Raw genomic sequence first — 55,192 nt, forward strand, 5'->3', positions numbered from 1 at the left:
CCGCTCGCATTCGGTCAGGAATTCCGCCCCGCCGTGCCGATTCTCAACCTGATGGTGTTCGTGTTGCCGATCAGCGTGTGCACGCGCGTGCTGGGTCTGTATTTCATCTTGCCGCGCAAGCTCGAACGACTGTTGCTGTGGACGGGCTTCGCGAGCGCGCTGGTGAATCTGCTGGTGGCGATTCCGCTGGCCAGCTATCGCGGCGCGGAAGGCATGGCCGAAGCACGCTTGATCGGCGAAACCGCCTTGCTCGCGATGCTGATCTTCGGCGTCTCGCGCGCGGGCTTGCTGCGCGGTTTTATCGGCAATGGCAATGCAGTGTCCTTGAATGCGCGACTGGCGCGCTGGCGCGAATAACTTCGCAACAGGTAAAACAATGAATCCGTCTCCTTTCGACAAGAAGCCGAAAGTCTGCGTGATCTTCCCGACGCTGGGGCGTGCGGAAATTCTTCAGCAGGTCGTCGCCTTTGTGGACCTGCAAACGGTCAAACCCGATCTGATCATCGTGTCCTGCGTGTCGGATGCGGACGTCGGCGACCTGCGCTCGCGGCCCGGCCTGCTCGTGATCCAGGGGCGGCCCGGCAGTTCGGTGCAGCGCAATCGCGCGCTCGATCATGTGCCGTCCGATTTCGACGTCGTCATTATTCTCGACGACGATTTCCTCATGCATGGCCGCTGGATCGCCGAGGCATTGAAGGCGCTCGAAACCGACGCCTCGATTGCCTGCGTGACGGGCACCGTGCTCGCTGACGGCATTCACGGCCCCGGCTACTCATACGAGGAAGCGCGCGCGATCGTCGCGAACACGAACGACCTGCCGGGCGACATGCACATCGCGCCGACCGGCGGTCCGTACGGCTGCAACATGGCGTTCCGGTGCAGCAGCATTGCGGGGCTGCGTTTCGACGAACGTCTCGTGCTGTACGGCTGGCAGGAGGATCGCGATTTCGGCGGCCAGATCTGGAATCGCGGCGGCCGCGTCGTGCGCATCAATACGGCGGTGGGCGTGCATATGGGCGTCAAGCGCGGACGCGTATCCGGGCGCAAGTTCGGCTATTCGCAGGTGATCAATCCGCTGTATCTGGTGCAGAAGAAAACCATGCCGCTGCGCGACGCGCTGCGTCATGTGCTGCGCAATGTATCGAGCAATGTCGTGCGCAGCTTCGTGCCGGAACCGTGGGTCGACCGGCGCGGGCGCTTGCGCGGCAACTGGATCGGCGTCTGCGATTTCGTGCGCGGCCGACTGACGCCCGAGCGCGCGGAAAAACTATGAGGACGATTGCGTTCAACGGCAAATTCTTCGGCGCGGCGCCGACGGGCGTGCATCGGGTGGCCGAACAGCTCGTGGCGGCCACCGACGCGTTGATTGCCGCGCACGCAGGCGGCGACGTCGATTACGCGCTGGTGGTGAGAGATCGCGTGAACGTGCCGCGTTACCGCAATATCGCGTGCATTCGCGAGAGCCGCTGGGCGCGCCGCATGCATCGCATTGCATGGGAGCAGTGCTATTTTCCGTTTGCGCGGCGCCGCGATTTCATTCTCAACCTCTGCAATCTCGGGCCGCTGCTGCACCGTGATTCGGCAACGATGATTCACGACGCGCAGGTTTATTCGTCGCCCGATTCCTATTCGCTGCCTTTCCGCCTCTGGTACAAGTTTCAATATTTCTTTATTGGCAAGCGGCACAAGATCATCTTCACTGTTTCCGAGTTCTCGAAACGGGAACTGGTGCGTTACGGCATTGCGAGCGCGGACAAGATCGTCGTGGTGCATAACGGCTGCGATCATGTTTTTCAGGTGCGTCCCGACGAAACACTGTTGGCTGCGTTGAAACTCACGCCCGAGCGTTACGTGCTGGCGCTCGCGAATACGCAGCGTCACAAGAATATCGGCGTGTTGTTAAAAGCATTTGCCGATCCGGCATTGCGCGACATCGAACTGGTTTTGTTCGGCGGCGCGACGCGCGCGGATTTCGAATCGCTCGGCCATGTCGTGCCGCCGAACGCGCGATTCGCGGGCCGCGTGAGCGATGCGCAACTCGTCGGTCTGATGCAGCGCGCGGGGGCGCTCGCGTTTCCTTCGCTGACCGAAGGCTTCGGCTTGCCGCCGCTGGAGGCAATGGCGCTCGGCTGCCCGGTGATCGCCGCGCCGCTTGGCGCGCTGCCGGAAGTGTGCGATGACGCGGCTTTATACGCCGATCCGTTCGACGCGAGCGCGTGGCGCGCGCAGATTCTCACGGCGCTCGACGACGTGTCCGCGCGGCAATCGCTGATCGCGAGCGGATACGGCCAGGCGGCGCGCTTCACCTGGCAGTCGGCGGCCCGCAGTCTGGTCGAATCGCTGCGAACCGTGACCGGCGCGACGCGCTGATGCAACGCATAGTGGAGCAAGCAATGTCGATCGATGTCGATTTTTCGCTGGCGCTGAACGACCGCACCGGCAAGCTATTTCTCGGCAAGGATATTATTTCGACGCTGGGCGGGCAGGTCTCGCGCGTGCGTTACGGACGGTGGCACGAGTTTCCGCACAGCGATCTGATGCGCCGCGTCGTGGGCCGTCTGACGCACAAGGAAACGCTCGCGCGCGTGTATCGCTCGCCGTTCGCCGCGGTGTTGCCGGTGATACGCGATCCGCGTCCGACCTTGCATCTCGATCCGTTGAGCGTGGTGCGCCATCGGCTGGAGCCGCGCGATATCGTGCTGTGTCACGATGTCGGGCCGATCACGCATCCGCAGTATTTCGCGCCAGGCGTCGACGATCTGTATCTGCGTGCGTACGACCAGATTCGCCGCGTGAAACCGCATATGGTGTTTGTCAGCAAGACTTCGCAGCAGGAATTTCACCGGCTGTATGGCTGTGATTTTGCGTCGTCGAAGGTGATTTACATTCCCACGCGGCTCGGCGTGAAGGACGGCGAAGCGAAGGCTGTCGACGGTGTGGGCGCGCGTTTTCTGTTGACGGTCGGCAGCGTGGGCGATCGCAAGAATCAGGCGCGCTGCATCGAGGCGTTCGCGGCGAGCAGACTCGCGCAGCAAGGCTGGCAGTATGTCGTGGTGGGTGGCCGCGAGCCGGGCGCCGACACGGCCATTAATCTCGCGCGGCAGACGCCAGGCGTCGTGCTGCCCGGTTATACGACGGACGAGCAATTGCGCTGGCTGTACCGCAACGCATCCGGCTTCGTGCTGATGAGCTTGCTCGAAGGTTTCGGCATGCCGGTGATCGAGGCGATCGAGCACGACTTGCCGTGCCTCGTGTCGCGCTCCAGCATTCTGACTGAAGTGGGCGGCGACGCGATGCTCGACGCCGATCCGCTCGAACTCGAATCGATCGCGATGGGCATGCAGGCGCTCGCCGCCATGCCCGCCGACGAGCGTCAGCGCAGAATCGACCAGGCTCGCCGCCATTTGCAGATCTTCGCGCGCGAACCGATTCTTGCCTGCTGGCGGGAATTGATCGAGCGGATGGGCTGAGAGCGGGCTAACGCTTCGAGTGATTCAAGGCGCTGCGACGGAGGTGAGGGGAGCCACCGCCGCATGCGTCGAAGCCGCAGAATTCGCGGCAAAGCTCGGCTGCAAGAAGCTCAACACCTGCGCGTCCGTGATCGGTTCGATATGCAGCCCGAACGCGGTGTTCAGCGCGGCGATCAGATGCTGCGTCCAGAGCGTATTCCAGACCACGCCCGCGTGCCCGTCCGAGAGCACCGCATTGTGCGGATCGTCGCCCGACGTATTGGTCACGGCCCAACCCGGCGGAAGCCGCAGCGTCTTGTAGCGCGGGCGGCCCTGCGCGTCGCGCGCGCCCCATAGACCGCGGAACCACGCGCGATCGTCGAGAAAAACCACATGCTGTCGATCTGCGGCCGCGAGCTTGCGCAAGCCGTTGTCGTAGCGATCGAGGCCCGCATCGATATTGGCGATCGCCGCGCCGGACTGCCAGCTGTCGAACTCGATCGACCAGTCCGCATTGCTGAGCACGCCGACGAGCACGACATGCGTATCCGGATGATGCGAGCGGATCAGCGCCACCGTCTTGCCGATCTCGGCGAGGCAGGCGTCGATGCGCGCGTTCGGCTCCGGCGCGTTGCGATCGTGCGACAGCGCGTCGAGCACCGCGTGATCGCCGAGGTCGTTGATGCCGATGCGGATCAGCACGACGCCGCCGCGCCAGGCTTCGGATTCGCCGTCCATCAACTCGACGAGGCGAATGGCCTGGCGCTGCGAATGCCCGAGCAACTGGCTGCAATTCGCGCCGCTCACGGCGAAGTCGTAGCGATAGTCGTCCTTGCGCGGCGTGCGGGCCGACGCGCCGAACGCTTCGTTCACGTAGGCGCGCACCTTGCCGCTGCCCCAAGCGCCCCATGCGCCGAGATCGACCTGATCGCCGCGCAGGCGCGCCAGCACTTCGGTCCACTGCCAGGTGGTGGCGCGCCACGCGCCGCCGCGCATGTCGGGGCCGCCGAGCATCAGCGTGTCGTGATAGGACTGGCTGTCCGAGTCGCCGAGCACGGCGAAACGGATCTTCGCGTCCGGCCGTTCCGCCGCCGCCGCCGTCGCGGCCATCGCCACGGGCGCGCGGCGAAACAGGCCGGGCGCGGCCAGCTTCACGCACAGGGCGACGAGCGTCAGCGCGCTGCAAAACGCCACCACCAGCACTCTGCGCGAAGGCGACATGAAGCGATCCTTGCGTGTCGTCAGGCGTGCGCCGGGCGCGTGAAGGGAGCGGGCGCGTCGCGGTCGTCCGCGCTGTTCGCCGCGCTGCTGCTGACATCGCTGCGAACACCTTGCGTCTCGATGCCCGCCAGGCGGGTGCGCAATTGTTCGCCCATCACCGCCGAGCCCGCTGCGCGGAACATCTGGTTGTGCATGCCAGGCACTTCGGTCACGACCAGCTTGCCCGTCACCACGTCGCCCCAGCCCATGTCGTTCGCGAACAGACGTCCCTTGAGCACCTGCGCACTGCGGAAGATCTGCACGTTGCCGTCGTAAGGCGCGGGACGGTAGCGCGCCTGTTGCTCGCGCAGATAGCCGATATTGCGGCCATACCAGAGGTTTTCGTCGACCACGTTGCCGCCGGGATCCTGCTTCAGCAGGCCGAGCTTGAGGCCGATCTGGATCAGGCGGAACCAGCGTACCGTGCGGAATTGCTGGAGGAAATGGATCATCGACATTTCGCCGCGCCTCGTCGCGCGGAAGTCGCGCGGAATGTCGTCGCTGCGGACCTGAATCTTGCGCAGGATCTTGTCGTACCACGGCATCGATTCGCGATAGCCGGGCCGCCACGAGTCGTTGAGGATCACGAGTTCCACCGTGTCGCCTTCGCGCCGCATCTGATGAGCGGCTTCGAGCGCCATCGCGCCCAGCACGCAATAACCCATCAGGATGTACGGGCCTTCGGGCTGAATGCGCTTGATGAGGCGCACGGCGTCGGCGGCGATGTCCTCGAAGGCGCGCGGCGGGAAGTGCTGCGGCGTCTTCGGCACCATCGGCATGTCGACGATGGCGCGTTGCGCGCCCACCTGCTGCGCGAGTTCGTAGAACACGGCGACGTTGTTGAGCACGATGATGGGCGTCTGCGTGCCGTCCTCGTTGAAGCGCACGACGCTTTGCACCTTCGCATCCATCTCGGCCTGGCTGATGAAGGCGCTGTTGCCGACGCCCGCTGCGATTTGCGTCTGCGTTTGTGCCTGAACTTGAGAATGAACGGGTGCGGCTTTCTGCGCCGCCACCGGCGCCGTGATCTCCACTTTCTGCAGCACATCGCGCCACGTCGCGAGATGTGCGTCGATGGTGGCCACGTCGTAAAGATCGAGATCGCCTTCGCACGAAATGCGCCAGCCTTCCGGACGGCGCACCATGAAGAAGTTGAGGTCGTAGAGCGCGCCCGCGTTGAACGATGGCGAGGTGGTCGCGGCGAACGCGTCGCGGCGCACTTCGTCGCCCATGCCGACGAAGCTCTGCTGCAACGCGAAGTTCACCGAACACAGCGGCGGCCGATCCGTGCTTGCCGCTTCGCCGGCCATCTCGCGCATCTCCTCGAACGGCACGTGCAGATGTTCGATGGCGTCGCTGAGCTTCGCGCCGCATTGCGCGATCACCGAAGCGAGCGAGCTGTCCGGCGCGACGTCGAGGCGCAGGATCACCGTGTTGATCAGCGGTCCGATCACGCCTTCGAGTTCCTGCTGGTCGCGCACCGACATTTGCGTGCCGATGGCGACGCGCGCCGTGTTCGAGCTACCCGTGGCCTTCTGCAACGCCACGGCGAGACTCGCCGCCGCCACGCTGAACAGCGTCACGCCTTGCGCCTTCGCCGCCGCGATCAAATGCTCGCTCAGTTCGAGCGGCAGCAGGATCGAGCGAATTGCTCCCTGGAAGCGGCGCTCCTGCCCACGCGCGCGGTCGCCCGGCACGTCGAAGCGGCTGAAATCGCGCAGCTCGTTGCGCCAGTGCGCGCGCGCACGATCGAGCGCGCCGCTGGCGAGAAACTCCTCTTTCCACAGCGCGTAGTCGCCGTGATGCAGATCGACGTCGGCGTACGCGGCGTCCTTGCCCGCATGCAGCGCGGCGAGGCCTTCGACGAGTTCGCGCACGACAATCGCAAACGACCAGCCGTCCATCACGAGCGAATGGAAGGTCAGTTGCAGCTCGCCTTGCGTCGACGAACGCGGCAGCCACACGGCGCGGAAGTACGAGCGCGAGGCGAGATCGAACGGCGTGCGCGCCTGCTCGCCGCCCACGCGTTGCGCTTCGGCCAGCGCGGCCTGATCGTCGAGACCGCTCAGATCGATCACGTCGAGACGGAAGGGCGCGTCGCTCCACACCTGCTGACGCAACCCCGCGCCCGTCATCAGAAAACCGGTGCGCAGGATTTCGTGGCGCGCGACCAGATCGGCGAGCACCTGTTCGAGACTCGCGGCATTCAGCGGCCCCGACAGTTGCAGCCGGAACGCGATGTTCAGCGCCGACGCGTGCGGCGCGGCCTTCTGCTCATGCCAGAACCGCGTCTGGCAGGCGGTCGCCGGGAACAGCGCGTAGCCGCTATCCAACGCTGCCACGCTATCCGCTGCTTCCGTCGGCGCGATCTTCAACGCTATCCCGTTCATCGCTCACATGCCTCCTGCGTTGCGACGCTTGAAGTTGAGGATCGAGGGTCGCGCGACCGCGGCTACTTCGGCCACGGCTTCGACTTGCGCGCCATCGAGACTCGCCGCGAGTTGCGCGATCGAGACGTTCTTCATCAGTTGACGCGCATCGACGCCGAGACCGCGCTCGTTCATGCGGGCGACGATGCGGAACAGTTGCAGGCTGTCCGCGCCGAGGCTGAAGAACGGCTGATCGATGCCGATCTGCTGCACGCCGAGCACGTCCGACCAGATCGAGACGAGCGTGGCTTGCGTGGGCGTCAGCGCCGCGGGCTCGCTTGCGGGGCTTTCCGCTTCGACCGGCGCGGCCGTCTGCGGCACGGCCTTGAGCGTTGCATGCGCGGCCTGAGCCTGACGCGCGGGCGCGGCCACCATGTCGGCGCTCGGCACCGGCAGCGCCTTGCGGTCGAGCTTGCCGTTCTGCGTTTGCGGCAGCGCGTCGAGCACCATCCACAGCGTCGGGACCATGTAGGTCGGCAGTTCCATCGCCACGTACGCGGCGATCTCGCCGAGATCGGCCTTGCCTTGCTGCGTTTCGACGACATAACCGACGAGGCGCGGATGATCGTTGACCGTATGCAGCGCGACCGCCGCCGCCGCGACGCCCGGCGCTTTACGCAGCGCGGCCTCGATATCCTCGATCTCGATGCGGAAGCCGCGCAGCTTGATCTGCTGATCGCGGCGGCCCAGATGCTGGAGCGCGCCATCGGCCAGACGCTTCGCGAGGTCGCCGGTGCGATAGAGACGCGCGGGCGCCGCGCCTTCGACGGCGATGGTGCGGAACGCGGCGTCGGTGAGGTCGGGGCGGTTGAAGTAGCCCGTCGCGAGTCCTTCGCCGCCGATCCACAGTTCGCCGGTCACGCCTTCCGGCGCGAGACGCAGATCGTCGGTCAGCACATGCAGTTGCGTGTTCGCGAGCGGCGCGCCGAGCACGACGGCGCCGGTCGGCTGCACGCGCGCGGCGGCGGACCAGATCGTCGTTTCGGTCGGGCCGTAGAGGTTCCAGACTTCGGCGCCGGTGGCGAGCAGCGCATCGGCGAGATCACGCGGCAGCGGTTCGCCGCCGCAGAGAATCTTGAAGCCTTGCGGCGCCTTGAAACCGGCTTCGAGCAGCATGCGCCACAGCGACGGCGTGGCTTGCAATACCGTGGACGCCTGCGCCTTCAGTCGCGACACCAGCTCGTAACCCGTGCGCACTTCCGCGTGGCCCGCGACGAACACCTGGCCGCCGGTCACGAGCGGCAGGAACAGTTCGAGGCCCGAAATATCGAACGAGAACGTGGTCACGGCGACGATGCGGTCCTGCGCGGTGAAGCCCGGCTCCTGCGCCATCGAAAGCAGGAAGTTGCTCAGCGCGCGATGGGGAATTTCCACGCCCTTCGGCTGGCCCGTCGAACCCGAGGTGAAGATCACGTAGGCCGCATCGGCGTCCTGCACGCGGGGCAGCGCGACGCTTGCGTCCTGATGCTGCGCGAGCAGCGTTTCCAGTTCGAGCACGCGATGATCGCCCGGTTCCAGCACGGCGCGGCTGCCCGCGTCGCTGAGCACGGCGGCAATGCCCGCGCCGTCGAGAATCTGACGCAGGCGCGCAGCCGGCATCGTCATGTCGAGCGGCACGTAGGCGCAGCCCGTGCGCCACACGCCGATCATCGCGGCGACCGTCATCGCCGTGCGTTCCATCGCGATCGCGACGCGGCCGTGCTGGGCGATGCCTGCCGCTACGAGACGGCGTGCGATCTGATTGGCGCGCGCGTCGAGTTCGCTGTAGCTCAAGCTCGCGAATTCGTCGGCGACGGCGACGGCATCGGGCGTCTTCTTCGCCTGCGCGGCGATCAGCGCGGGCGTCGTCTGCGTGAGATCGTAGGCGCGCTGCGAGGCGTTCAGTTCGTCGCGCAGATGGCGGATCTCGGCGTCGCCGAGCAGCGGCAGCGTGGCGATGGACGTGTCGGCGTCGCGGGCGATCGCGCCCAGCAGCGTTTCGTAGTAACCGAGCCAGCGCTGGATCGTCGATTCGTCGTAGACGTCGGTGTTGAAGTCGCAATCGAGACGCAGGCCTTGCGCCGATTCGATCACGTTCAGGAACAGATCGAAGTTGCTATACGCCTTCGCGTTCGGCGCGAAGCGCGTGCTCACGCCCGCCATGTCGAGCTGCGAATCGACCTTCTCCAGATTGAATTGCAGATCGGTCAGCGGCAGGCGGCTGAAGTCGCGCTTGATGCCGAGGTCGCGGACCAGCGCGCCGTAGGTGTAGTTCTGGCGATCGCCCGCATCGTAGAGATGATCGCGCACGGCCTTCATGTGCGTGGCGAACGACTGCGCGCCGTCGAACTTCACGCGCAGCGGCAGGAAGTTCACGCAGTGGCCCGCGAGCAGCGCTTCGCCCGCTTGCGACTGGCCCGCCATCGGCGCGGCGATCACCACGTCGTCGCGGCCCGCGAGGCGGCCGAACAGCACTTGCGCTGCGCCGAACAGCGCGGCGAACAGCGAGCAGCCTTGTTTCGACGCGGTGGTCTTGACCTGCTTGAGCAGATCGGCGCTCAACAGACGCGTGGTCGATGCGCCATTGAAGCTCTTCACTTCGGGACGCGCGCGGTCGCCGGGCAAGTCGAGTTGGGGCGCGCCTTCGCGATGCAGATTCATCCAGAAGTCGCGCGTTTCCTGATCGACGCCGGCTTCGTCCTGCGCCTTCGCGAAAGCGAGGAAGCTCTGCACGTCATCGAGCTCGGCGGCCGTGCCCGAGACTTCGGCGGCATAGAGCGCCTGCAGATCGCGCAGGATGATGTTGATCGACCAGCCGTCGCAGATGATGTGATGCGCCGTGAACACGAAGGCCCACTTGTTTGCTTCGAGACGCACGAGCGCGGCGCGGGCCAGCGGCGCACGCGTGAGGTCGAAGACTTCGCGCGCTTCGGCGTCGACGAGCGCGGCGAGTTGCGCGTGCGCGTCGGCTTGCGTCGAGAGGTCGATCTGTTCGAGCGGCACGCGGGCGTCGGCATCGGCGAACATCGTGTCGCCGACGCGCGAGAAGTGCGCGCGCAGCGCATCGTGTCGCGCGACCGTCGCCGCGAACGCACGCTCGAAGGCGGCTTCGTTCAGATCGCCCGACAATTCCAGCGTGAACGATTCATTGAACGCGAGCGAAGCTTCATGGCTTTGCTGCGCCGACATCCAGATTTCCTTCTGCGGTTCGGTCAGCGGCGCTTGCGTCGGCGCGGGCGCTGCGGTTGCGGCTGCCGGAATCGATGCTGGCTGCGCCGTGCCGCCGAGAATGCCCGCGGCTTGCAGCGCGGCGATCGCTTCGACGAAGGCGTCGCCGATCTTGCGGATGTCTTCGTCGGAATGGCTTGTGGTCAGGAAGCACGGGAAGCCTTCCATGATGTGCACGCCGAGGAAGCGCATATACGCGTAGAACAGGCTGCCGAGGCGATCTTCGCCCGCGAAGCTGATGTAGAACCAGCTCGAGAAGGTCTCCGCGCGCGTGGCGATGCCCACCTTTTCCAGGTGCGTGTTGATGCGCTGCACGAGGCCGTCCATGCGCGCGCCGAGCGTTTCCTGCAGCGCGGGACCGGCTGCCTGCAGATGCAGCAGCACGGCCTTCATCGCGGCGAGCACGACCGGATGACGCACGAAGGTGCCTGCGAAGAACGTCGGCGGCACTTCGGGCACCGAGGCATCGCCGAATTGCCATTGGCCGCCGTCGAGCGCGTCCATGTATTGCGCGCTGCCCGCGAGCACGCCCACCGGCAGACCGCCGCCGACGACCTTGCCGTACGTGGCCATGTCGCCCTTGATGCCCCAGTAGCCTTGCATGCCGGCTGGGTGCACGCGGAAGCCCGTCACCACTTCGTCGACGATCAGCGCCGATTCGTTCGCGGCCGTCACGTCGCGCAGTTGCTGCACGAACTCCTTCGGACGCAGATTCGGATGGCGCGACTGCACCGGCTCGATCAGCACGGCGGCGATGTCGTCGATATTGGCCTTGATCCACTCCAGGCTTTCCGAGCGCGCGTAGGGCAGCACGACCATGTTGCCGACCGAGCTGTTCGGGATGCCGGGGGCGAGCGGGAACGCGCGCGGCACGCCGGCTTCGCTGCCCGGCTTGACGAGCACTTCGTCGAACTGGCCGTGATAGTCGCCGTCGAAGCAGACCACCTTGTCCTTGCCCGTCACCGTGCGCGCGAGACGCATCGCGGCCATCACGGCTTCCGAGCCCGTGTTGCAGAACGTGACGCGTTCGTGGCCGGTCATGTCGGCGAACATCTGCGCGACTTCGCCCGCGAGCGGCGATTGCGGTCCGATCGCGAAGCCTTCGGCCATTTGCGCGTTGACGGCCTCCACGACGAAGTCGGGCGTGTGGCCGAATGCGGTCTGGCCGTAGCCGTTCACGAGGTCGATGTATTCGTTGCCGTCGACGTCCCAGATCTTCGAGCCCTTCGAGCGTTGCGCGACGATCGGATAGACGAGTTCCTTCCATTCTTCGCGGAAGCCGCTCGCGGTGCGCGGGTCGGCGAGCACGGCGCGGTACGTCTGCGTGCGCGACTTCGACGTGGCGGTTTTGGCCGAGTAGCGCGTGGCGAGATCGGTGATGAAGGCGCTTTGCACGTCGGTCATCTGCGCCGAGGTCGTCGCGCCGGGCTTGTAGGCGGTGAAGCGCGTCGGGCGGTTTTCCTCGAACTTGATTTCGGGACCGGCGGCGTGGGCTGCTGCTGCGGGTGCTGCCGCTACGGGCGCTGCAACTGCTGCTGCAACCGGCGCTGCAACCGGTGTTGCAACTGCCGCCGGTGCCGCGATCGCCGCAACGGGCTGAGCGACGGCGACCGGCACGCCTTGCAGCACTTCGAGTTGACGCGTCATCAGCGACTGCATGGCGGCGATCTGATCGCGGATCACCGATTGCACGTCGCCCGTGACAGGCAGCGCGGTCACGGCGGTGACAGCAGTCGCAACCGGCGCGGCGACAGTCGATGCAGCGACCGGCGCGACAGCGATCGGCGCAGCCACTACCGCAGCCGTTTCAACCGGCGCGGGCGCGGCCACGGGTTCCGGATCGGGCGGCAGCGCGCCGTCGAGGAACTGCGCGAGCGCGGGCAGCGTCGGGTAGTCGCTCATGATCTGGCGGAAGCTGATCGTCACGTCGTAGCGGCGGCGCAACTGGCGCGAGACCTGACCCATGAACAGCGAGTCGTAGCCGAGATCCCAGAAGGTCACATCCGGATTGGACGTGTCCGGCGCCTCGCCCGACATTTCGGTGAGGAGCGACGCCAGTTCGGCGACGAGACGCGGCTTGCGGTCGATTTGAGCGGTTTGGGCCATGGCGGTCTGGGAATGGTCGGTAATCGCGTGAGTGGAAGCGGGCGTGGCAATCGCCGCCGCTTGCGTCTGTAGTTGCGTCTGTAGTTGCGTTTGTTCTTGCGTCGTTATTTGCGTTTGTTCTTGTGCGGCAGCGGGTCGAACGGCGGCCGTGGCGGGCGCGTCGATCCAGTGGCGTTCGGGTTCGAACGGATACGTCGGCAGCGCGATACGGCGCGCATCCGCGCCATGCAGCGCGCGCCAGTCCGGCGTCGCGCCGTTGAGCCAGAGCCGCCCGGTCGCTTCGGCAAGCACGCTCAGTTCGCGTTCGCGCTGCGCGAAATCGGGCAGCGAGGCGATGGCGGCTTGATAGCGGTCCTTCGTCAGCCCTTGCGTCGCGAAGGTCGCAAGCGTGCGGCCCGGGCCGATTTCGAGCAGCAGCGGCTTACCCTGCGCGGTAACGGTCGCGAGCGCATCGGCGAAACGCACCACGTCGCGGCAATGGCTGGCCCAGTAGCGGCCCGACACCGGACGATCGGACGCCGCCCATTGCCCCGTCACCGACGACACATACGGAATCTTCGGCGGCGCGAACGTCAGGCGGTCCGCGACCTTGGCCAGTTCTTCCACCACGCCGGACATCATGCGCGAGTGGAACGCGTGCGACGTATGCAGGCGCCGATGTTCGATATCGCGCGCCTTCAGCGTGGCCTCGAACGCTTCGATGGCCGCGAACGGACCGGCCACGACGCTCAGCGTCGGCGCGTTGATGGCGGCGAGATCGACGTCTTCGGGCAGCGCGGCGCGCAGTTCGGCTTCGGGCAGACGCACGACCAGCATCGCGCCCGGTTCGGCCGACTGCATCAGCGCGCCGCGTTGCGCGATCAGCCGCAGCGCGTCCTCGAATTCGATCGCTTCGGCCACGCAGGCCGCGACCAGTTCGCCGACGCTATGGCCGATCATCGCCGTCGGCCGCACGCCGCGCGAGATCCACAACTGCGCCAGCGCGTATTCGGTGAGGAACAGCGCGGGCTGCGCGTAGATCGTCGAGCGGATCGGATGCGGTGTGTCGTCGCCTTCGGGCACGTCGCCCAGCAGCATCGTGCGGATGTCGAGGCCGAGATGCGGCGCGAGCGCTTCCGCACCCTTGTCGATCCACTCGCGATACACCGGCTCGCTGCGATAGAGCGCCGCGCCCATGCCCGGATACTGCGCGCCCTGACCGGGGAACATGAAGACGACGGCGGGCGCGGCTTGCGGCGCCTGCGCTTCGAGCGCGCCTTTTTGCAGCTTCGCCTGCGCCTGATCGAGCGTTTCGGCGACGATCACCGCGCGATGCGAAAACGCGCGACGGCCCGTTTGCAGCGTCGCGGCCACGTCGGCGAGCGCGAGTGGCGGAGGGGACGCGAGCGGGTTGGCAAGATAATTGGCGAGATTCGCCTTCGCGCGTTCGAGCGCGGCCGCGCTGCGTGCCGAAATCGGCAGGATCTGCGGCGCGGGTTCGGCGTGCGTATCGGCGTGCGCATCGGCGCGTTCGCGCAGCGGCGCTTCTTCGAGCACGACGTGCACGTTCGTGCCGCCCACGCCGAACGAACTCACGCCCGCACGGCGCGGCGTCGAGCCCTCGGTCCATGCGCGCGCGGCCGTGTTGAAGTAGAACGGGCTGCGCGCCGCATCGATGCCCGGATTCGGCGACTGGAAATGCGAGAGCGGCGGCAGCGTGCGCTCGCGCAGCGCGAGCGACGCCGCGATCAGACCGGTGACGCCCGCGGCCGCATCGAGATGGCCGACGTTCGCCTTCGCGGACCCGAGCGCGCAGAACTGGCCGCCTTCCACGCCGCCCAGACGGAACGCCTGCACGAGCCCCGCGAATTCGATCGGATCGCCGAGCGGCGTGGCCGTGCCGTGCGCTTCCACATAGCCGATGGTCGCCGGATCGATGCCCGCTTCGGCGTGCGCGATGGCGATGGCGCGCGCCTGCGCGTCGACGCTCGGCGCGGTGAAGCCGACCTTGTCCGAGCCGTCGTTGTTCATGCCGACGCCGCGAATCACGGCGCTGATCGGATCGTTGTCGGCGAGCGCGTCTTCGAGGCGCTTGAGTAGCACCACGCCCGCGCCGCTGCCGAACACCGTGCCTTGCGCGTGCGCGTCGAACGGACGGCACACGCCGTCGGCCGCGCCCATGCCGCCTTCCTGGTAGAAGTAGCCGCGCTTCTGCGGGAAGGTGATCGACACGCCGCCGGCCAGCGCCATGTCGCAGCGTCCCGCGCGCAGATTTTCGACGGCGAGGCCGATCGCGGTGAGCGAGGTCGAGCAGGCCGTCTGCACCGAAATCGCCGGGCCTTTGAGACCGAGCTTGTACGCCGTGCGCGTGGCGACGAAATCGCCTGCGCCGACCAGCTTCTGATACTCGCCGATCTGGAACTGGCTCGTGAATTCGTCGATCACGGCGCGGTCGGAGAGCACGTGCTTGAGGAAGTACGTGTTCATCGACGTGCCTGCGAACACGCCGACCGCGCCCGCGACGGCGGCGGGATCGTAGCCCGCGTCCTCGAACGCTTCCCACGCGATTTCGAGGAACAGGCGCTGCTGCGGATCGGTCAGCGCGGCTTCGCGCGCGAGCATGCCGAAGAAGCCCGCGTCGAAACGATCGACGTCGGGCAGGATCGGGCGCGCCTTCACGTAGCTCGGATCGCGGCGCATGGCGTCGTCGAAACTGTCTTCGAGTTCCGACACATCGAAATGCGTGACGCAGTCGCGGCCCGCGAGCAGATTCGCCCACAGTTGCGCGACGTTGCGCGCGCCCGGAAAGCGTCCGGCCATGCCGATCACGGCGATGGCGCCGCTCGTCTGCGTGCGGCGCGCTTCGAGCTTGCCGCCTTGCGGCGCGCCGAGCGTGGCGCGCAGATGCGCGGCCAAAGCGTCGACGTTCGGATGGCGGAACAGATCGACGAGCGCAAGACCTTGCGTGACGTCGCGCGCGATGATCGCGTGCGCGCGCATCAGATCGAGCGAGCGCAGACCGAGGTCGAAGAAGTTCGCGCGACGGTCGACGGGCTTGCCGAGCAGACCTTCGAACACGGCGGCGAGCGGGTCGGCGAGGTCGTGCTCTTGCGATTGCGATTGCGTCTGAGTTTGCGTGCTTGCCGAAGGCGCGGCGGCGATATCGAGTTCCGCGAGCAACGCCTTGCGATTGATCTTGCCGTTCGGCGTGAGCGGGAAGTCGGGCAGCACGCGCAGTTCGGTCGGCACCATGTAATCGGGCAGCGCCGCTTTCAGATGCGTGCGCAGCGCGTCGACGAAGGCGGCAGCCGAAGCCGCGTCGGCCTTCACGAAGCCCGCGATCGCTTTGCCGTTGCGGCCTTCGAATGCAGCGACTGCCGCATCGGCGACGCCCGGCGCGACGCGCAGCGCATGTTCGATTTCATCGAGTTCGATGCGCTTGCCCGCGATCTTGATCTGCCGGTCGTTGCGGCCGAGGAAGTCGATCGCGCCGTCCGCGCGGCGGCGCACGAGGTCGCCGGTGCGATAGAGCTTCGCGCCTTGCGTGAAGACATCGTCGACGAATTTTTCGGCCGTCAATTCCGGACGATTCAGATAGCCGAGCGCCACGCCGTCGCCGCCCACCACGAGTTCGCCCACCTCGCCATCGGCGACCGGCGCGAGTTTGTCATCGACGATATACGCCTGCGTGCCGGCAATCGCGTAGCCGATCGGAATCGCGTCGCCATGTGCGAGCGCTTCGTCGCGCGGAATGCGAAAGCAGCACGAAAACGTGGTGTTTTCGGTCGGACCATAACCGTTGACGACTTGCACTGCGGCGTGCGCGTCCATCACTTTGCGCACGTGCAGCGGCGACAGCACGTCGCCGCCCGTGAGCACGTCGTGGAGCGGCGCGAACGCTTCGAGCCGATAGTCGGCGAGCGCGTTGAAGAGACCCGCCGTGAACCACGCGCTCGTCGCGCCGAGCCGCGCGATTTCGGCGGCGATGGCGTCGAGCGAAGGCTGGACTTCGTTGATGATCGCGGCGCATCCGCCGTTGAGCAGCGGGCCCCAGATTTCCAGCGTGCTTGCGTCGAACGCAAGCGGCGCGAGATTGAGCAAGCGCGTGTCCGGCGTGAGCGCGGTGAAGGTCTGGCCGTGCACGAGACGCAGGATCGCGCGATGCGGAACGATCACGCCCTTCGGCTTGCCGGTCGAACCCGACGTGTACATGATGTAGGCCGCGTCGTCGCGATCGCTCGCGTGCGGCGCGGCGGGCGCGGCGTGTTGCGCGGCGGCGATGAGTTCGGCGAGATCGACGGGCGCGCCGTATGCGCCGTGCGAATCGCCGGCGTTCGCGAGCGTGCTCGCATCGGCGATCACGAGTTTGGGCGCGCAATCGGCGACGATGAAATCGAGCTGCGCGCGCGGATAGGCCGGATCGAGCGGCACATAGACCGCGCCCACGCGCAGGATCGCGAGGATCAGCGCGAGCGTGTCGCGGCTGCGCGGCACCATGATCGCGCAGCGTTCGCCCGCGGCGAGCCCGCGTTCGCGCAAAACGGTTGCTAGCCGCGCCGAACGGTCGCCGAGATCGGCATAGCGCTCGTCGCCCGTTGCGTCGACGGCGGCAAGGCGATCGCCGAATTGCGCGCGTATCGTTTCGAAACGTGCAACGACGCCCGGTCCCGTCTCTGAGCCGCGTGGCGATGCAGCGGACAAATCATCGCGATGTGACATTTGCCGGTCTCCCAATAACTTTTGATCGGCCATCGGAAATCATTGGATCGTCGATTCGTCACCGTTTGCGCGATGCCCCGTTGCACCGCGGTGAGTTCACGACCTGAAGAAAAACCCCGTTACCGCTCGACTTGTTCTCGCCTGGCCGCGTGTTCAGCGGCCATCTGGGGGCGAGAAATATTCTGTAAGTCAAATTTAATTTTCTGAGGCGCGACTGTCCGTACGGCGTCGCACACACGGAGGCGCGGCGAGTCCTGCGCGCAACACCGCGTGCCGTTGCGCACGAACGTGCGCTGGCGCTCAGGCGGCGCCCGCCTGGCTCGCGGCAAGGCGGCGTCGCGCCGACGCGCGGCGCAGCACCGCAATGGCGGGGCGCTCGACCAGCAGATGGAACACGTAAGCGCTGGCGAGCGCGATGAAGAAACAGACGAAGGCCCAGAGGATGCTGACTTGACGCGTCGAATGCAGCAGCCAGGAAAACAGCGCGATGCAGACCGGCATGTGCACGATATAGAGCGAGTAGCTGAAGTCGCCGACTTTCTCGAGCGCGCGCATGACGAACGCGGGGCGCGGGCGGGCGTGCAGCAGCGCATCGAAGCAGGGCGTGAACGCGAGCGCCCAGGGCAGGCACCAGAGAATGCGCGCCTCGCGCGTCGACATGACGCCGCCCAGCACCAGCAACGGCGGCGTCGCAATCAGCAGCCAGCCGTGTGCGAGCCGCTGGCCGCGCACGTCGCGTTCGGCGATCCACGCGCCGAGATACCAGCAGGACCAGTAAGTCGTGAAGATCAGCACGCCGCGGCGGTCGAGCAGCGCATACGAGACGGCCGCGAGCGCCATCAGCGCGACGAGCGTGCGGTTCGGCCCGAGGCGGCGCTGCACGGCGAACAGCAGCGGGTAGAGCAGATAGAACTGCACTTCGAGCGAGAGCGTCCAGAGCGCGGTATTCGAGCCGTAGGTCGGCGCGACGATGCCTTGCAAGGCGAACAGATTCGCGACGAAGGTCCACAGACTGCCGTCGCCGAGCTGCGCGTCGTGCACGCGAAACTGAAGGCTGAAATTGTCGAGCGCCCAGGTCAGCAAGAGCGCGCAGAACAGCACAGGATAGATACGCACGAAGCGCCGCCACAGAAAGTCGTGCGTATCGAGCCGGAAGTGTGGATGGCGCGCGAGCCGCGCCGCCTGGCTGCGATGAATGCAGTAACCGCTGATGACGAAGAAAACCGGCACGCCGATCGGTCCCCAGACGAACGGAATCGTCAACCAGGCGAGCGCGGTGTCGAGCGAGAACGCAGGGTGTTGTCCGGATGCGTAGGCGCGTATGCCGATCCACGCAATCAGGCGGCAGTGGAATAACGCGACCGCGATCGCGGCGATACCTCGCATCGCCTCGATCGTGCGCGTGTTATCGGCGTCCTCGCCTGTGATGGCTTGGCTCATCGCTCGCCTCCCCTTGCGTGTGCCGCGCGAAGGAATTCGCGTCTTTTGCCACGCTGCTGGTCCGGGTGAAGCGATTGGAGCAAAGGGGCGCCGAAGCCTCTGTGCGCCGCCAGACATAGCGCGTGCGCATGAGACGAGCGCGCAGGGCTATTTCATCGGCGATTCATGAAGACGGGCGACCAGCCGGTATGGCGTGCGGCCACCGCGCCCGCGCAATCGGGCAGATCCGCGAGCGCGTGAACGCGCCAGTGCGCGGCTTCTTGCGCATCGCCGCCGACCCGGCACGGCGTGGTGTCGCCGCTGATCGCGAGATCGAATTCGAAATGATCGGGCGGCAGGATGAAGCCGGTGCCGAGCGCTTTCAGACAGGCTTCCTTGCGCGCCCAGGTTTCGAAGAACACCGCTTGCCGACGCGCGTCGGACAACGCGATGAATTGCGCGCGCTCGCGCGTGGAAAATACTTCGACAGGCAGGCTGTCTTCGAACGGCCGCACGATTTCCACGTCGATGCCGATCTCGATGCCGTTCGACACGGCGAGCGCCGCGCGGTTTTCGCTGTGGCTGAGATTGAAGCAGAGCGTCCAGTTTGCGGGCTGACTTGCGCAAAAGGGCTTGCCTTGCTCGCCGTAGTCGAGCGCGACCGCGTGCGCGGGGACACCGAGATAGGCGCCGAGCAAGCGGCGCAGTTCGCCGCGCCCCGCCACGAAGCGGCGGCGATGGCGTTCGAAACGGAATTTACCGGCGCGCTCGCGCTCGTGATCGGTGAGCGTCTGCCAGTCGCTGTCGAGCTGCGCGTCGTCTGCATCGAGATCCCAACGCCAGATGTGGACGTCTTGTGCGGTGGGCGGCGTGAGCGGGGAAACGGCCATTGAAAGCTAAAGGGTGGCTAACAGTAAGCGAAATGATTGTAAGACTCGGTTAGATATCCGGAAAGCGAATTCGCCCCCGAATTGTTGGCCATCCCACGGAACGCCGTCGGGCATCGGTCTTACGATCCTTGACAGCATAGCGCACGCGGCGACGGGAAAATGCAGAGCGTCGTTGCGTGCCTCGACGCCAACGTCGACCGGCTCCCCTGTGGCGGCGAGCCGTTAGACGCAGCCTCTCCTGACGGCTGAACGGGCGCATGTGCTGTTCCAGACAAGATGCGATGCCGATCCCGGTCCGAAAAGCATGGGGATTGCGCGTCGGCACGAATACGCAAGGTTTGCTGCGGCTCGAGGACGCGATCGACGTATGCCACGCGTGGCACGCGTTTGTCTGTGCGTTTGCTCGTCTGTTCGTCCATTGGCCGGCTTTGAATTGAATCGATCGGTCCCGGGTTGATTTTCCAGGACCGGGAACGCGCTCGGCCCGAAGAAACGATTTCACGGTTGCCGCTATTTGTGCAGTCAGGCGGATCGTAAAAGCGAATCGTTATTCGTAAATTGGCCTGGTGTCATTCAACGCCCGCCGGTATCGCCGCAGGGATGGGCTCTTCTTTGCTCTTCGCGTGAGGGATTTTTCGAAATTTTGATCCGAGGTGTGGGATGCGGCATGAGTGTGTATCCGGCTATAACGTGAGTGTGATAATTCCGCACTACAACAGTGTGGATTTATTGTGGATGGCGATCGAATCGATCTCCGCGCAAACGGTTATTCCGCACGAGATCATCGTGGTGGACGATGCGTCGGGCATGTCGTTCGACTTGCCGAGCCATTGCGGCGACGACATTGCGTTGCATCTGATTCGCGAGACCGTGAATCGCGGGGCCGCGTGGTGCCGAAACCGCGGCATCGAGGCGGCGACCGGCGACCTGATCGCCTTTCTGGACGCGGACGACCGCTGGCTGCCCGACAAGCTCGAACGGTGTCTCGCGGCCTTTGGCGCGCGGCCGTCGGAGAGCGAAGCGAAAGTGCTGTTCAGCAACGTGGTGCTGACCGATGGAAGCCGCCGCATGCTCGGCAATGCCGCGCCTTACGGCGGGCAGTCGATGCTCGATTTCATTCTGCTGGAGCGCGGCTATATCCAGACCTCGTCGATCATGATGTGGCGGCATCATTACCCGCTCATCAGTTTCGACGGGTCGTTGCGCCGCCATCAGGATTGGGATTTCGCGATCAATGCGCAATTGGCGGGCTGTGCGTTTGTGTATTTACATGACGCGCTGGTGGAATATTCACTAAGCGGCCGAGTGGACAAAATATCGCGCGTGCCGAGCAGTGAGCCGAGCCTGGTTTTTCTCGGGAAATATCACAAGCATATGTCGAAGTGGCATGTTTCCTCGTTCGTCTTCGACGTGCTGATTTACAAGAATATGAACTGGGTGATGCGGCTCGATTTCGTCGGACGAATCATGGCGGGTGAGATCGCGATTCCGGGAAAAGGGCGCGTACCGCTGTTCGCGCGGCTCGTGATCGGCCGCAGCGGCGTGAATCTGATCAAGCAGTTGCGCAGAAGAATTCAGCCCGGCAATTTGCCGGTTTGAGGGGATTGGCGGGTTTGGCGGTTTTGGCGATCTAAAGCGTGCAGCTTGTTTTGGGTCGGGCGGGCTTGTGTATGTCGGCGCACAGAGACCGCGGCTTGTCTCTGCTGTAATCGCCGAGCACACACGGGCAACGTTTGGACGAAGCGTGCGTATTGCACTTTTGCGCTATTGCGCAGGCTTCCGCAAGAACAGGCGCGTTGTTCTGCGCAACCGGTGTGCCTCCGTGCGGTTCAGAACGCTTTGACTCGAGGGGGCCGAAATGCGTCAATTTATCCGCGATTTCTTTTATACCTCCATCGCCGATAAACAGGTGAATTTGCCGCTGCCACCGACGTCGCTGGCCATCGATGCGCGCAAGCTCAATATTTTGCTGCTGGGTACGTGCGGCGTCGAGATTCTCGGCAAGCGCAGCGCGAACACCGGCCACAACATCCGGCACATCATCATGGGCTCGAAGCGTCACGAGCCGGTGCCGGTCGCTGCCGCGAACGACGACGTGGTGGTGGTGAACCTGACGTTGCGGCATATTCTGAGCGAGGCCGCGAACACGCCCGAGCCCGCTGTCGACATGCTCTTCGCGCGCCTGAAGTCCGACGACGAGGCGCGCGCGCTGCTGGCCAGCGTCGGCGAATTCATCGCGCTGAAGGTCGGCCAGCTCACGGCGAAAATCACCTCGGTGCCGATCCTGTTCATGTCGTTTTTCGAGCCGAGTTTCAATTACCTCGGCGACCTGATCGATCCATCGAGTTTGACGTCGCCCAGCTATCTGGTGCGCGAGATCAATCGGTTGTTGTTCGACGCGGTCCGCAAAACGAGCAACGGCTACTTTCTCGACGCCAACGAGATTCTGAATTTCGTTGGCCGCCGGCATTTGCAGGACGACGTGCTGCTGAGCAGTTCGCACGCTTCGTTTATCAACGATTGGGACTTCAAGCTCGACGCCAGCCGCTTGAATGCGCCGAAAGCGCTGATCAATATGGTGACGTATGAAGTGGCCTCGCGTGAATTCACGCTTGCGCTGCTCGCGCGCGTGGAAGCGATCGTCAAGATCGTGGCGCAGCGTAATCCGGTGAAACTGATTATCGTCGATCTGGACGACACGCTTTGGCGCGGCGTCGCTGCCGAAGGCGAGGGCCTGAATCCGTCCGAGCGAATCGAAGGCTGGCCGATCGGACTTGTCGAAGCGTTGTTGTTCTACAAGAAGCGCGGTGGTTTGCTCGCGATTTGCAGCAAGAACGACGAAGCGCCGACCATCGAGCGCTTCAACGCGATCTGGCGCGGCGCGATCACGCTCGACGATTTCGCGAGCGTGCGCATCAACTGGCAGCCGAAGTCGCAGAACATTCGCGAGATCATGAAGGAAGTGAATCTGCTGCCGGGCAATTGCGTGTTTATCGACGACAACGACCGTGAATTGTCGGAGGTAAAGGCGGCGATCCCCGAGATTCGCTGCTTGGGCGGCAATCACTACGACTGGCGGCGCATCATTTTGCGTTCGGCGGAAACGCAGGTGCCGGTCGTGACAGAGGAGTCGGCGCGGCGCACGGAACTCGTGCGCGCCATTTCGCAGCGCGAGGCCAGTGTGGAGGTGGAGAGCGGAGCGTCGCGCGAGGCATGGCTCGCGTCGTTGCAGCTTCGGCAGTCGTTTTATCTGATCAAAACGCCGAAATCGAAATACTTCGAGCGCGCATTCGAGTTGATCAACAAGACGAATCAATTCAATACCACGGGCAAGCGCTGGGAGAAGTCGGAGTTCGAGAAGTTCATCAGCAAGGGCGGCTATTGCATTGTTTCTTCGCTGCGCGACAAGCTGATCGACAACGGCATCATCTCCGTATGTCTGATCAAGTGCGAAAGCATCGTGCAAGTGGTGCTGTCGTGCCGCGTGTTCGGGCTGGGCGCGGAGCTGGTGGTGGGCGCGGTGGCGACCCGGCTGGCGCTGAAGGCACAGCCGCAGATTCGCGCGGAACTGGTGGACACCGGCAAGAACGCGACGTGTCACGACTACTTCGAGCGCATCGGTTTTTCGCAGACGCAAACTGGCTTGTTTTCCAGCGCGGCGAATGAATGGCCTTCGTACATTCAGATCGAGAATCTGGGGACGTCGGATTTTCCTCCTGTGCAGATTCAGTAGCGCGGAGGCGGGGCGCACGGCGAGCGATTGGCGCCGTGCATGCCCGACACGGCGGCGGTAACAGAAAATAGAACGAGAATGCCGCGCCGATATTGCGCTGATACCGCGCGAAATATGTTCCCAGTTTCCCCTTCCCTGGAAGCGCGCGTGCGTGCCACGCAGGTGCGCGTTCTACACTTTCCTCTCTCATCGTCCGGCGGCGAGCGGTTCACGCGCATGCGGCGCGACTGAATGAACGCCGGCTATCCGGCTGTCCGTGAACCTTCGCCTTTCAAATCGCAGATAGATTCTTTGCGATTATTTTGTTTTTCCCGACTGTTATCTGAATGTGCGCTTACGAACAGAAAGGGTTCGTGTGGCCGGTGTTTAATAGCACTATGGTAAATGCGGGAAATTCCGGGTAAGCGTCGGAAGGCGGGTGTTCGTCAGCGCACATCTGCAGGGTAGGGGCGATTGTAGCCTACAGGCAAATCTCCCCCTTCCCGTGAGGTCTGCCATGTCTACCCCCGACATTAGCGCTACGTGGGCGTTCGATCCGCACGAGCTTCCCGCAGACGGCAATCTTCTTCAAGCTTGTAAATCGGAATTTAAAAACAATTTCAATTGTAAACCATTCAAATTCAATCACTCATTGCATCGATCTGGATTGTTTGAGATTCCACGAATTATGGAAGTCGCTGAAAATATGATGAAAAAGAATGGCAATTTCTGCGCCATTAATTTCAGGCATGGCTCCGTGGCGAGCAAGTTCAGCGACATGCCGCACAGCAGCCAGTTGAGAGAAGCCTTCGCGCACGTGGGAGAAACCGCCACGTGGATCAAGCTGACGCAAGCCCAGTACTACGACCCCGAGTACGCGAAGGTACTGGACCAGGTGACCGAAGAACTCGAAGGCTTGTCGGACTTTCCGCTGCGCAGGGACATGACGTGGCGCACGATGACTTTACTCATCGCGTCGCCGAAGATCGCAACGCCTTTTCATATCGATCACGAGACCAACTTTCTGTTTCAGATCCAGGGAGCGAAAGATGTTTGTCTGTTCCCTGCGACCGATCGCGAGCTGGTTCCCGATCAGGAAGTCGAACGCTATTACGGCGGCAATTTCGAAGCCGCGCATTATCGTCAGGAAATGCAGGACCGCGGCACGATCTTCCGCATCGCACCCGGCGATGTGGTGCACCACCCGTCGCTGGCGCCGCATTGGGTGAGAAACGACAACAACGTGTCGGTGAGTATCAGCATCAGCTATTGCATGAAGTCACTCGAGCGTCGGGCGAGGGTGTACCAGGCGAATTACATTCTGCGCAAGTTTGGATTGAAGCCGCTCTCGCCAGGTGTGTCGCCGATCCGGGACAACCTGAAGCGACTGTTCATGTCGACGCTCGAACACCGCAATCCGAAGACCTTTGCGGAAGTCGTGCACGAGCCGTTGAACCGGTTTAAATCGCCGCTGAACGCAGCGCGGCGGATGGTCAGGCGCTGAGCAAATGCAGCGCGCCCGGCGCATCGGGCGATGGCGGCGCGATAAATGACTTTTCTGCGATTACTTTACGTTCGTGGGGGAAATTCATGTTGATCAACGACGCTCCCGTCCTGACCCGTCCGCTCTGGCAGACTGTCGATCCGCTCGCGCAATGTCGCCAGCAACTTCACAAGACGGCATTCGCGGCGCGCCATCCGCTCGCCGGGCATCCGCTCTTTTCGATCGAGGCGCTGACGAAAGTGGCCGAGTCGGCCTGCAAGCGCAGGGGCGATGTGTATGTCGACGCCGGCGATCTCACGCTGGCGGACAAGTGGGGAAGCACGCCCACGCCCAATATGACGATTCCGGAAATCATCGATCGAATCGAAACAGCAGGCGCGTGGCTCGTGATGAAGCACGTCGAAAAAGATCCGGTTTATAAAGCGCTCCTCGACGAGTATGAAGCGTTTGTGCGCGAGATTGCAGGGCCGGAGGGATCGAGGTTGTTGAGCAATGCGGAAATGCTGGTGTTCATTACTTCGCCGTGGCGCAAGACGCCTTTTCATTTCGATGCGGAAGTCAATTTCCTGGTGCAGATTCAAGGATCGAAGGATCTCTGGGTATGCGATCCCCTGGATCGCAGCGTCACCACGGAAGAGGAACTCGAACAATATTATTGTGGCGCGATGAATGCAGGGACTTATAAACCCCATGCCGAGGAGGTGGCGCGGCAATTCACGCTCCATCCGGGCGATGCCGTGCATATTCCCACGCACGGTGCACACTGGGTCAAGAACCACGACAACGTGTCGATTTCGCTGAGTCTCAATATGGAATTTCCGCAGCGTTATGGCGACGCATACCGGGCCAATCACTACATGCGCAAACTGGGTTTGAAGCCGCGTGCGCCGGGTGGATCGGAATGGCTGGACCGCTCGAAAGCGGCCACCGTGTATGGCCTGCGCAATATCCGATCGCTGCTCAAGCGATAAGCGGTATGGGCATTCGCACGCGATGAAAACCGGGTGCGAATGCTTATCGATGTATCGACATATCGGCCGCGAATGACATCGCCAGGACTTTTGGCCGGGAAGATTGCCCGATGCTTCCTTAAGAATTCATCGAGCGATTCACGCGCTATGCAGCGGGTTGGCAGACGCCTTCGTGGTCGAGAAACTGCCGAAACTCCACAATATCGCCATTGCTCGTTTGCGATTGCGAATAAGCGAGCGCGGCCTCGGACGCCGCATTCAGGCTGGCTGCATCGGACAGCATCGCACTGATCTGCGCGGCGTCGATCAGAAAGGCACAGCGTTCGCTGCCGGGCGGCAAGCCTTCCAGCGAATGACGCGAGCCGAACACCGGTTTGCCGGCCGCCAACGCCTCGACCACCTTGATTTTCAGTCCCGTTCCATCGACCGGCGCGATTACGATTTTCGCGCGCCGGTAAAGCGCGTCCAGATCGTCGACGAAACCGAGTAGCTGGATAGTGCCGATTGCCGATGCCTTTTCGACCACTTCGGGATTCATGCTGACCTCGCCGGCGATCGCGAGAGAAAAACGTTGCAGCAGGTCGCGCTGCTCGTTGATGAAGTGGAGTATGCCGTCCACATTGAACGGATTGCGCGAGCCGATGAACAGCAGGTCGATATCGCGGCCAGCGGGGGGTGTTGCCGTAGTGCGATGGCTCGCGACGCTGTATTTCGGCAAAAAGAATACGGGCTTGTGCGGAAAGAACAACCGGAACATGCCGGCCTCCGTTCGCGCAATCGAGAGTAATGAAAGCGCGCTTTGCAGCAAGCCGGTTTCGCTGCGAAATTTTTCGGCGATTCTTCGGCTGGTGAGCGCGTGCCCGAAACGCTTGCTGAATTGCAGGAAGTCGATGTCGTGCGTTTCGATCACGCAGCACTCGGGATCGATGCCGTTGAGTTCGAGCAGGCCGTTGGCGTAGTTCACGATGAATAACGCGTCGGGATACTGCTTTCGGAGCCGATCGTAATTCGGCGTCAGAGTGGGCAGGTGCGCGCCGATCAGTTGCGGGATGAGGTTCGGAAACACGCCGCTCAGTTTCTTTTTGGCTTTGCCCCAATAGCGCAGCACGGGTGAACGTCGGTCAAGCACGAGTGCCACGCCTGGATACAGCTTGCTGAAGATCGCGCGCTCGGCGTCGCCCCAAGGACATTCGACATGGTTCGAATAGCTGTAGACGGTGACTTTGCAGCCGTAACTGATCAGCAGATTGAGCAGCGACGTCACGCGAACATGCGCGCCATTCCGGTTGTTGACGAAGGTGCCGTTGAAATACAGGATGAGTTTGCGATGCACGACATGGGCGAGGTCCGGAGCGGGCGTCGAATCTTCCAGCATCATTTTCTTCCGACAATTCGAGTTCGAGCGGCCACGGCCGGGCGACGAGGAGAGGGTGGGAGGGTGTCCGGCCTCAGCGTAGCGGCAGGGCAGGCCCGACACTGCTACCTACCGCACGAAATCCACTGCGCATATCCGGCCGCGGGCGAGCGGCGTCGCAGGCGCGCCATCGTCGGTGTTTACACCTGGTTTTTGGGGGCGTAAGCGGCATTCTGCGCGCCGTGAACGTCTTTATGTCATTGATTTTCTTGAGTTTGGCGGGTGCGCGCCCGCCTATGTTGCATCCCGCATCCGCCCCCCTTCTTGAATTTGTCACTACCCGTCCATATAATTAGCACTCACCGCATGAGAGTGCTAACAACGCTCGGTGTACACATATCTCTGGCTGGCACCTTCGCCAACCAGGTTTTCTTGAGTCTCTTCAAGTCCCAATCAAGAGAGAGGATCTATCCATGAACCTTCGTCCTTTGCATGATCGCGTGATCGTCAAGCGCCTGGATCAAGAAACCAAGACCGCTTCGGGCATCGTGATCCCGGACGCAGCGGCAGAAAAGCCGGATCAAGGTGAAGTTCTGGCCACGGGCCCGGGCAAGCGTGACGACAAGGGCTCCCTGATCGCGCTCGACGTCAAGGTCGGCGATCGCGTCCTGTTCGGCAAGTACGCTGGCCAGACCGTCAAGGTCGATGGCAACGAACTGCTCGTGATGCGCGAAGAAGACATCATGGCCGTGGTGCAGAAGTAAGCTCAGCCCACCGCTCATTCATCAAGAATTCAAGGAGTTAGAAGATGGCAGCTAAAGACGTCGTGTTCGGCGATTCCGCCCGTTCCAAGATGGTTGAAGGCGTGAACATTCTCGCCAACGCAGTGAAGGTCACGCTGGGTCCGAAGGGCCGCAACGTCGTCCTCGAGCGCTCGTTCGGCGGCCCGACGGTCACCAAGGACGGTGTCTCGGTCGCGAAGGAAATCGAGCTGAAGGACAAGCTCCAGAACATGGGCGCGCAAATGGTCAAGGAAGTTGCTTCCAAGACCAGCGACAACGCAGGCGACGGCACGACGACGGCAACCGTCCTCGCGCAATCGATCGTTCGCGAAGGCATGAAGTACGTCGCATCGGGCATGAACCCGATGGACCTGAAGCGCGGCATCGACAAGGCTGTTGCAGCCGCGATCGAAGAACTGCGCAAGATCAGCAAGCCCTGCACGACCAACAAGGAAATCGCGCAAGTCGGCTCGATCTCGGCGAACAGCGATTCGTCGATCGGCGACCGTATCGCTGAAGCGATGGACAAGGTCGGCAAGGAAGGCGTCATCACCGTTGAAGACGGCAAGTCGCTGCAAGACGAGCTCGAAGTCGTCGAAGGTATGCAGTTCGACCGCGGCTACCTGTCGCCGTACTTCATCAACAACCCGGACAAGCAAGTCGCCGTTCTGGACAACCCGTTTGTCCTGCTGTTCGACAAGAAGATCTCGAACATCCGCGATCTGCTGCCGATCCTGGAACAAGTCGCGAAGGCTGGCCGTCCGCTGCTGATCATCGCTGAAGACGTCGAAGGCGAAGCGCTGGCTACGCTGGTCGTCAACAACATCCGTGGCATCCTGAAGACCGTCGCCGTCAAGGCTCCGGGCTTCGGCGACCGCCGCAAGGCCATGCTGGAAGACATCGCGATCCTGACCGGCGGTCAAGTCGTCGCGGAAGAAACCGGCCTGACGCTCGAAAAGGCAACGCTGAACGAACTCGGTCAAGCGAAGCGCATCGAAGTGGGCAAGGAAAACACGACGATCATCGACGGTGCAGGCGAAGCCGCAAGCATCGAAGCGCGCGTCAAGCAAATCCGCACGCAGATCGAAGAAGCGACGTCGGACTACGACCGTGAAAAGCTGCAAGAGCGCGTTGCCAAGCTGGCAGGCGGCGTGGCGGTGATCAAGGTTGGCGCTGCGACCGAAGTCGAAATGAAGGAAAAGAAGGCACGCGTGGAAGACGCGCTGCACGCAACCCGCGCTGCCGTTGAAGAAGGCATCGTCCCGGGCGGCGGCGTTGCGCTGATCCGTGCTCGCGTTGCTGTGACGGGCCTGAAGGGCGTCAACGCAGACCAGGATGCAGGTATCAAGATCGTCCTGCGCGCGATGGAAGAGCCGCTGCGCCAGATCGTCACGAACGGTGGCGAAGAAGCGTCGGTCGTCGTGGCAGCGGTTGCTCAAGGTTCGGGCAACTACGGCTACAACGCAGCAACGGGCGAGTACGTCGACATGGTCGAAGCCGGTGTCGTCGACCCGACGAAGGTTACGCGCACGGCGCTGCAAAACGCAGCTTCGGTCGCTGGCCTGCTCCTGACGACGGACGCAGCAGTGGTCGAAGTCGCGAAGGAAGATGCACCGATGCCCGGCGGCATGCCCGGCGGCATGGGCGGCATGGGCATGGACATGTAAATTCGGTGGGTCGAAAGACCGCCGCGATTTGCATCGACGTACCGATGGAAAGGCGCCTCGCGGCGTGTTTCCATCGTCCGCAAAAGAAAAAACCCGCAGCGATGCGGGTTTTTTTACGTCCAGCGTTTTTGTCTCGCGCAGGAGCCGGAGCTGCTGCGCGGGTCGATCCGCGTAGGTCGGTTACGCCTCGCCTTCCTCGTCCGGCGTTTCGGCGTCGTTGCTGCGCGCCCAGAAGAAGCGATCCGGCACCCACGCGCCCATGCCCGGGCGGAACGCGCCCTGCACGGTCTGATAGAGATACTCCTGCGCCTCGCGCACGGCCTCGGGCGGCTCCTGGCCGTTGGCGAGCAGGGCGGCGATGGCTGCGCCGAGCGTGTCGGTCACGCCCATCACCGGATTGTTCGCGCGGTCCCAGAAGTCCTGACGCAACTGGCCTTCCTCGCTGTAGAGCGTGTTCACCACGCGGTGCGAGCCGGTTTCCATCGCGAGGATGTACTCGCAGCCCGTCGCGAGCAGATGCGAGATCGCGGCGTCGATGCTGGGCGCTTCGGCGTCGCCGTCCGGCTGCGCGAGCGCGAGCAGGACCGAGACGTCGGCGACCAGCAGCGTGGTTTGCGGCACGAGCAGGTCGGCGACCACTTCGCGCAGTTCGTCGGCGGCGAGCACATGTTCGTCGTCGAGCGTGAAGTCGGGCGCGAGCACGAGCGGCACCTCGTCATAATCGGCGACGACTTCGGCGATCGCGCTCACCACTTCCGCGCGCGTGCCGGCGCCGATCTTGAACGCCGCGACGGGCATGTCCTCGAGCAGCATGCGCGCCTGGCTCGCGACGGTTTCGGGATCGAGGCCGGTGACTTCGTCGCAGCCGGCGGAATCGCGCACGGTGTAACCCGTCAACGCGGTGACACCGTGGCAGCCCATGCTGGCGAGCGTGAGCAGATCGGCTTGCAGGCCGCCGCCGCTGGTCGGATCGGAGAGGCCGAAGGTAAGGACGATGGGAGGGGTGTCGCTGGGCATGAACGTGACGAGAAAGGTTGGCTCGCTGCAAATGCAAGGCGGTTGCGGCGACCGGCGAAACGCCGGTTTGCCGCTGTCCATTCAATTATGCCGCCTGGCGGCGCTCACAGGGGCCGGATGAGCCGTCTCGCGCAAGGGAATTTCGCATGACCGCGGCGCGGCACGCAGTTGGGGCGCACGCGAGGCGCGCGGCGTCACGGTTGCTAGGCATAAAAACGGCAACACGGTACCATCATGGCTCTTGTTTCCTGGCAGGTTTCCCCAACCGCCTTCACCTCGCACCCGCAGGGTCATCGACGGGTGCGGGCGTGCGGTTTTTTGGACTTTTCGACGCGGCATAAGAATGGAATATAGAAGCTGGATGTGCCTGATCTGCGGCTGGATCTACGATGAAGAAGCCGGTTTGCCAGACGAAGGCATCGCGCCCGGTACGCGCTGGGAGGATGTGCCGATCAACTGGACGTGCCCCGAGTGCGGTGCGCGCAAGGAAGACTTCGAGATGGTCCAGATCTGAGGCACGGGCCGGGAGCATCGCTTCCGGATGGCCGAAGATCGGTGCCGAAGTTGGCACCCAAGTCGCGGCGCAGGCTGGCGCTTCGGCGGTTTCGATTTCATCCGCATGGTTTTTCGCGGATGCCGCACGATGATGCCAATGGCGCACCGGCTGCTTCTGCTTCGCGCACTTCGCCGTGCGTCACTCGCACGACCGGCGTGCGGCGCGCAAATTGCTCAGTGAGGGCTCGTCCGCGGGCCGCCTGAGCGTAGTCGAGGCCGCCACGCCCTCGCGCCGCCCGATGTGCGGCCCGCTCGCGCCGCGTTCGGCCGTCTCGCCGGGCCGCGGTCATTGCAACCCGCACTGCTACCGCATTGCAACTGTTCTCGGCGCTGCATCATGAGTCTACGTTCAACGTCGGTCGCCCCTTTCGACGCGCTGCCCAACCCGCGCGGCGGCAGCGTGCCGTTCGCCCTCGCGGCGCTCGCGCAGGCGCTGGCCGCGCTCGACGAGCAGCGCGACGTCGCGCGTCCGCTGCGCCAGGCCACGCGCACGCTGCGTGACGCGGGCTGGCTCGCCGCCGCCCGTTTCGCCGATACGCTGCTGCTCGCTTCGCCGCTCGCGCTGGCGGCTTCCGTCGCCGTTGCGCCGCCGCCGGGCTTGCCCGCGCGTCCCGCGCACGAACACGACGGTCCCGACGACAGCCACATCCGCACGGCGTTTCGCGACGCGCTGATCGAGCTGTCCACCGTGCTGGAGCGCCGCAATCTGCGCGAGCTGGCCTGTTCGCCGGCGCTTTACGCGCATCAGCGCGCGCTCGTCGACATCATCGCGGAGCACGCGCCGGGCGTCTCGCTCGCTTACGAGGACGTGGCGCTGCATGGCCGCCCGATCGTCGGCGCGATTCTGAGTCCGCAGCCTGCGCAGCGGCTGGCGCAGGCGCGCGCGCGCTTCGAGGCGGCCCTGCTACCCGCGCTCAAGGCACGTCTCGGCAACGGCAGCCGCGCGGCCAATGCGCTCGCGGAGGCCGCTTTCGACGAGATGGACGCCTGTTTCGCCGAACTGACCGGCTCCGATCCCTACGACTTCTGGCGCCTCGCCGTCGCCTGCGGACGCGCGCTGCGGCGCGGCGTGACGTATTGGGGCGACGAGGACGTGCGACGTTTCTACGCACGCTGCAATCTGCTGCTCAGCGAGCACGCACGCGGCTTGCGCATCGTGCCGCAATCGTTCGTGCGCACGGCGCTCGCGCTGTTGTGGCGCGATTACGCGCTGTTCGGCGCGTCGGCCGACGACACCGCCGACGTCGAGCTGCTGCACGACTATGGTTTGACCGTCGACTGGCACGTGGCCGGTACACAGGCGTCCGAGGCGCTGTGGGAGGCGGGCAGCGCGCAGGCCGGCGCTCTCGCGGCGCGTGTTGCGCCGTCGCGCGATCTCGGGGCGCTCGTCGTCAACGGCAATGCTTACGAGGATTTCCTGCAGACCGCCGATGCCGCGATGCTCGCGCTCGGCACCCAGGCGCGGGCGCTGTCGCTGCGCGCCGACGGGACGCACGGCGATCCGGCGACGTCGCTGCTGGCGGCCGAGGCGGCGTACCGCATCGGCGCGGCGGCCTGGGCGCTCGGGCTTGGCCACGTGGCGTTGCTGGCGGATGCGCTCGGACTGGCCTGGCGGCGCGCCGCGCACGCGACCAGTACGCCCGCTGCACGGGACGCGTATGGCGCGAGCACGGCGAATCCCGCGCCGTCCGTCGAGGCGATCGAGTACGCCAACGAATCGCTGCGCGCGATGCTGCACAAAGTGGCGGCAGGCGTGGCGCAGCCTGACGCGACCCCGACCGTGCGCGCGCTCGGCGCGGCCATCGCGAGCGGGGCGGGTAGTCATTCGAGCAACAACGCAAGCAACACCGCAGGCAGCGGCACGAGTCAAAACGCAGCCGAAACCACCGGCAGCAGCGCCGCAGTCGTCTCGCCAGACGCGGTGTCATCCGCACCAGGCGGTGTGGATGCCGAGCTTCCGCGCTAAGGCGTGCGCGCCCTTGACTGCGGTTAGCGCCGGTCGGCCTGCCGGGCGCGTCGCGCTGGCGTGTTAGAGTGAGCAATTCCCCGCTATACGGAGCGCGGGTCGCGTGCGCGCAGGTCTCTGGCGGGTTGGAGCAGGTTGCAAACCAGGCGCAGATCGGCCTCAAAGCGGCGGCCTCGAGCGAGCCTGAAACCGGCCGCGAACACGCCGCAAGCAGGGCGCGATGCAGGTCCACGGGACCTCGCGCGTCCGGCGCACCGGGCCGCCGCCATTCCGTATCGTCTTTGCTAGAATTCAAACCATGTCCAAGAGTAACGATCGCATCAATCTGACCAACCAGTTCCTGATCGCCATGCCCAGCATGGCGGACCCCACGTTTTCAGGAACGGTGGTCTACCTTTGCGATCATTCCGAGCGCGGCGCGCTCGGTCTCGTGATCAATCGTCCCACCGACATCGACCTCGAAGCGCTGTTCTCGCGCATCGACCTCAAGCTCGAAATCGAACCGCTGCTGCACGTGCCCGTTTATTTCGGCGGCCCGGTGCAGACCGAGCGCGGCTTCGTGCTGCACGCGCCGCGATCGGGCACGAACTACACCTCGTCGATGGCGGTGCCGGGCGGGCTCGAGATGACCACGTCGAAAGACGTGCTCGAAGCCGTCGCGAACGGCAGCGGTCCCGAGCAGTTCCTGCTCACGCTCGGCCACGCAGGCTGGGGCGCGGGCCAGCTCGAAGACGAAATCTCGAAGAACGGCTGGCTGACCGTGGAAGCCGACCCCAAGATCGTCTTCGACGTGCCCGCCGAAGAGCGCTTCGAAGCGGCGCTCGCGCTGCTCGGCATTTCCTCGACGATGCTCTCGGGCGAAGCGGGTCACGCATGAGCGTGGCCGCGAAGCGAGGCGCCGCCGAGGCGACCTTGCTGGCGTTCGATTACGGCGAAAAGCGCATCGGCGTCGCGCTCGGCAACGTGCTCACGCACAGCGCCCGCGCGCTCACCGTGATTCCCAACAAGAGCAGGGAATATCGGTTCGAAGCCATCGGCGCGCTGCTGCGCGAGTGGCAGCCGGACCTGCTCGTGGTCGGCCTGCCGCGCCATCCCGACGGCACGCCGCACGCCATGACGCAGCTCGCCACGCGCTTCGGCAATCAACTGAATGGCCGCTTCAATCTGCCCGTCGTGTGGGTGGACGAGCGCTATTCGTCGGTCGACGCCGAGGCGCGTCTGCGCGAGCGCGGCGAACGCGCCGAGCACATCGACGCCGAAGCCGCCTGCGTGATCCTGCAGCAATATCTCGACGAACATTCGTCGCAACCCCTCTGACGCGCCCGTGATGAGCCCACCCGACGCCGAGGCGCTGTACCGCGCCGTTCTCGACCAGATCCGCGCGGCTTATCTGAGCGACGCCTTCAGCGCCGCCGACGGCATCGCCATCGCCGGCATTCACAGCGGCGGCGCGTGGCTCGCCGAACGGCTCGCGCGCGATCTCGGCGCGCCGCATCATGGCGTGGTGAACGTCTCGCTGCATCGCGACGACTACGCGAAAAAGGGCTTGCACAGCGAGGCGAGCCCGACCGCGCTGCCGTTCGAGGTGGAGAACCGCCGCATCCTGCTCGTCGACGACGTGCTGCACACGGGCCGCACGGTGCGCGCGGCGCTCAACGAACTCTACGATTACGGCCGTCCCGCGTCTGTCGAACTGGCCGTGCTCGCCGATCGCGGCGGCCGCGAATTGCCGGTGTCGGCGCGTTTCGTGGGCGCCGAAACGGCCGTGCCCGCGGGCTCGACGCTCGTGCTCGCGCGCGAGGGCGACGATGGCGAACAGGGCCGCTTCGCGTTCAGGATCGACGCGAACGCCGCCTGATCCGCGAGGCCACGCGCGCTGCGCAGTGCGTGCGACGTGGCCCGCCTCAGACACATCCAACTTTCTCCCGACTCCGATCTCACCGCAGGACGCATCGCGATGAACACACAGCCCACGCCCGCTTCGCCCGATCGCGGCGACTCGCGCTTTCGCTACGGCTTTCTGAAGGGCAATCCGCAGCTCACGAAAAACGGCGAGCTCAAGCATCTGCTCTCGATCGAAGGACTGCCGCGCAAGATTCTCACGCACATTCTCGACACGGCCACGCAGTTCGTCAGCGTGACCGACCGCGACGTGAAAAAGGTCCCGCTGCTGCGCGGCAAGTCGGTGTTCAATCTGTTCTTCGAGAACTCGACGCGCACGCGCACGACCTTCGAGATCGCGGCCAAGCGTCTCTCGGCCGACGTGCTGAATCTGAACATCAACGCGTCGTCGACGAGCAAGGGCGAATCGCTGCTCGACACCATCGGCAACCTTTCCGCGATGCACGCCGACATGTTCGTCGTGCGTCACGCGTCGAGCGGCGCGCCATATCTGATCGCCGAGCATTGCGCGCCGCACGTGCACGTCATCAACGCCGGCGACGGCCGTCACGCGCACCCGACCCAGGGCCTGCTCGACATGTACACGATCCGCCACTACAAGCGCGATTTCACGAATCTGCGCGTGGCGATCGTCGGCGACATTCTGCATTCGCGCGTGGCGCGCTCGGACATTCACGCGCTCACCACGCTCGGCGTGCCGGAAGTGCGCGCGATCGGTCCGCGCACGCTGCTGCCGGGCGGCCTCGAACAGATGGGCGTGCGCGTGTTTCACAACCTCGACGAAGGGCTCAAGGATGTGGACGTCGTCATCATGCTGCGGCTGCAGAACGAGCGCATGAGCGGCGCGCTGCTGCCGTCGGCGCAGGAGTATTTCAAGAGCTGGGGCCTCACGCCCGAGCGTCTCGCGCTCGCCGCGCCCGACGCGATCGTGATGCACCCCGGACCGATGAACCGCGGCGTCGAAATCGACTCGCAGGTCGCGGACGGCCCGCAGTCGGTGATTCTCGATCAGGTGAGTTTCGGCATCGCGGTGCGTATGGCGGTGATGGGCATCGTCGCCGGTAACAACGATTGACAACGATTAATGCAGCAGGGCAGACAGGGCAGCGCATGAAGATTCATATTCAAGGCGGCACGCTGATCGATCCGGCGAGCGGCGAACAGACGCGTCGGGACGTGTTCATCGAAGCGGGCAAGATCGCCGCGCTCGGCGACGCGCCCGCGGGCTTTCACGCGGATCGCACGATCGACGCGAACGGACTCATGGTCGCGCCGGGTTTCGTCGACCTGAGCGCACGGCTGCGCGAGCCGGGCTACGAGCACAAGGCGACGCTCGACTCCGAAATGGCGGCCGCGCTGGCGGGCGGCGTGACGAGCCTCGTGTGTCCGCCGGACACCGACCCGGTGCTCGACGAAGCGGGCCTCGTGGAGATGCTCAAGTACCGCGCGGGCAAGCTCGAACGCGCGCACGTGCATCCGCTCGGCGCGCTGACGGTCGGGCTCAAGGGGCAGGTGATCACCGAGATGGTGTCGCTGACCGAGGCGGGCTGTATCGGCTTCACGCAAGCCGATCAGCCGATCGTCGATACCTCGGTGCTGCTGCGCGCGCTGCAATACGCGAGCACGTACGGTTACGCGGTGTGGCTGCGTCCGCAGGATGCGTATCTCTCGAAGGGCGGCGTGGCCGCGAGCGGCGCGCTGGCGTCGCGGCTCGGGCTGTCGGGCGTGCCGCAGAGCGCGGAAACCATCGCGCTTTTCACGCTGTTCGAGATGATGCGCGTGACGGGCGCGCGCGTGCATGTGCAGCATCTGTCGTCGGCGGCGGGCGTCGCGCTCGTGCGCGCGGCGAAGGCCGAAGGGCTGCCGGTGACCTGCGACGTCACGGCGAACCATCTGCATCTGATCGACATGGACATCGGCTACTTCGACGCGCAGTTCCGCCTCGATCCGCCGCTGCGCCAGCAACGCGACCGTGAGGCGCTGCGCGCCGGTCTCGCCGACGGCACGATCGACGCGATCTGCTCGCAGCACACGCCCGTGGACGACGACGAAAAGCTGCTGCCGTTTGGCGAAGCGACGCCGGGCGCGACGGGTCTCGAACTGCTGCTTTCGCTGACCGTGAAGTGGGCGCAGGAAGCGGGCGTGCCGCTCGCGAAGGCGCTGGCGCGCATCACGTCCGCGCCGGCCGCCGTGATGGCGCACGAGGCGGGCGGTGTGAGCGTGGGCGCGCGTGCGGACCTGTGTGTGTTCGACGCGAACACGCACTGGCACGTCGAGCCGCGCGCGCTCAAGAGCCAGGGCCACAACACGCCGTTCCTCGGTTACGAGTTGCCCGCCGTGGTGCGCGCGACGCTCGTGGCGGGGCGCATCGGCTTCGAACGTCATATCGAACGTAACTGAGCGCATCGACATGAGCCTCTTCTTTCGCAAAGCCCGTCTGCTCTCGCATCTGCTGCGCGGCGCGTGGACCGTCGCGATGCGCTTTCCGCGCGCGACGCCCGAAAAACGTCACGCGCTCAATCGCGCCTGGTCGCTGCGGATGCTCGAGCTGTGCGGCTTGCAGCTCGTCGTGCACAACGACGCCGCGCGTCTCGACGCGGGCGCGCTGGTCGTCAGCAATCATATTTCGTGGATCGACATCTATGTGATCAACGCGTGGCGGCCGACGCCGTTCGTCTCGAAGGCCGAGGTGCGTAGCTGGCCGCTGATCGGCTGGTTCGCGCAGAATCTCGACACCGTGTTCATCGAACGCGAAAAGCGCAGCGAAGCGCGCCGCATCATGCAGGAACTGGCCGAGCGGCTGCAGCGCGGCGAACTGATGTGCGTGTTTCCGGAAGGCACGACGACGGACGGTCTCGGGCTCAAGCCGTTTCATTCGAACATGTTCCAGGCGCCGGTGACGGCGTGCACGCCGGTGCAGCCGATCTGCATCATGTACGAGGACGCGCAGGGGCGTCAGTCGCTCGCGCCGGCGTATATCGACGATCTGTCGCTCAAGGATTCGCTCGACGCGATGCTCAAGTCGGGGCCGCTGACCGCGCACGTCTATGTCGGCGACGCGCTGGAACCCGGCGACGATCGCCGCAAGCTCGCGGCGCGCGCGCAGGAGGCGGTGGGTGTGGCGCTGGAGACGATGCGCTCGCAAGGGCAGAACGTGGCGGAGCGGGCGTGAGCGCGCATGAGCGTGCGCGCCGATAATCAGCGAACCAGCAGCGAAAGCAGGACAGACATCATGGATCGTACGGAACTGGGCGCGCGCATCGCGCAGCGCCTCGAAGCGGAACTCGCGCGGCTGCGTGAGCAGTGGACGCAGACGGCGCCTATCAACCATTTCCATATCGACGACGTATTGCCGGACGACGTCGCGCACGAAATTCGCGCCGCATTTCCGGATGCGTCGAAGATGATGCTGCGTAAAAGCCTGCGCGAATTGAAGTACGTGTCGGCGCAAATGGATGCGCATGCGCCGCTGCTCGAAGAGATCATCTTCGCATTCCAGATGCCGCGCGTGGTCGAACTGGTGAAAGAGATCACGGGGCTGCGCTCGCTTTATCCGGACGAGCATCTCTACGCGGGCGGCATTTCGATGATGGGGCCGGGCCACTTCCTGAACCCGCATCTCGACAACTCGCACGACAAGGATCGCGCGCACTATCGCGTGCTCAATCTGCTGTATTACGTGTCGCCGGACTGGGCGCTGGAGAAGGGCGGCAACCTCGAAGTGTGGCCGCAGGGCACGAAGGCCGAACCGACCACGATCGTGAGCCGCTTCAATCGCCTCGCCGTGATGGTGACGAACCAGCACTCGTGGCATTCGGTGTCGAAGAATCAGAGCGCCGAGCAGCGTTGCTGCGTGTCGAATTACTACTTCTCCGATCATCCGGTCGGCGACGACGCGTATTTTCATCCGACGTCGTTTCGCGGTCGCCCGGACGAACCGGTGCGCGATGTCGTGTTGCAGGCCGACGCCGCCGCGCGGGGTCTTGTGCGCCGCGTATTCCCGAAGGGCGTCGCGGCGACCACGCACGTGTACAACAAGAAGCGCTGATGCCGACCGGCGCGCTGCACGTCATGCAGGCGCGCCGGGGCCGGTTCAAACCGATACCGCGCGGCAGGTTTCGCAGGGCACCTGGGTGAGCACGCGCTGAACCGGATCGGCGACCAGATGCACGGCCGAGAGCCGCTCGCCCCACACGCAGCCCGAATCGAGCCCGACGAGGTTCTGACGCAAGGTCAGGCCAAGCGCCGCCCAGTGGCCGAACACCACCGTGATATCGGCCGTCTTGCGGCCGGGCACGTCGAACCAGGGCAGGGTGCCCGGCGGCGCGGAATCGAGGCCACCGCTCGCGCTGAAATCCATCACGCCGTCGCGATCGCAAAAACGCATGCGCGTGAGCGCGCTGCACGTCACGCGCAGACGCTCGATCCCTTTGAGATTCTTCGACCAGCGGCTCGGCTCGTTGCCGTATAGACCCGCGAGCGTTTCCTTCCAGTTGTCGCGCCGTAGCGCTTTTTCCAGATCGCGAGCGAGTTCCATCGTCAGACCGACGTCCCACTGCGGCAGCACGCCCGCGTGCACCATCAGCATGCCGTTCTCGTAGTGCGCGATCGGGCGATGACGGACCCAGTGCAGCAGATCGTCGGCGTCAGGCGCATTGAGAATGTCGTCGATCGTGTCGCCTTTTTTCGACTTGCGGATGCCCGCCGACACCGATAGCAGATGCAGATCGTGATTGCCGAGCACCGCCACGCCGCGCTCGCCCAGCGCGATCACCTCGCGCAGCGTCGCCAGCGATTCGGGGCCACGATTGATGAGGTCGCCGGCGAACCACAGCGGCGTGTCGGGCGAGGGCGCGGCCTTGGCGAGCAGTTCGCGAAACGGCGTGAGGCAACCCTGGAGATCGCCGAAGGCAAGAGGAGCGGGAGACGGCGCGTGCTTGGTCATGAATCGGAATCAGTTGCAGTACAAGTTGCAGTACAACGCGGTGCGCACGAAGAAGGGAGTGACGGTATCACAGGAATACTTTTGTCGCGTGATCGCACCTGAATTTGACATCATCGAGACAGATGAGCCGCGAGGCAGCGTAGAAAAGGCGCGGTAAGTGTCGGATTAAATTTTGTCAAGCTGTTTCAAGATGTTAGCGGTATGGTTTTCGCTTCCGCTGGCCTTATAATTGCAAGGATAAAATCAGAGCCAGAGTATGCTGAGTGGGTAATTTCTGGCGTTTTTGGCGTCAAAAGTCCCTTTTTTACAGCATTCTTTCGCGCATCTGGCGGCCGGGGTGGTAACGCCAGACCTGCAATCCAACACGCGACAAGAAAGGAGTTCCATGATTCTCGTAACGGGCGGTGCCGGCTTTATCGGCGCCAATTTTGTGCTTGATTGGCTGAGCCAGGCCGACGAAGCCGTTCTCAACGTAGACAAGCTGACCTACGCGGGCAATCTTGGGACGTTGAAGTCGTTGCAGGGCAACCCGAAGCACGTGTTCGCCCGTGTGGACATCTGCGACCGCGAGGCGCTCGACACGCTGTTCGCCGAGCACAAGCCGCGCGCCGTGCTGCATTTCGCCGCGGAAAGCCACGTCGACCGCTCGATTCATGGTCCGGCCGATTTTGTTCAGACGAATGTGGTCGGTACCTTCACGCTGCTCGAAGCCACGCGTCAGTACTGGAACACGCTGCCCGAAGCCGAGAAAGCCGCTTTCCGCTTCCTGCACGTCTCGACCGACGAAGTGTTCGGCTCGCTTTCCGCGACCGATCCGCAGTTCTCGGAAACCACGCCGTACGCGCCCAACAGCCCGTACTCGGCCACCAAAGCCGGTTCCGACCATCTCGTACGCGCCTACCATCACACGTATGGTCTGCCTGTGCTCACGACCAACTGCTCGAACAATTACGGTCCGTACCAGTTCCCCGAAAAGCTCATTCCGCTGATGATCGCCAACGCGCTCGCCGGCAAGCCGCTGCCCGTCTACGGTGACGGTCAGAACGTGCGCGACTGGCTTTACGTGGGTGATCATTGCAGCGCGATCCGCGAAGTGCTCGCGCGCGGCAAGAGCGGCGAAACGTACAACGTCGGCGGCTGGAACGAGAAGAAGAACCTCGAAGTCGTGCACACGCTGTGCGACCTGCTCGACGAAATGCGTCCGAAGGCAGCCGGCTCGTATCGCGATCAGATTACCTACGTGACGGATCGCCCGGGTCACGACCGCCGCTACGCAATCGACGCGCGCAAGCTCGAACGCGAACTCGGCTGGAAGCCCGCGGAAACCTTTGAAACCGGTCTCGCGAAGACGGTGCGCTGGTATCTGGACAACCAGGCATGGGCCGACGAAGTCGCTTCGGGCGACTATCGCAAGTGGGTCGAAACCAACTACGCGCAACGCACGTAAAAGGCGGTCGACATGGCTCGTAAAGGCATTATTCTCGCCGGCGGTTCCGGCACGCGGCTCTATCCGATCACCCACGCAGTCTCGAAGCAGCTGCTGCCGGTGTACGACAAGCCGATGATCTACTACCCGCTGTCGACGCTGATGATCGCGGGCATTCGCGACGTGCTCATCATCTCGACGCCGCAGGACACGCCGCGTTTCGAGGCGATGCTCGGCGACGGCAGCCAGTGGGGCATGAACATCCAGTACGCGGTGCAGCCCTCGCCGGACGGCCTCGCGCAGGCGTTCATCATCGGTAAGGATTTCGTCGGCAATGATCCGTCGGCGCTCATTCTTGGCGATAACATTTTCTACGGTCACGATCTCGCGAAGCAGCTCGAGCGCGCCGATGCGCAAGAGGCGGGCGCCACGGTCTTCGCTTATCACGTGCATGACCCGGAACGCTACGGCGTGGTCGAATTCGACAAGGGTTTTCGTGCGCTGTCGATCGAAGAAAAGCCCGAGCAGCCGCGTTCGAATTACGCGGTCACGGGTCTGTACTTCTACGACAACCGCGTGTGCGATATTGCGGCGGACATCAAGCCGTCGCCGCGCGGCGAGCTGGAAATCACCGACGTCAACTCGCGCTATCTGAGCGACGGCGCGCTGAATGTCGAGATCATGGGCCGCGGCTATGCGTGGCTCGACACCGGTACGCACGACTCGCTGATCGAGGCGGCAACGTTCATCGCCACGCTGCAGAAGCGTCAGGGTCTCGTGGTCGCCTGTCCTGAGGAAATCGCGTTTCGCCGCGGCTGGATCGGCGCGGAAGCGGTGGAGAAGCTCGCCAAGCCGCTGTCGAAGAACGCTTATGGCAAGTACTTGTTGAATCTTCTTACGGATCAGGTCGCATGGCCATCACGGTAACCGCTACGGCGCTCCCCGAAGTCAAGATCATCGAGCCGAAGGTGTTCGGCGATGCACGGGGCTACTTCTACGAAAGCTTTAACGCACGCGAGTTTGAAGAACTGGTCGCGCCTGGCGTCGTGTTCGTGCAGGACAATCATTCGCGTTCGGCGAAGGGCGTGCTGCGCGGCCTGCACTATCAGATCCAGCATGCGCAGGGCAAGCTCGTGCGCGTGGTGGAAGGCGAAGTGTTCGACGTGGCCGTCGATCTGCGCCGCGACTCGCCGAATTTCGGCAAGTGGGTGGGGGTGACGCTGTCGGCGGAGAATTGCCGTCAGGTATGGGTGCCGCCCGGTTTTGCGCACGGCTTCGTCGTGATGTCCGAGTCGGCGCAGTTCCTCTATAAAACGACCGACTACTGGTTTCCCGAGCACGAGCGCAGCATCCTGTGGAACGATCCGGCCATCGGCATCGAGTGGCCGATTGATTTCGAGCCCGTCCTCGCAGCGAAGGATGCGGCGGGCAAACTCCTGTCGGATGCGGATGTTTTTGCGTGAGGATGGCAATGGCGTCGTTTGAACAACCGACCATCCTGCTAACCGGTGTGAACGGCCAGGTTGGCTTCGAGTTGGCGCGCAATCTCCAGGGTCTCGGCAACGTCGTGGCCCTGGGCCGCGACAAGCTCGATTTGACCGATCTCGATCAGTTGCGCCGGGTCGTGCAGGACGTCAAGCCGCAACTGATTGTGAATCCGGCCGCGCATACGGCCGTCGACAAGGCCGAGTCGGAAGCCGGTCTCGCGATGCGTCTGAACGCGGAAGCGCCGGCCGTACTGGCCGAGCAGGCAAAGAAGCTTGGTGCAGCGCTGGTCCATTACTCCACGGACTATGTATTCGACGGGAGCAAGGTCGGTGAGTACGAGGAAACCGACCTCACCAATCCGCAAAATATTTACGGCGAAAGCAAGCTGGCGGGCGAGCAGGCGATCGCGGCATCTGGCTGCTCGCATCTGATCTTCCGCACGAGCTGGGTCTACGGCACGCGCGGCAAGAATTTTTTGCTCACGATGCTGCGTCTTGGCGCAGAGCGCGATCAGCTGAGCGTCGTGTCCGACCAGTTTGGCGCGCCGACCTGGGCGAATACGATTGCCGCGTTGACGTCGAATGTGCTGGCGCAGGAAAGCGCGGCGGCCGATCGCAATGCGTGGTGGGCGGAGCACTCCGGTGTCTACCATTTGACCGCTGGTGGCGCGACTTCCTGGCACGGTTTTGCCGAGGCGATTTTCGAACTGGCCGATCTGGCCACGAAACCGCAGGTCAATCCGATTCCCGCGTCGTCCTATCCGACCCCCGCGAAGCGGCCCGTTAATTCGCGGATGTCAAACGACAAGCTGGCGCGGACTTTTCGCGTGAGGGCGCCGCATTGGCGCGAAGCGTTGCAGCTATGCATGACGGCACGCTGACGAGCGCATGGACGACTCACCGTGCTGGTGCGGTAGTCGTTTTCTACAATCCGGATGCGGCCTGCATCGAACGAGCCAATCGGCTCGCGTCGATGCTGCCTTGCGTCGTTGTCGATAACACGCCGAGCATGCGGACGGGCGCCAGCCTGGGGCTGTCCGCTTCGATTGAGTACGTGCCGAATGGCGAGAACGTCGGCATAGCGACGGCGCTCAATCAGGGTGTGGAATATCTCAAGCGCGCCGGTGCGGAAATGGCGCTGCTTTTCGACCAGGATAGTGAACCGTCGGATACGTTGCTGGCGGGACTTCCCGCCGAAATTGCGCGCGCCAACGAGCGAGGCGAGCGTGTCGCGCTCGTGGGTCCGGCCTATGACGATCCGCGACTGAGAGGCACCGCGCCATTTGTCAGGTTCCGGTACTGGAAGCTCGAGCGGCTGGTGCCCCAGGGTAGCGAGCCGATGGATGTCGATTTTCTGATCACATCGGGATCTTGCATCAATCTGCGCTTTTGGTCTGAAGTGGGTCCGATGGACGACGCGCTTTTTATCGATTTCGTCGATCTCGAGTGGTGCGTGAGAGCGAAGCAGAAGGGTTATCACATCCTGGGTCTGCCATGGCTGCGAATGAGTCACGAACTCGGCGGTGAGCCGGTGCGCATTTTTGGTCGGGCCTATCCGATGCATGGTCCTTTGCGTCACTACTACCAGTTCCGCAACGTTATCGCCTTGCTCAAGCGTTCGTATATTCCCTGGAGCTGGAAGACCACGGAATTGCTGAAGCTTCCTGTGCGGCTCGTGATCTATTCATTTTTCCCCGAACAGCGCTCACAGCACATAAGAATGGCGCTGGAAGGTTTGAGGGACGGGTGGATGGGCCGCCTGGGCCGCTATGGTGATCGCAGCGTCCCGCGCAGCTAATTGCCTCGCGCGCGTTTGAGCGCAGCCGGGGCACTCCCAATTTTGGTGTTACGTTAGCGTGGTCGACGACAGAGCCTGTAAGGTTCACGCTCGTCGCCACGGAGTTAAGGAGCTTACATTGGAGCTTTACGCATGAGCGCGCCGTTGACTCGGTCGGTCGACCCTCACGCAGCGCCGCCTTGTGGTCCCGGTTCTTTGATTCGAGGACTCTGGCGTAATCGTCAACTGATCGCCCAGATGACGCGGCGCGAAGTGCTGGGCCGCTACAAGGGCTCTGCGATCGGTCTGGCGTGGTCTTTTGTGCAGCCGTTATTCATGTTGACGGTCTACACCTTCGTCTTTTCCGAGGTGTTCAAAGCCCGTTGGGGAGGCGCTGGCGCCGTGCAAAGCAAAACCAGCTTTGCGGTGCTGTTGTTCGTCGGCCTGATCGTTCTGAACCTGTTCTCGGAAGTGATTAATCGGGCCCCTGGGCTGGTCATCGCGAACGTCAATTTCGTCAAGAAGGTCGTCTTTCCGATTGAAGTGCTCCCGGTTTCCACAATGGGCGCGGCCTTGTTTCATGGTTGCGTCAGCGTGGCCGTGTTGTTGGGCGCCTGTGTCGTCTTCAACGGCGGCATTCCCTGGACGGCGATATTTTTCCCGCTGGTGCTTCTGCCGCTCGTGATCGTGACGCTTGGGCTGGCCTGGGTGCTCGCGTCGCTCGGAGTGTTCCTGCGAGATGTCGGGCAGACCATTTCGCTCCTGACGACGGTGCTGATGTTTCTGTCGCCGGTGTTCTACCCCGTGACGGCCGTCCCGCCGCGATTCCGGCCATTCATCATGGCGAATCCGCTGACGTTTGTGATCGAGCAGGCGCGCGATGTGCTTGTTTGGGGAAAGTTGCCTGACTGGGCAGGACTGACTATTTATACGATTGCCGCCTTCGTCGTGGCATGGGCCGGGTATGCCTGGTTCCAAAAGACAAGAAAAGGGTTTGCCGATGTCCTCTGACGATATCGCCATTGGCGTGCATAACCTCGGCAAGCGCTACCAGATTTACGAAACTCCGCGTGATCGGTTGAAGCAATTCGTCTTGCCGCGGCTTTACAGGATGGCAGGCGCGCAGCCGAAGCAGTATTGCAGCGAATTCTGGGCGCTCAACGACGTCTCCTTCGATGTGAAGAAGGGCGAGACGGTTGGCATCATCGGGCGCAATGGCAGCGGAAAGTCGACGTTGTTGCAGATGATTTGCGGCACGTTGAGCCCGACGCAGGGGCATGTCGATGTCAACGGCCGGGTCGCCGCATTGCTCGAGCTGGGCGCGGGTTTTAATCCCGAGTTCACCGGACGCGAAAACATCTTCATGAACGGAACGCTGCTCGGTCTGAGCAAGCAGGAAATCGAAGAGCGTTACGACGATATCGTGGCCTTCGCCGATGTCGGGATGTTCATCGACCAGCCGGTCAAGATGTATTCCTCCGGTATGTATGTGCGCGTGGCATTCGCGATTGCCGCGAGCATGGACCCCGCGATTCTGATCGTCGACGAGGCGCTGGCCGTCGGCGATCTGGCGTTTCAGGCGAAGTGCATGATCCGTCTGCGTGAACTCATGGATCGCGGCACGACCGTGTTGTTCGTGAGTCATGACATGAGCAGCGTACAAAACATCTGTAGCAAGGTGCTGTGGCTCAAGCAGGGGCGTTCAGTCGCTTACGGTGACCCGAAGCAGGTGGTTGGCGAATACATCAGCGAGATGAATCTCGACATCAACCGGATTACGCAGGCACACACGGAAGAAGCTGAAGCCGTAGTCGATGTCGGGTCGACGTCCGTTGCGGAGTCGATTTCCCTGGAACCCGCGATGTTTCTCGACGGCCATACGCGCTATGGAGATGGTCGTGCGACGATTCTGAATGTCACGTTGATCGATCAGCAAGGGCGTCCCACGGAGCTGCTGGAGCTGCATGAGCGATTCACGGTGAGGATCATCGTGAAGGCTAACAACACGATCGAGCGGCCCGCTGTGGGTTATTCGCTGCGCGACTTCAAGGGTAACAAGGTCGTGGGAACCATGAATTCCAATTTCCCCAATGTGGAAATGCCGACATTCGAAGCGGGCAAGGTTTACTGCATTGATGTCGCGGGCGTCAATTCACTCGCACAAGGCGGATACACGGTTGCCGTGGGAGTCGAGCAGATCGTTCAGCAGAATAAGGTTCATCAGTATCTCGATGTGCTCGAGAATGCGAGAGTTTTCCAGAGCACCTTTGGCTCCCGTGCAGAGAACATCTTCCCGGCGATGGTCTGGCAGGATGTCTCGTTCGAGATCAGGGAAATCAAAGCTGGCGTTGCAGTGTAAGTAAAAATTGTCGTTGCTAGAGGTGTGTCTATGGCGTCATCCAACCGGTTTGAAGATATTGGCTTCGAAGATTTCCGGCGCTTTGCGCAGGACCAGTCAATGTCGAAGTACGAGCGGATTGGTTTTCCCGACTCGTATCGCCAGGGCTATGAAGCGTCGATTTTTGCGGATATCTGCGGAAAGCTGAGTAATCTGCAGGCGCAGGGCCGACATGTCGTCGACATTGGACCCGGATGTAGTGACCTGCCGCGCATGCTGGTTGAACTGTGTGCATCAAACAACCATGCATTGACGCTGATCGACAGTCAGGAAATGCTCGACCTGCTCGGCGATGCGGATTTCATTGCCAAGGTGCCGGCGATGTACCCCCAATGCCCGGACTGGATTGCCAGTCAGGTGGGTAAAGTCGATGTCATCTTGTGCTACAGCGTCCTGCAGTATGTCTTCGTCGACGTGAGCTTTTTCCAATTTCTGGACGTATCACTTTCCTTGCTCGCGCCCGGCGGGCAAATGCTGATTGGTGACATACCCAATGTTTCCAAGCGCAAGCGTTTCTTTGCGAGCGAAACGGGCAAGCAGTTTCATATGCGTCATATGAAGACGGATCAGGCGCCCGTCGTGGAGTTCAACAAAATCGAGCACGGCCAGATCGACGACGCCGTTGTAATGGCCTTGGTCGAGCGGGCTCGTGCCCAGGGCTTCGATGCTTATGTATTGCCACAGGGCAATGGGTTGCCAATGGCCAATCGACGCGAGGATGTCCTGATTGTCCGACCTTGAGAGCGCAAAATGACGAAGACAAGAAAGCTGGTGATCCTCGGCGACAGTGCATTCGCTGAAGTTGCCTACGAGTGTTTTACTCACGACTCGGAATACGAAGTCGTCGGGTTCTCTGTCGACTCCGCGTTTCTTACCCGGGACAGCCTCTTTGGCTTGCCCGTGGTCCCCTTCGAGGAGATCGAGCGTTCTTTCGATCCGGGCGAGGTCGAATTTTACGCAGCCCTCGTTTATTCCGAGCTCAACCGTCTGCGAACGCGTTTCTATCAGGCGGCGAAAAGTAAGGGCTATCGCGCCGCAAGCTACGTCAGCAGCAGGGCGTTTGTCTGGCATAACGTCGTGCTGGGCGAGCACTGTTTTATCTTCGAAGACAATACCGTACAGCCCTTCGTCAAGATTGGCGATAACGTCGTGCTGTGGAGCGGCAATCACGTCGGTCATCACTCGGTGATCGAAGATAACTGCTTTGTGTCCTCGCACGCAGTCATCTCGGGCTTTTGTACCGTCGGTAGAAATACCTTTATCGGTGTGAATTCCGCGCTCGCCAACAACGTCGTCATTGGTCCGGATAACTGGCTTGGCGTCGGGGTCAATATCATCAAGAACACCGATGCCGATTGCGTGTTCAAGGGTGAACAGCCCCAACCCTCGAAGGTTTCGGCGCGTCGCTTTTTCAAGGTCAAGGAATGATGGGGAATCGATTGGGCGCTCGCTGGAGCGCCACGAACCCGCCGTTCCTGCATGCGTTCGCGTCCGACGGCGTCGACAAAGGCGAAGTGCGGACTCTCCTCGCCGCGGAGTGGCTCTGGTGACCTTCGACGTTATCCGCTATCGGCCCGACCTGAGCGACGCCTGGGATGCGTTTTGCGCAAACGCAGTGAACGGCACGTTTCTGCATACGCGGCGCTTCCTTGGGTACCACGGTGACCGCTTCGACGACGTCTCCACCTTGCTGATGCAAGGTGACCGCATCGTGGCCGTCTTTCCTGCAGCGCAAGCCCGTCGAGATGCCACGATGGTGGTCAGTCATCCGGGCATAACGTACGGCGGCGTCGTTCACGACGGGACGCTGTGCGGCGAAAGGATGATAGAGGCGCTAGCGCTTTTGTCGGCGCACTACGGCGCGGCGGAGTACAAACGCCTGCGCTATAAGGTCGTACCGCATCTTTACCACCAGCGAGCATCGCAGGACGATTTGTATGCTCTGTTTCGTTTGCGGGCGAATCGGAGCCGTTGCGACCTCTCCTGTGCGATCGATCTGGCCGAGCGTCCGAAGCCGTCGGAGCGTCGTCGTCGGGGATTGAAAAAGGCCAGCAAAGTCGTCTCTGTCGCCGTTGGTGCCGAGCAAGTCGCAGCCCTGTGGCGAGTATTGATCGATAACCTCGAGCGCAAGCACGGCGCGGCGCCCGTTCATACCCTGGACGAGATGAAACACCTGATCGCCTTGTTTCCCGAGTCGATCGAGTTATTTTGCGCCACGATCGAAGGACAAGTCGAGGCGGGAATCGTTGTGTTCAAAACACCGAAGGTCTGGCATGCGCAGTACATCGCAGCGAGCGACGTTGCCTATTCGGTGTCCGCGCTCGATGCGGTATTTGAACGCGCGATTGAAATCGCCCATTCCGGAGGAATCCGATATTTCGATTTCGGAACGAGTAATGAGTCCGAGGGTACCGTTCTCAATCAAGGTCTGTATCAGTACAAGCATGAATACGGCGGTGGCGGAGTGGTACACGAGTTTTACGACATAGATCTATCAGGTAGCCACCATGCCGATTTCTGATTGCAAGATCATCAATTTTCCGAAGATCACCGACCCGCGGGGGAATCTGACTTTCCTTGAGGGGAACCGGCACGTTCCTTTTGATATCAAGCGGATTTTCTATCTGTACGACATCCCGACCGGCGAGTCGCGCGGTGCGCACGCGCACAAGGAGTTGCATCAGCTTTTGATCTGCTTGTCGGGCAGTTTCGACGTTGCGCTCGACGATGGTACGGAGCAGAAAACGGTTCACCTGAATCGCCCGTGGCAAGGACTCCATATCCCGCCGATGATCTGGGCCGCAGAACTCAACTTCGATCCTGGTTCAGTCTGCCTGGTGCTGGCCTCGATGGCTTTCAATGAATCCGACTATTTCCGGGAATACGAGGACTACTTGCGTGCAGTTCGCGCAAGCTGAATGCCGGAAGATCGGTGAATTTCGCCTGAGGAATGTTCGAATCATGCGGAACGACTATAGCGATTCCGTTTGAGAGTAAGGAGCACGATTGTGAAAGTACCATTCCTTGATGTCCGTAGCGCCTATCTCGAACTTAAGCCTGAACTCGATCGAGCCGTCGCACGCGCCCTCGATTCTGGCTGGTATATCTTCGGGGCCGAGGTCGCACAATTTGAAAAGCTGTTTGCGGAGTACACGAATGCGCGCTTCGCCATTGGTGTGGGCAACGGCCTGGACGCTTTGCGAATCGCCTTGATGGCAATGGGCGTGACCGAGGGCGATGAAGTCATCGTGCCCTCCAATACCTATATTGCGACCTGGCTCGCTGTGACGCAATGCGGCGCGCGTCCGGTTCCTGTCGAACCCGATGCGAATACGCTCAACATTGATCCGCTTCGTATTGAAGAGGCGGTGACCGAAAAGACCAAGGTTATCCTGCCTGTTCACCTGTACGGGCGGCCGGCTGACATGGGGCCGATCCTCGACATCGCCAGGAGGAAGGGGCTGAAGGTGCTCGAGGACGGTGCACAGGCACACGGTGCGCGATATCGAGGTGACATCATTGGCGCTCATGGCGACGCAGTCGCCTGGAGCTTCTATCCCGGCAAGAATCTCGGCGCCTTTGGCGACGCCGGCGGCGTGACAACCAACGACGCGGAATTAGCCGAAAGAATTCGCGTGATCGCGAACTACGGCTCGAAAGTGAAATATGTCAACGATGTCTGCGGTGTGAATAGTCGGCTTGATCCCATTCACGCGGCGGCGCTGGCCGAAAAATTGCCGCTGCTGGAAGAATGGAATGCGCGCCGTACCGCTATCGCAAACTTTTATCACCTGCACCTGAAGAATTCGTCAGTAAGCGTTCCTGCGCTCGATCCGGATTGTGTGTCGTCCTGGCATTTGTTCCCAATATTCTCGCCGCGTCGCGATGCGCTGCAGGCGCACTTGAAGGAGGCGGGAGTCGAATCATTGATTCATTACCCGATTCCGCCCCATCTGCAAGAGGCGTACGGATTCCTTGGTTTCCAGAAAGGGGCCTTTCCGATCGCTGAAGCGCTGGCTGACGAAGAACTCAGTTTGCCTATTGGCCCGCACATGAGCCTGGACCAGGCTGCGTATGTTTGTGAAACGATAATAAACTTCCAGTAATGCAAGACTTGAAACTCGACGGCCTGCAAGAATCGGTCGCGAATAGTATTTCTCAGGCGCGATTTGGCGATGCTCTGCTGAGCATCAAGTCGTTCGCCGAAGAGGTTATCAACGATCCGGAATCGATTGCTGTCGTTTTCGCCAGCCGGGAGATCGATAACCTGTGCACGGCAGTGGCGGATGCCTATTACGCCGACATTCATCCGGAGAAAGGTGGCTGTCAGGGGACCGTCGTTCTGGCGACGGAACTCGTCAGGGCCGGCGGCCACGTCGAGCTAATCAAGGACTATCTCGCGTCAGGACAATTTCCAGGGCCTGTCCGTGTCGTTCAGACGGATCTATTCAATCGAGTCGATCTCGCGCTGATCGCGGACTGGCAATCGCTTCTTGGCTGCGAAGTGTATGTCACGAGCCAGCCGGAACTCGACGGAAAACTGAGCGCGCTAACTGAAAAGTTGCGTGAGTGGAATCCTTCCACGATCTTGACGCTGGGCCATAACCAGGATGTCGTGTGCGTGGTCGGTGCCCACTTTCCGGGCGTCACCAACCGCTATTACATTCACCACGGGGACCACCATCTGTCTCTCGGCGTGACATGCGATGCGTTTCAGCACGTCGATCTGCACAACATGTCCTATGAGTTGTGCAAGAACGAGATCGGTGTGCGGCATCAACTCTATTGGCCGCTTGGCAGCAGGAATCCAGAGAGAACGAAAAACCGTTTTCTCGAGCGCGGAGCGCTGACTACGTGTTCATGTGGTCGAACGTCTAAATTCGAATCCGGAACCTACGATCTGCATTACGAGCGTGCTGTCGCGCGCATTTTGGCGGCGTCAGGCGGCTACCATATCCATATTGGTGAATTGCCGGAGACTTTCCTTCAGCGAATTTACGCGGAACTCGATGCAGCGGATGTCAGCCGTGATAGGTTTATTCACATCGAGTGGGTCGCTTCGTTGTCGCGCGCACTGATTGAACATTCGGTCGATGTCTATATTTCCTCTTTTCCGCTCGGAGGTGGAAAAGCATTGATCGAAGCGATGTCGGTTGGGCTGCCTGTCGTTACCCACGACTCTTACCGTTCTCGCTATCACGGTGGTGGCGATCTCACCTATCCGGGAAGCTTTTCCTGGGTGGAGTATGAGGATCTCAAAAATATTTTTGAGCGTTGGGACGAACCGCTGCTTAAACAGCACAGTGAGGCCGCATTACAGCACTTTCGCCGCTACTACTCCGAAGAGGCGTTCTTGAGTGCCGTCGCGAGCGGCGCTGATTGCGCACAGCATGTACCACCACTGCGTCGCTATCGCCAGAATCACTTGAAGAATTATCTCGATTTTCGGCGTAGGCGGACGGAGAGAATGGGGCACCTTGAAACCGAAAATGCGCGAATTCTCGCTGAGTGGCAAAAAGTTTTCACAGCGTATGATCGATGTGTGAAAACGATTGATGAAGTCGTAGCCGAGAAGGACAGAGTCTTTGCAGAGTGGCAGAAGGTCCACCTAGCGTATGAGGAGTGCAAAGGAGTGATTGCACGCCAACAGATCGCCATTGAACAGTTGACGCAAGATAGAGATGCTTTAAACGCCTCATATGCTGCAATGAATGCCTCACACGCTGCGATCGTTCAGGATATCATGGATCGCCAGCTCAGAGATAAAGAGCGCTCGTCTACGTTGGGCAGCAAATTCAGGAGGTTGTTGGCTGTCGTGTTGGGGAAATAAAGCTGGATACACCGTCTAAAACTAATTTTTAATTTATTTTTTCAACGCAGATGAGAATATTCAACAATCTATTCGAGGCTTTTCGCCGCAGAGTGGTGCGATCAAATCCGGGCTTGCCCAATGATTTTGATCCTGATGTGTATTTGAAACTGCATGATGACGTGCGTGAGGCAGGTGTCGATCCGGCACAGCACTACATGGAATTTGGCATGGCGGAAAAGCGGCCTTATCGGCTCCCTCCAGAAAATAAAGCTGTCGTGCGCCGCCTGGGTTGGGGTAGGCGTTCGACGCCGGCCGATTTCGATCCTGCGGTCTATCTTAGACTTCACGCGGATCTGCGCGATGCGGGCGTCGATCCGGTCGCGCACTACATCGAATTTGGAGAGGCGGAGAAGCGGGAGTATCAATTTCCGCCTTTCGAGTACCTGCGAAGCACCGTCTTTGATCCCAAACGACAAACAGCGCTGCTGGTGACGCACGAGTGCTCGCTCACCGGTGCGCCGGTACTCGTTTACAACATAGCCGAACAATTGTCTGGCTCCATGAATGTGATCGTTCTCTCATTGGGAGGCGGCATACTCGAAGAGCTATTCAAGGAACTGGATGTCACTTTTGTGCCAGCGCACTATGCGCGCTTCAGTAGTGCACATGCAGAATACGTCATTGGCTGCGTTACGCGAGACCTTTCGCCATCCTTCGCAATCGTCAATAGCATTGAGTCGCAGTGGGTCGTCGAACCGCTTCAGCATGCGGGCGTGCGCACCGTTAGCTTGATTCACGAATTCGCGTCCTGCTATCCGGATCCTGCGGCGCGATTCAACGCCATGATGACCTTGCCTCAGCAAGTCGTGTTCTCGTCGGAAATCACGCTCAAGGATGCGGCTAGATTCGTCAGTGGCTACCAGCCTGAAAGGACCCATGTGTTGCCTCAGGGGCGCTCCAGAATCCCGGGTAAGCGCACGCAGGACGCCTCGGCAGAGAAGGAGCAGCAAAGGTTGCGTTCTATTCTCCGTCCGTCCGGACAACAGGCGCCGAAATACGTGGTGCTCGGTGCAGGGTCGGTCAACTATCGCAAAGGCATCGATCTCTTCCTTCAATGCGCGCGTGCGGTTTTGTCGAAAGTCGGGGAGGGCCAATGTCGGTTCATTTGGATCGGACAAGGTTACGAGCCGCGAAAGGACGCGGCGTACTCTGTCTATCTGGAGGACCAGATCACGCGTGCGGGTCTTTCGGATTCGGTCGAGATTATCGGTGAGACCACCGAGATCGAAACGGCTTATCAACTGTCTGATCTCTTTCTGCTGAGTTCGAGACTGGATCCCTTGCCGAATGTGGCAATTGATTCGATGTTCTTCGAGAAACCGCTTGTTTGTTTCGACAAAACGACGGGGATTGTCTCCTTCCTGGAGAGTATCGGGCTGAAGGATCCTTGCGTCGCGGACTATCTGGACGTCGAAGGCATGGCTAGCAAGGTGGTGCGCCTGCTTACAGAGCCTGAACTCAGATCGCAGGTGTCTGCTACGCTTGCCGCGCATGTCGCGGAAAGCTTCGATATGGAGCAGTATGTGCGCAATATCGTTGCACTGATTGAGCCGGTTGCTTAATGCAGAGCTCGGCTAGTTGCAGTAGCAGGCTGACAACGTAGACTTTGATGTCTCAGAGGCAGTGAGTGCCGGGAGACAACACTTGAGCGAGTCGGTTACGCCGTTCTTGCCGGGTCATGCTGTTGCGGGGGCCGGGGGATCTGCCGCGCGCGCCTTTGCGCACGATGTGTGCGCAAAGGCTGTAAGCGGGGCGTTGCCTCGCTCAGCCACCATCTACCGACTGCATCGCATGGTGGTCGTCAGCAATGATCTTTGTGCACATCGGCGTCGGGTGGACTGCTGCCTGAGGCCGCGCTAGAGGTGAGCGTCCGTTGGGTGCCAATGACGGTCTACGTTGCCGCGTTTGAACAGCTCTGTGGGGCCATTCATCAGTTCAGATGTGCGATACGTTGGCCGTCAAGGTCACCGCGCTGTGATGGTCCCGCTGGAAAGTGGGCCGCAGCTCTGAATAGCCATATTCAGAGGGAGGCGGCCAGGCAGAGTACGATTGTTGCGGATTGAACCGAGCCGGGAATCGTGGAGGCTATTGGGTTTAAGTTAAAGCAGGCGCATCCGCAGTATTTCTGAGTTGCCTGTAGTAGTTTGCCTCAGCTTCAGCGGGCGGGATATAGCCGAGCGGTTCCATCAGTCGATGATGATTGAACCAGGCCACCCATTGCAGCGTTGCCAGTTCGACGGATTCCTTCGTTTTCCACGGGGCGCGCCGATGAATCAGTTCCGTCTTGTACAGGCCGTTAATCGTTTCAGCCAGCGCGTTGTCATAGCTATCGCCACGGCTGCCGACCGAAGGCTCGATGCCCGCTTCGGCCAGACGTTCGCTGTAGCGAATGCTGACGT

General features: G+C 62.5%; 42 protein-coding genes (1 of these 42 only partly in view). 33 read left to right on the forward strand and 9 right to left on the reverse strand.

Annotated features, from left to right (window positions below; genetic code table 11):
- The 4 genes in view from BMY06_RS04385 to BMY06_RS04400 are tightly spaced (at most 23 nt apart) and all read left to right on the forward strand, a layout consistent with a single transcriptional unit that may run on beyond the window.
- Nucleotides 1-357, forward strand: the 3' end of a protein-coding gene (locus tag BMY06_RS04385) for an oligosaccharide flippase family protein (protein ID WP_074981671.1). The gene continues 942 nt to the left of window position 1, outside the view; the window shows 357 of its 1,299 coding nt (coding positions 943-1,299); its start codon lies off the left edge, out of view; it ends in the stop codon at nt 355-357.
- Between the two features lie 19 nt (nt 358-376).
- Nucleotides 377-1,273, forward strand: a complete 897-nt coding sequence (locus tag BMY06_RS04390; protein WP_065057235.1) for a glycosyltransferase family 2 protein — start codon at nt 377-379, stop codon at nt 1,271-1,273.
- Nucleotides 1,270-2,370: a glycosyltransferase family 4 protein gene (locus BMY06_RS04395; RefSeq protein ID WP_074981673.1), complete on the forward strand. Its 1,101-nt coding sequence runs from the start codon at nt 1,270-1,272 to the stop codon at nt 2,368-2,370. Before BMY06_RS04390 ends, BMY06_RS04395 begins: the two co-directional genes overlap by 4 nt.
- A 23-nt stretch (nt 2,371-2,393) precedes the next feature.
- On the forward strand, nt 2,394-3,470 hold the full coding sequence (locus BMY06_RS04400) for a glycosyltransferase (RefSeq protein WP_161495532.1): 1,077 nt from the start codon (nt 2,394-2,396) through the stop codon (nt 3,468-3,470).
- Nucleotides 3,471-3,494: 24 nt separating this feature from the next.
- On the opposite strand, the gene BMY06_RS04405 is transcribed toward BMY06_RS04400, so the two are convergent.
- The 5 genes from BMY06_RS04405 to BMY06_RS04425 all read right to left on the reverse strand — a co-directional run bounded on the left by BMY06_RS04405 (nt 3,495) and on the right by BMY06_RS04425 (nt 19,458).
- Entirely contained in the window at nt 3,495-4,670 is a 1,176-nt protein-coding gene (locus tag BMY06_RS04405) for an SGNH/GDSL hydrolase family protein (RefSeq protein WP_074981676.1), read from the reverse strand.
- A gap of 20 nt (nt 4,671-4,690) precedes the next feature.
- Nucleotides 4,691-7,051, reverse strand: a complete 2,361-nt coding sequence (locus BMY06_RS04410) for a condensation domain-containing protein (protein ID WP_244144286.1) — start codon at nt 7,049-7,051, stop codon at nt 4,691-4,693.
- Nucleotides 7,052-7,102: 51 nt separating this feature from the next.
- Nucleotides 7,103-17,149 (reverse strand): hybrid non-ribosomal peptide synthetase/type I polyketide synthase, encoded by a 10,047-nt coding sequence (locus BMY06_RS04415; RefSeq protein WP_074981678.1) that lies wholly within the window; start codon nt 17,147-17,149, stop codon nt 7,103-7,105.
- A 300-nt stretch (nt 17,150-17,449) separates the two neighbouring features.
- Nucleotides 17,450-18,589, reverse strand: coding sequence for an acyltransferase family protein (locus BMY06_RS04420; protein WP_074981680.1), 1,140 nt, complete (start codon nt 18,587-18,589; stop codon nt 17,450-17,452).
- 152 nt (nt 18,590-18,741) lie between these two features.
- A complete protein-coding gene (locus BMY06_RS04425; protein ID WP_074981682.1) occupies nt 18,742-19,458 on the reverse strand; it encodes a 4'-phosphopantetheinyl transferase family protein in 717 nt (238 codons plus the stop codon).
- 660 nt (nt 19,459-20,118) lie between these two features.
- Here BMY06_RS04425 and BMY06_RS04430 point away from each other — a divergent pair.
- The 4 genes from BMY06_RS04430 to BMY06_RS04445 all read left to right on the forward strand — a co-directional run bounded on the left by BMY06_RS04430 (nt 20,119) and on the right by BMY06_RS04445 (nt 25,645).
- Nucleotides 20,119-21,057 carry a glycosyltransferase family 2 protein gene (locus BMY06_RS04430; protein WP_074981684.1) on the forward strand — a complete coding sequence of 313 codons (939 nt, stop codon included), beginning with the start codon at nt 20,119-20,121 and terminating at the stop codon, nt 21,055-21,057.
- A gap of 259 nt (nt 21,058-21,316) precedes the next feature.
- A complete protein-coding gene (locus tag BMY06_RS04435; RefSeq protein ID WP_065057242.1) occupies nt 21,317-23,191 on the forward strand; it encodes an HAD-IIIC family phosphatase in 1,875 nt (624 codons plus the stop codon).
- A 496-nt stretch (nt 23,192-23,687) separates the two neighbouring features.
- On the forward strand, nt 23,688-24,674 hold the full coding sequence (locus BMY06_RS04440; RefSeq protein ID WP_074981686.1) for a cupin-like domain-containing protein: 987 nt from the start codon (nt 23,688-23,690) through the stop codon (nt 24,672-24,674).
- 86 nt (nt 24,675-24,760) lie between these two features.
- Nucleotides 24,761-25,645 (forward strand): cupin-like domain-containing protein, encoded by an 885-nt coding sequence (locus BMY06_RS04445; protein ID WP_074981688.1) that lies wholly within the window; start codon nt 24,761-24,763, stop codon nt 25,643-25,645.
- A 145-nt stretch (nt 25,646-25,790) separates the two neighbouring features.
- Here the strand turns inward: BMY06_RS04445 and BMY06_RS04450 are convergent, their stop codons facing one another.
- Nucleotides 25,791-27,023 carry a glycosyltransferase gene (locus tag BMY06_RS04450; RefSeq protein WP_074981690.1) on the reverse strand — a complete coding sequence of 411 codons (1,233 nt, stop codon included), beginning with the start codon at nt 27,021-27,023 and terminating at the stop codon, nt 25,791-25,793.
- 449 nt (nt 27,024-27,472) lie between these two features.
- Here BMY06_RS04450 and BMY06_RS04455 point away from each other — a divergent pair, with 449 nt between their 5' ends.
- Entirely contained in the window at nt 27,473-27,763 is a 291-nt protein-coding gene (locus BMY06_RS04455) for a co-chaperone GroES (protein ID WP_027816722.1), read from the forward strand.
- Nucleotides 27,764-27,807: 44 nt separating this feature from the next.
- On the forward strand, nt 27,808-29,448 hold the full coding sequence (gene groL, locus BMY06_RS04460; protein ID WP_065057246.1) for a chaperonin GroEL: 1,641 nt from the start codon (nt 27,808-27,810) through the stop codon (nt 29,446-29,448).
- Between the two features lie 180 nt (nt 29,449-29,628).
- Here the strand turns inward: groL and BMY06_RS04465 are convergent, their stop codons facing one another.
- Nucleotides 29,629-30,465, reverse strand: a complete 837-nt coding sequence (locus BMY06_RS04465) for a hydroxymethylpyrimidine/phosphomethylpyrimidine kinase (protein WP_065057247.1) — start codon at nt 30,463-30,465, stop codon at nt 29,629-29,631.
- A 343-nt stretch (nt 30,466-30,808) separates the two neighbouring features.
- Between BMY06_RS04465 and BMY06_RS04470 the strand changes: the two genes are divergently transcribed.
- From BMY06_RS04470 to BMY06_RS04510, 9 genes are all read left to right on the forward strand, one after another.
- Complete coding sequence (locus BMY06_RS04470; protein WP_008342674.1) at nt 30,809-30,979, forward strand: rubredoxin; 171 nt, start codon at nt 30,809-30,811, stop codon at nt 30,977-30,979.
- A gap of 378 nt (nt 30,980-31,357) precedes the next feature.
- Nucleotides 31,358-32,986 (forward strand): hypothetical protein, encoded by a 1,629-nt coding sequence (locus BMY06_RS04475; RefSeq protein ID WP_065057248.1) that lies wholly within the window; start codon nt 31,358-31,360, stop codon nt 32,984-32,986.
- Nucleotides 32,987-33,284: 298 nt separating this feature from the next.
- Nucleotides 33,285-33,863, forward strand: coding sequence for a YqgE/AlgH family protein (locus BMY06_RS04480; RefSeq protein ID WP_065057249.1), 579 nt, complete (start codon nt 33,285-33,287; stop codon nt 33,861-33,863).
- Nucleotides 33,860-34,303, forward strand: coding sequence for a Holliday junction resolvase RuvX (gene ruvX / locus BMY06_RS04485; RefSeq protein WP_065057250.1), 444 nt, complete (start codon nt 33,860-33,862; stop codon nt 34,301-34,303). Before BMY06_RS04480 ends, ruvX begins: the two co-directional genes overlap by 4 nt.
- A 10-nt stretch (nt 34,304-34,313) precedes the next feature.
- Nucleotides 34,314-34,844 (forward strand): bifunctional pyr operon transcriptional regulator/uracil phosphoribosyltransferase PyrR, encoded by a 531-nt coding sequence (pyrR, locus tag BMY06_RS04490; protein ID WP_074981692.1) that lies wholly within the window; start codon nt 34,314-34,316, stop codon nt 34,842-34,844.
- Nucleotides 34,845-34,943: 99 nt separating this feature from the next.
- A complete protein-coding gene (locus BMY06_RS04495; RefSeq protein WP_074981695.1) occupies nt 34,944-35,963 on the forward strand; it encodes an aspartate carbamoyltransferase catalytic subunit in 1,020 nt (339 codons plus the stop codon).
- A 35-nt stretch (nt 35,964-35,998) separates the two neighbouring features.
- Complete coding sequence (locus BMY06_RS04500; protein ID WP_074981697.1) at nt 35,999-37,288, forward strand: dihydroorotase; 1,290 nt, start codon at nt 35,999-36,001, stop codon at nt 37,286-37,288.
- A 10-nt stretch (nt 37,289-37,298) separates the two neighbouring features.
- The gene (locus tag BMY06_RS04505) at nt 37,299-38,060 is read left to right on the forward strand and encodes a lysophospholipid acyltransferase family protein (RefSeq protein WP_080180168.1); all 762 of its coding nucleotides are present in this window, start codon (nt 37,299-37,301) and stop codon (nt 38,058-38,060) included.
- A gap of 60 nt (nt 38,061-38,120) precedes the next feature.
- A complete protein-coding gene (locus BMY06_RS04510; RefSeq protein ID WP_074981699.1) occupies nt 38,121-38,936 on the forward strand; it encodes a 2OG-Fe(II) oxygenase in 816 nt (271 codons plus the stop codon).
- 45 nt (nt 38,937-38,981) lie between these two features.
- On the opposite strand, the gene BMY06_RS04515 is transcribed toward BMY06_RS04510, so the two are convergent.
- Complete coding sequence (locus tag BMY06_RS04515) at nt 38,982-39,833, reverse strand: symmetrical bis(5'-nucleosyl)-tetraphosphatase (RefSeq protein ID WP_074981701.1); 852 nt, start codon at nt 39,831-39,833, stop codon at nt 38,982-38,984.
- A 385-nt stretch (nt 39,834-40,218) separates the two neighbouring features.
- Between BMY06_RS04515 and rfbB the strand changes: the two genes are divergently transcribed.
- The 14 genes from rfbB to BMY06_RS04585 all read left to right on the forward strand — a co-directional run bounded on the left by rfbB (nt 40,219) and on the right by BMY06_RS04585 (nt 54,355).
- Entirely contained in the window at nt 40,219-41,280 is a 1,062-nt protein-coding gene (rfbB, locus tag BMY06_RS04520; RefSeq protein ID WP_074981703.1) for a dTDP-glucose 4,6-dehydratase, read from the forward strand.
- 12 nt (nt 41,281-41,292) lie between these two features.
- Nucleotides 41,293-42,186: a glucose-1-phosphate thymidylyltransferase RfbA gene (gene rfbA, locus BMY06_RS04525; RefSeq protein WP_065057257.1), complete on the forward strand. Its 894-nt coding sequence runs from the start codon at nt 41,293-41,295 to the stop codon at nt 42,184-42,186.
- Nucleotides 42,171-42,722, forward strand: coding sequence for a dTDP-4-dehydrorhamnose 3,5-epimerase (gene rfbC, locus BMY06_RS04530; protein WP_074981705.1), 552 nt, complete (start codon nt 42,171-42,173; stop codon nt 42,720-42,722). The genes rfbA and rfbC overlap by 16 nt, the downstream gene beginning before the upstream one ends.
- A gap of 8 nt (nt 42,723-42,730) precedes the next feature.
- The gene (rfbD, locus tag BMY06_RS04535) at nt 42,731-43,627 is read left to right on the forward strand and encodes a dTDP-4-dehydrorhamnose reductase (protein WP_074981707.1); all 897 of its coding nucleotides are present in this window, start codon (nt 42,731-42,733) and stop codon (nt 43,625-43,627) included.
- The gene (locus BMY06_RS04540; RefSeq protein ID WP_074981708.1) at nt 43,609-44,544 is read left to right on the forward strand and encodes a glycosyltransferase family 2 protein; all 936 of its coding nucleotides are present in this window, start codon (nt 43,609-43,611) and stop codon (nt 44,542-44,544) included. The genes rfbD and BMY06_RS04540 overlap by 19 nt, the downstream gene beginning before the upstream one ends.
- A gap of 132 nt (nt 44,545-44,676) precedes the next feature.
- The gene (locus tag BMY06_RS04545) at nt 44,677-45,534 is read left to right on the forward strand and encodes an ABC transporter permease (RefSeq protein ID WP_074981710.1); all 858 of its coding nucleotides are present in this window, start codon (nt 44,677-44,679) and stop codon (nt 45,532-45,534) included.
- Nucleotides 45,524-46,882, forward strand: a complete 1,359-nt coding sequence (locus BMY06_RS04550) for an ABC transporter ATP-binding protein (protein ID WP_074981712.1) — start codon at nt 45,524-45,526, stop codon at nt 46,880-46,882. Before BMY06_RS04545 ends, BMY06_RS04550 begins: the two co-directional genes overlap by 11 nt.
- Nucleotides 46,883-46,912: 30 nt before the next feature.
- Entirely contained in the window at nt 46,913-47,662 is a 750-nt protein-coding gene (locus tag BMY06_RS04555) for a class I SAM-dependent methyltransferase (protein ID WP_074981714.1), read from the forward strand.
- 9 nt (nt 47,663-47,671) lie between these two features.
- Nucleotides 47,672-48,349: an acetyltransferase gene (locus BMY06_RS04560; RefSeq protein ID WP_074981715.1), complete on the forward strand. Its 678-nt coding sequence runs from the start codon at nt 47,672-47,674 to the stop codon at nt 48,347-48,349.
- A gap of 118 nt (nt 48,350-48,467) precedes the next feature.
- A complete protein-coding gene (locus BMY06_RS04565) occupies nt 48,468-49,442 on the forward strand; it encodes a GNAT family N-acetyltransferase (RefSeq protein WP_074981717.1) in 975 nt (324 codons plus the stop codon).
- On the forward strand, nt 49,429-49,839 hold the full coding sequence (locus tag BMY06_RS04570; protein ID WP_074981718.1) for a sugar 3,4-ketoisomerase: 411 nt from the start codon (nt 49,429-49,431) through the stop codon (nt 49,837-49,839). Before BMY06_RS04565 ends, BMY06_RS04570 begins: the two co-directional genes overlap by 14 nt.
- A gap of 90 nt (nt 49,840-49,929) precedes the next feature.
- A complete protein-coding gene (locus tag BMY06_RS04575) occupies nt 49,930-51,027 on the forward strand; it encodes a DegT/DnrJ/EryC1/StrS family aminotransferase (protein ID WP_074981720.1) in 1,098 nt (365 codons plus the stop codon).
- The gene (locus BMY06_RS04580) at nt 51,027-52,751 is read left to right on the forward strand and encodes a glycosyltransferase family 4 protein (protein ID WP_074981721.1); all 1,725 of its coding nucleotides are present in this window, start codon (nt 51,027-51,029) and stop codon (nt 52,749-52,751) included. Before BMY06_RS04575 ends, BMY06_RS04580 begins: the two co-directional genes overlap by 1 nt.
- 50 nt (nt 52,752-52,801) lie before the next feature.
- Nucleotides 52,802-54,355, forward strand: coding sequence for a glycosyltransferase family 4 protein (locus BMY06_RS04585; protein WP_237181331.1), 1,554 nt, complete (start codon nt 52,802-52,804; stop codon nt 54,353-54,355).
- Between the two features lie 532 nt (nt 54,356-54,887).
- Here the strand turns inward: BMY06_RS04585 and BMY06_RS04590 are convergent.
- Nucleotides 54,888-55,192: integrase core domain-containing protein (locus tag BMY06_RS04590; protein ID WP_143064403.1), on the reverse strand; the 305-nt coding region annotated here is incomplete at its 5' end.

The organism is Paraburkholderia tropica (assembly GCF_900109265.1).
GTDB lineage: Bacteria > Pseudomonadota > Gammaproteobacteria > Burkholderiales > Burkholderiaceae > Paraburkholderia > Paraburkholderia tropica.

Coding starts and splice junctions, on each gene's coding strand:
- BMY06_RS04540 (WP_074981708.1), top strand. CDS start 43,609: ATGCATGACGGCACGCTGACGAGCGCATGGACGACTCACCGTGCTGGT.
- BMY06_RS04570 (WP_074981718.1), top strand. CDS start 49,429: ATGCCGATTTCTGATTGCAAGATCATCAATTTTCCGAAGATCACCGAC.
- BMY06_RS04475 (WP_065057248.1), top strand. CDS start 31,358: ATGAGTCTACGTTCAACGTCGGTCGCCCCTTTCGACGCGCTGCCCAAC.
- BMY06_RS04515 (WP_074981701.1), bottom strand. CDS start 39,833: ATGACCAAGCACGCGCCGTCTCCCGCTCCTCTTGCCTTCGGCGATCTC.
- BMY06_RS04420 (WP_074981680.1), bottom strand. CDS start 18,589: ATGAGCCAAGCCATCACAGGCGAGGACGCCGATAACACGCGCACGATC.
- BMY06_RS04500 (WP_074981697.1), top strand. CDS start 35,999: ATGAAGATTCATATTCAAGGCGGCACGCTGATCGATCCGGCGAGCGGC.
- BMY06_RS04580 (WP_074981721.1), top strand. CDS start 51,027: ATGCAAGACTTGAAACTCGACGGCCTGCAAGAATCGGTCGCGAATAGT.
- BMY06_RS04400 (WP_161495532.1), top strand. CDS start 2,394: ATGTCGATCGATGTCGATTTTTCGCTGGCGCTGAACGACCGCACCGGC.
- BMY06_RS04495 (WP_074981695.1), top strand. CDS start 34,944: ATGAACACACAGCCCACGCCCGCTTCGCCCGATCGCGGCGACTCGCGC.
- BMY06_RS04430 (WP_074981684.1), top strand. CDS start 20,119: ATGCGGCATGAGTGTGTATCCGGCTATAACGTGAGTGTGATAATTCCG.
- rfbB (WP_074981703.1), top strand. CDS start 40,219: ATGATTCTCGTAACGGGCGGTGCCGGCTTTATCGGCGCCAATTTTGTG.
- BMY06_RS04415 (WP_074981678.1), bottom strand. CDS start 17,149: ATGTCACATCGCGATGATTTGTCCGCTGCATCGCCACGCGGCTCAGAG.
- rfbC (WP_074981705.1), top strand. CDS start 42,171: ATGGCCATCACGGTAACCGCTACGGCGCTCCCCGAAGTCAAGATCATC.
- BMY06_RS04560 (WP_074981715.1), top strand. CDS start 47,672: ATGACGAAGACAAGAAAGCTGGTGATCCTCGGCGACAGTGCATTCGCT.
- rfbA (WP_065057257.1), top strand. CDS start 41,293: ATGGCTCGTAAAGGCATTATTCTCGCCGGCGGTTCCGGCACGCGGCTC.
- BMY06_RS04395 (WP_074981673.1), top strand. CDS start 1,270: ATGAGGACGATTGCGTTCAACGGCAAATTCTTCGGCGCGGCGCCGACG.
- groL (WP_065057246.1), top strand. CDS start 27,808: ATGGCAGCTAAAGACGTCGTGTTCGGCGATTCCGCCCGTTCCAAGATG.
- ruvX (WP_065057250.1), top strand. CDS start 33,860: ATGAGCGTGGCCGCGAAGCGAGGCGCCGCCGAGGCGACCTTGCTGGCG.
- BMY06_RS04585 (WP_237181331.1), top strand. CDS start 52,802: ATGAGAATATTCAACAATCTATTCGAGGCTTTTCGCCGCAGAGTGGTG.
- BMY06_RS04435 (WP_065057242.1), top strand. CDS start 21,317: ATGCGTCAATTTATCCGCGATTTCTTTTATACCTCCATCGCCGATAAA.
- BMY06_RS04545 (WP_074981710.1), top strand. CDS start 44,677: ATGAGCGCGCCGTTGACTCGGTCGGTCGACCCTCACGCAGCGCCGCCT.
- BMY06_RS04425 (WP_074981682.1), bottom strand. CDS start 19,458: ATGGCCGTTTCCCCGCTCACGCCGCCCACCGCACAAGACGTCCACATC.
- BMY06_RS04510 (WP_074981699.1), top strand. CDS start 38,121: ATGGATCGTACGGAACTGGGCGCGCGCATCGCGCAGCGCCTCGAAGCG.
- BMY06_RS04470 (WP_008342674.1), top strand. CDS start 30,809: ATGGAATATAGAAGCTGGATGTGCCTGATCTGCGGCTGGATCTACGAT.
- pyrR (WP_074981692.1), top strand. CDS start 34,314: ATGAGCCCACCCGACGCCGAGGCGCTGTACCGCGCCGTTCTCGACCAG.
- BMY06_RS04555 (WP_074981714.1), top strand. CDS start 46,913: ATGGCGTCATCCAACCGGTTTGAAGATATTGGCTTCGAAGATTTCCGG.
- rfbD (WP_074981707.1), top strand. CDS start 42,731: ATGGCGTCGTTTGAACAACCGACCATCCTGCTAACCGGTGTGAACGGC.
- BMY06_RS04465 (WP_065057247.1), bottom strand. CDS start 30,465: ATGCCCAGCGACACCCCTCCCATCGTCCTTACCTTCGGCCTCTCCGAT.
- BMY06_RS04445 (WP_074981688.1), top strand. CDS start 24,761: ATGTTGATCAACGACGCTCCCGTCCTGACCCGTCCGCTCTGGCAGACT.
- BMY06_RS04550 (WP_074981712.1), top strand. CDS start 45,524: ATGTCCTCTGACGATATCGCCATTGGCGTGCATAACCTCGGCAAGCGC.
- BMY06_RS04480 (WP_065057249.1), top strand. CDS start 33,285: ATGTCCAAGAGTAACGATCGCATCAATCTGACCAACCAGTTCCTGATC.
- BMY06_RS04450 (WP_074981690.1), bottom strand. CDS start 27,023: ATGATGCTGGAAGATTCGACGCCCGCTCCGGACCTCGCCCATGTCGTG.
- BMY06_RS04390 (WP_065057235.1), top strand. CDS start 377: ATGAATCCGTCTCCTTTCGACAAGAAGCCGAAAGTCTGCGTGATCTTC.
- BMY06_RS04405 (WP_074981676.1), bottom strand. CDS start 4,670: ATGTCGCCTTCGCGCAGAGTGCTGGTGGTGGCGTTTTGCAGCGCGCTG.
- BMY06_RS04505 (WP_080180168.1), top strand. CDS start 37,299: ATGAGCCTCTTCTTTCGCAAAGCCCGTCTGCTCTCGCATCTGCTGCGC.
- BMY06_RS04440 (WP_074981686.1), top strand. CDS start 23,688: ATGTCTACCCCCGACATTAGCGCTACGTGGGCGTTCGATCCGCACGAG.
- BMY06_RS04455 (WP_027816722.1), top strand. CDS start 27,473: ATGAACCTTCGTCCTTTGCATGATCGCGTGATCGTCAAGCGCCTGGAT.